Source organism: Pseudomonas sp. V88_4, from assembly GCF_029967985.1.
Lineage (GTDB): Bacteria > Pseudomonadota > Gammaproteobacteria > Pseudomonadales > Pseudomonadaceae > Aquipseudomonas > Aquipseudomonas glycinae.
Genome location: NZ_JASCAF010000048.1, coordinates 112,757 through 168,904, shown reverse-complemented (window position 1 = coordinate 168,904; position 56,148 = coordinate 112,757). Strand labels below are relative to the sequence as shown.

Sequence of the window (56,148 nt, the reverse complement as noted above, 5' to 3'; positions counted from 1 at the left end):
GCAACTCTGAAAGCCTCCGAAATCAGCCGTGACCGCGTTGAAGACGCGCGCAACGTTCTGAAAGAAGGCCAGCAAGTAGAAGCCAAGATCATCAGCGTTGATCGTAAGAGCCGCGTAATCCAGCTGTCGATCAAATCGAAAGACGATGCTGAAGAGAAAGAAGCCATCCAGAGCCTGAAAGCAGCTCCGGAAGGCGAAGCAGCTGACACCACTATGGCGGCACTGCTGCGTCAGGCAATGGCCAAACAGAACTGAGTTCTGTCTGATCATGAAAAAGGGCGACTTCGGTCGCCCTTTTTTGTGCCTGCGATTTGGTGGGGTATCGCTCTCTGTCTGTTCGGGTGAAACCATTCCCTTTGCCGGGCGGTCTGTTTCTTTAATCGGATCAATCGTCTATTCGCGTCTAGGCTTAGTCTGAAGATTGCAGTAGTCGGGCGGGCGCCTGGCATAAGGAAGTGAATGAGCAAATTTATAGTGTTTATAGGTGTCTTGATATTGGCGGGTTGCACAACGAGCGCCAAGACCCATGCGGTGCGTGGAGTCAGTGGTATCGAGGTTGACTGTTCCGGCTTGGGTTCGGGCTGGGAGAAGTGTCAGAAGCGTGCCGCCAAGGAATGCAAGGGGGCGGGGTATAAGGTGGTCACGCGATCCGATGACGCCCGGGATGAGGATGAGTTTCCCTTTGGCTTCAATCCGGCAGGATACGTCACCCGAACCATGTTGGTGATTTGTCGGTGAGTCAGCGTTGGCGGCCTTGTCATCCGATGCCCTGAAAATGGGCGTTTCGGCGAGCGGAAAGATATGTCAAGCCCTGGGCTGTTCAAAATCTTCCGGGCGTGCTAAAACCTTTCAAGCGCTGATCTAGCTGCTTGAAAAAGAAGGGAAAAATATGACGAAGTCGGAGTTGATCGAACGAATTGTCACCCATCAGGGGCTGCTCTCATCCAAGGATGTGGAGCTGGCCATCAAGACCATGCTTGAGCAAATGTCCCAGTGTCTGGCCACGGGGGATCGAATCGAGATCCGTGGTTTTGGCAGCTTTTCCTTGCACTATCGTGCGCCGCGTGTCGGTCGCAATCCAAAGACCGGTCAGTCCGTCAGCCTTGACGGTAAATTCGTTCCGCATTTCAAGCCAGGCAAAGAGCTGCGCGATCGCGTGAATGAAGAAGAGGAGGAGGGGGCTTGACGGTCACCGTTACGCAAGGAGTTGCTCATGAATAATATCAAGCGCATTCTGCTTTCCGTTCTGATTCTATTGCTTGTGTTGGCGATCCTTGCGTTCGTTCTCGAAAATCAGCAATCGGTCTCCCTGTTGTTTCTTGGTTGGGAGGGGCCGCAGCTCCCGGTTTCGGTTATCACGGTTGGTGCATTGCTGGCGGGCATGCTGATCGGGCCGTTTTTTGGCTGGTTTCTGGGACGTTCGTCCAGGGCTTCACGCAAGCGTCTGGTCTGATTGCGACATTGAAGGAAAGGCGAACTAAACTTTAGCCACAGCTTGTCTATATCCATTAGTAAAACGTTCATTAAGCTGTAAAATGCTGCGCTTGTTCGATAGTGGCATATTCCCACGTCGGTACAAACTGACTCTGGTCAGAAGCCCCGGCTGGATTGATGGCTTTTGCGTTCATGGATTAGACAGTGCTCGGTTGGCAGCCCTGTCAGCAACTCAAGGGTATGGTTTCGCGTGAAAATTCTAGTAACCGGCGGCGCCGGGTTTATCGGCTCGGCAGTCATCCGTCATATCATTTCCAATACTACCGACGCAGTGATCAACGTCGATAAGTTGACGTATGCGGGTAACCTTGAGTCGCTGGCTGAAGTCAGCGGTAATTCGCGCTATGCATTCGAACGCGTCGATATCTGCGATCGTGAGCAGATCGACCGTATTTTGCGTGAGCATCAACCAGATGCCATCATGCACCTGGCTGCGGAATCTCATGTCGATCGCTCGATCAGTGGTCCGTCCGAGTTCATTCAGACCAACATCATCGGTACTTACACTCTGCTGGAAGCCGCTCGCCACTATTGGGCGGCACTGGATGATGTGCGTAAAGCCAACTTCCGTTTCCATCATATTTCGACCGACGAAGTTTACGGTGATCTTGAAGGCCCGGAAGACCTTTTCACCGAAACGACGCCTTATCAGCCAAGCTCGCCTTATTCGGCCAGCAAGGCCAGCTCCGATCACCTCGTTCGCGCCTGGGCTCGCACTTATGGTCTGCCGACATTGGTGACCAACTGCTCGAACAACTACGGCCCTTGCCACTTCCCGGAGAAATTGATTCCGCTGATCATTCTCAATGCACTGGAAGGCAAACCTCTGCCGGTTTACGGAAAAGGCAATCAGGTTCGCGACTGGCTGTATGTCGAAGACCACGCTCGTGCGTTGTACAAAGTCGTGACCGAAGGCGTCGTCGGCGAGACATACAACATTGGCGGCCATAACGAAAAACAGAACATTGAAGTAGTGAACACGCTGTGCGCACTGCTTGATGAGCTGCGTCCAGACTCGGCGCATCGTCCTCATGCAAGCCTGATCACTTACGTGCAGGACCGTCCTGGTCACGACCAGCGCTATGCGATCGATGCAAGCAAGATTCAGCGCGAGCTGGGCTGGACTCCGGAAGAAACATTTGAAACCGGCATTCGCAAGACTGTTGAATGGTACTTGAACAATACTGACTGGGTTGCTCACGTGAAGAGCGGCAGTTACCAGCAGTGGATTGATCAAAATTATGCGGATCGCTCAAACAAGGCATGAAAATCCTCCTGCTGGGTAAGAACGGCCAGGTCGGCTGGGAGTTGCAACGCTCTCTGGCACCACTGGGCGAGCTGATTGCACTGGATCGCCATTCGGTCGATGGATTGAGTGGTGATTTATCGAATCTTGAGGGTTTGCGTTCGACGATCCGCCAGATAAAGCCTGATGTCATTGTCAACGCTGCGGCTTACACCGCCGTTGACAAGGCCGAGACTGAAGTCGAGCTGGCAGCGCGCGTCAATGCTCAGGCGAGCGGCGTCCTGGCTGAAGAGGCTGCGGTTCTTGGCGCCTGGCTGGTTCACTACTCGACCGACTATGTCTTCAGTGGGCAAGGTGTCACGCCTTGGCAGGAAACGGATAGCGTAGCGCCGGTCAACGCATACGGTGCGAGCAAACTGGCCGGCGAACAGCTCATCACCGCGTCGGGTTGCAAGCATCTGATTTTCCGCACAAGCTGGGTATATGGTGCGCGCGGCAGCAATTTTGCCAAGACCATGTTGCGTCTTGCCGCTGATCGCGAAAGCTTGAACGTGATCGCCGATCAGATCGGTGCGCCAACCGGTGCGGACCTGATTGCGGACGTCACCGCGTTGGCCATTCGAAAGGCCTTTCAGCGCCCTGAACTGTCGGGGTTGTATCACCTGGCAGCCAGCGGTGAAGTCTCCTGGCATGGCTATGCCAGCCACGTGATCGCATTTGCCAAGGCCAATGGCGAACAGCTTGCCGTACAGGCCGTGAATCCGATCGATACCACCGCTTATCCGACCCCCGCGCGCCGGCCGTTGAATTCACGTTTGAATACTCAGAAGCTGCGCGATAATTTTTCTCTACACTTGCCGGATTGGCAAAGTGGTGTAACCCGAATGCTTAGGGAAGTTTTGAACAAATGACCACGACAAATCGTAAAGGCATCATCCTCGCTGGTGGTTCGGGTACGCGCCTGCACCCGTTGACTCTGGGTGTCTCCAAGCAAATGTTGCCGATTTACGACAAGCCGATGATTTTCTATCCGCTTTCGGTGCTGATGCTGGCGGGTATGCGGGAAATCCTGATTATTTCCACTCCGGATGATCTGCCGTGTTTCCGCAAGCTGCTGGGCGATGGCAGTCTGTATGGCATCAAGCTCACTTATGCCGAACAACCGAGCCCGGATGGCCTGGCGCAAGCGTTCATCATTGGTGAAGAGTTCATCGGTCAGGACCCATGCTGCCTGATTCTGGGCGACAACATTTTCTACGGTCAGCACTTCTCGGACAATTTGCGTTCTGCCAGCTCTCAGCAGCAGGGGGCTACCGTTTTCGGCTACCACGTCTCCGACCCGGAGCGCTTTGGGGTCGTCGAGTTTGACCAGAACGGGCGCGCGCTGAGCATCGAAGAAAAACCACTGAAGCCCAAGTCCAACTATGCGGTAACAGGCCTGTATTTCTACGATAACGATGTTGTCGAGATTGCCAAAAACATCAAGCCTTCGGAGCGTGGAGAGCTGGAAATTACCGACGTGAATCGTGCGTACCTCGAACGCAAGACGCTCAACGTCGAAATGCTGGGCCGTGGTTTTGCCTGGCTGGATACCGGTACTCACGACTCGTTGCTGGAGGCCAGTCACTTCGTTCATACCATCGAGCAGCGTCAAGGCTTGAAAGTCGCCTGCCTGGAAGAAATTGCCTATCACAACGGCTGGATCACCGCCGCCGAACTGGAAGCTCAGGCAGACGCCCTGAAAAAAACCGGTTATGGACAGTATCTGAGAAAACTTTTGGACATGAGCGCTCGCTGATCAGAGTGTTGTCTGTTGCCATTAGCGTAACCATCATGCAAACAGGAAAGGCATGCCAGTCAGATCTCCCAGGGTTGCAGTTTTGCTGGCTGCCTACAATGGAATGCAGTGGATCGAAGAGCAGCTTGATTCGATTCTTAACCAGTCGGGCGTCGACGTAGCTGTTTATATCAGCGTCGATCGCTCTACTGATGGTACGCAGGCCTGGTGCGCGGCTTACGCGGTCGATCATCCCTGCGTCACGCTACTTCCTGAGGCAGGGAAGTTCGGCGGAGCATCACGCAATTTCTTTCGATTGATGCGTGATGTGGAGTTCGAGCCTTATGATTTCGTAGCGTTTGCCGACCAGGACGATGTCTGGCACGTTGAAAAACTGCAGCGAGCAATCGCTGCGATTCAATCTCTCCAGGTTGAAGCGTACTCAAGCAACGTTACGGCTTTTTGGCCGGACGGTAAAACTTCCCTTCTGGACAAGGCACAACCCCAGGTCGCATGGGACTACCTGTTCGAGGCTGCCGGGCCGGGTTGCACTTATGTATTCAATAAGCAATTTTCTCAAACCCTGAAAAAATCGATGCTCGATCATTGGCAGGAATTGCAGAAGGTCAGCCTGCACGATTGGTACTTCTATGCGTATGCCCGTAGCCATGGTTTTCGTTGGCATATCGATCCGCAACCCACCATGGAATACCGCCAACATGAAAACAATCAGGTTGGCGCCAACACAGGGTTGAGCTCGTTGGTTTCACGCTACAAAACCATTCATGACGGCTGGTGGTTCGCACAGGTGCGCATGATTACTTTGTTGGTCGGGCAGGGCGATGACCCGTTTGTGAAAAGCTGGCTACAACTGCGACGTCGGCAATTGATGAAGTTGTCATTCAGTGCGTGGAAGTGTCGACGCCGTGTCCGGGATAAAATCTTTTTCTTTTTCATTTGCTGGGCAACTGCCTTGTTGGGGAATAAGCATTCATGAGCGCTCTTCGAGTACTGGTGACGGGCGCCAATGGATTTGTCGGGGAAGCCGTGGTTTTCAGTTTATTGCTGAACAAGCGTTTTTCTCCGATTGCGGCAGCGCGGGGCTCAACCCGGCTGAGCGGATTATGTACGGTTGTGTCTTTCGATCTTGCCGACTCAGCAAACTTGCCTTCGCTTGTTGCTGTCGACGTTGTAATTCATGCCGCGGCCCGTGTGCACGTCATGAAAGAAACAGCAGCAGACGCATTGGCGGAGTTTCGCAAGATCAACGTTGAAGGCACTTTCAGGTTGGCGCAGCACGCTGCCGCCTCGGGTGTAAAGCGCTTCATCTTCATAAGCTCAATCAAGGTCAATGGCGAAAGTACTGCCGAGGGCAAACCGTTCAAGGCAGATGACACGCCGGCGCCGTCCGATGCTTATGGTGTATCCAAATACGAAGCTGAAGAACGATTGAAGCAGCTCAGTCGGGAAACCGGTATGGAAGTTGTCATCATTCGTCCACCGCTGGTCTACGGGCCGGGCGTCAAAGCCAACTTTCTCAGCATGATGCGTTGGCTGGACAGGGGCGTGCCGCTGCCATTGGGGGCGATCTCCAATCAACGAAGCCTTGTCGCCATTGGCAATCTGGTGGATTTGATCATTACTTGTATCAGCCACTCGAAAGCTGCGGGCGAAACTTTTCTGGTCAGCGATGGCGAGGACTTGTCCACAACGGGGCTCTTGCAGCGCCTGGCCCGTGCGCTAGGGAAAAAGCCGCGATTGTTAAAGTTTCCGCAGTGGTTGCTGGTGACCGTGGCCTCGGTATTGGGCAGGCATGCGCTCGCTCAACGAATTTGCGGGTCGCTGCAAGTTGATACTCAAAAGACTCGCGAACTATTGGACTGGAGGCCGCCCGTTAACGTCGATGAAGCCATGCTCAAGACTGCGTGCCACTATTTTAAAGAGCAATCGAAATGATTTTTTGCTGGCAGCTGCTCGCGGTATTCCTGGCTTCCTGGATGTTGACATTGATTTTGCGTCGATATGCATTGGCAAAAAGCCTGATGGATGTGCCGAATGAGCGCAGTTCTCATACTGTCCCTACGCCTCGCGGAGGAGGGGTGGCAATTGTTGTCACCTTCCTCGCAGCTTTGCCGTTCATGACTCTCTCGGGCCTGATGAGTTCGGCGTTGATGTATGCACTGTCAGGTGCCGGTATTTTGGTTGCGGTATTGGGTTTCGCCGATGATCACGGACATATCGCAGCGCGGTGGAGGCTGCTTGGGCATTTCGCTGCGGCCGCATGGGCGCTCTTCTGGCTTGGAGGCATGGCTCCCGTAGCGTTTTTTGGGGCAGTGATTGATCTCGGTATGGCGGGTACGGTACTGGCGTTGATTTATCTGGTCTGGATGCTCAATCTGTACAACTTCATGGATGGTATCGATGGAATTGCCAGTGTCGAAGCCATCTGCGCGTGTGTCGGTGTTTGCCTGGTATATGGTTTGACGGGGCACCTCGATTTCACGTGGGTCGCGCTCGCGCTGGCCGCCGCGGTCGGTGGGTTCTTATGTTGGAATTTTCCACCTGCCCGTATTTTCATGGGGGATGCGGGAAGCGGATTCCTGGGGTTCGTGCTGGGGGTGCTCAGTCTGCATGCCGCTTGGTCGGCGCCCGAGTTGCTTTGGAGTTGGGTGATTCTACTGGGCGTATTCATCGTCGATGCGACGTGGACGCTGTGCCGACGCCTGATCAACGGTGATAAGGTCTATCAGGCTCACCGTAGTCACGCCTATCAATACGCATCCCGGCAATACCAAAGCCATAAGGCTGTGGTGTTCGCCGTTATCGGCATCAACGTTGTGTGGCTGCTTCCTCTGTCGATAGCAGTGGGAATGGGCCTCGTCCCCGAATTGGTCGGCGTGGCGATCGCCTACTGTCCTCTGGTTTTGCTGGCCTGTCTGTACCATGCGGGCAAGCGGGAAGAGGTATCACAATAGTCGCCTCCTTCATGACTCCTTCTCGCGTTTGCTGGCTAAATGCCGATGATCCAGGCGGCCGATGATTGGCGCACTTGTCGCACGGTCCACGGTCCACGAGCCGGGAGAGAGTCGGAGGGCGGTCAGCGGGTTCGACAATGAAAGGTTGCAGATGATGATATGATTCGCAGCCGCCAGCGGGGGAGCGGAGCGCCAGCGCTTGAGCTTGAAAGGCGTCCGCCAGGTTTCATTCATAGTTTGTATACGCATGCTCTTCGATACATGCGAAGTTGATTGGCTCGGGAGCAGGAAATGCTGCATAAAGACAATAATTTAAATTTGTTACGGCTTATCGCCGCGCTGATGGTTCTTTATGCGCACTCTTTCATGTTCTACGGAAAGCCGGCCGTCGGCTTTTTGGGGCTTAGTTCCTATGGCGGCCTTGGGATCGATATATTTTTTGTAATCAGCGGTTACTTAATTACGAAAAGCTGGGCTTCCAATCCGGTGCCTCGCGATTTTCTGATGAAGCGGGCTTTAAGAATATTTCCAGCCCTGATCGTTGTCGTGTTGATCAGCATGCTTTTGCTCGGACCGATTTTCTCGACGCTCAGTTTGAAAGAGTACTTTTTACACCCGTACTTTACCGGTTATCTGAAAAACATCATTCTGAAACCGGTATTTTCATTACCAGGTGTATTTGAACAGTCAAAGGTTCCGGGCGCCGTGAATGGCTCATTGTGGAGCCTGCCTGTCGAGTTCTTCATGTATCTGGTGGTCATGGGGCTGGGCATGCTGTTCAAGGGGGGGCGCCTGGTCTATGCCGCGGTCACGGCGCTGTTCGCGGCGGTGGTGGTGTTCTGGTGCTGGCGGGATGCCCCCATGGTGGTGATCTACGGAACCGATATCCGGCAAGTATTCCTGACCGGTGTCTATTTTATGATCGGTGCCTGTTTTGCAAAATTTCGCCTGGAGCGCTGGCTTAGCCTTTCAGGCGTTTTTGTAATGCTGATGGCGACCATTTTGCTTGCGCCTTATCCCGAATTCACCAATGTCCTGCCATGGATTACCGTGCCCTATATCGTGTTGGCTTATGGATTGTCCAGTAGTTGGCTGGGCAGTTTTGTCAATAAAGTGGGTGACTGCTCCTACGGAGTCTACATCTATGCTTTCCCGGTGCAGCAGGCTGTCTTGCTTAAGTATCCGGATATCTCTTTCGGCACTTATCTTTCGGTCACGATTTTGATTTCGTTGGCCCTGGGATATTGCTCCTGGCATTTGATTGAAAAAAGAGCGTTGAAATTCAAACCGAAAGAGCTGGCACCTTCAACCGATCAAACGCTCGTGGCTCGACCGGGCGTACAGTCTGTCAATGCTGAAAGCCAAGGCGCTGGGGGCTCTGGAAATTGATACATCAGAAAGGTCATCACGTAGGGAAGATGTTATGAGTCGTTCAGGAATTTTTATTTGTAAGGTGTTTGCTTGATGCAAAATTTTTCAGCAAGTCCCAGGGAAATGATCGCAAGCCTCTGGCGGCATAGAAACCTGATCAAGTCGTTTGTACAGCGGGATGTTCTCGGTCGCTATCGTGGCTCGTTCATGGGGATTCTTTGGTCCTTTCTGAACCCGTTGTTTATGCTGGTTGTGTATACATTTGTGTTCAGCGTTATTTTCAAGGCCCGCTGGGGAACCGGCAGTGACTCCAAAACCGAGTTCGCCCTGATTCTCTTCGCCGGACTGATGGTTTTCAGCCTGTTTGCCGAATGCGTGAACCGTGCTCCCGGATTAATCCTCGGCAACCCGAACTATGTGAAAAAGGTCGTTTTTCCTCTGGAAATTCTTCCATGGGTCAATTTGGGCTCTGCACTTTTTCATGGCGCTATCAGCCTTGCTGTCTGGATGCTGGCTTATGTCATCTTTTTTGGCATCCCGCACGCGACGGCACTGTTTTTGCCACTGATCCTGCTCCCCTTGATTTTCTTCATCATGGGGTTGAGCTGGGCTTTGGCATCGTTGGGCGTTTACCTACGTGATGCTGCGCAGTTCGTCGGTATTGTCACCAGTACGCTGATGTTCCTTTCGCCAATCTTCTATCCGGTCACTGCATTGCCTGAACGCTATCGCGGATTACTTTATTTGAATCCGATGACACCCGTGATCGAGCAGACTCGGGACGCTCTCTATTGGGGAAAGGCTCCGGACTTCGCCATGCTTGGGCTTTATTTGATCGTCACTGTATTCGTTGCATGGTTAGGCTTTGCCTGGTTCCAGAAGACGCGTAAGGGGTTTGCTGATGTCCTCTGAAATATCTATAAAAGTCGAAAATTTGAGTAAGTGCTATCAAATTTATGAACAGCCTCGTGATCGTCTCAAGCAGTTTGTGATGCCCCCTTTGCAACGCGCCATGGGGCAAGCTACGAAGCAGTACTTCCGGGAATTCTGGGCACTTAAAGATGTTTCGTTCGAAGTGCGAAAAGGCGAGACCGTCGGGATTATCGGCCGTAATGGCAGCGGCAAATCGACCCTTCTGCAAATGATCTGTGGCACGCTCCAGCCGACCAGTGGCAGTGTGACGACGTCCGGGCGTATCGCGGCGTTGCTGGAACTCGGCTCCGGTTTCAATCCCGAATTCAGTGGCCGCGAAAACGTCTATATGAACGCCGGCATTCTTGGTCTGAGTAAAAGTGAGATTGACGCGCGATATGACGCGATTCTGGAGTTTGCAGAGATCGGCGAATTCATCGAGCAGCCCGTCAAGACCTACTCAAGCGGCATGTATGTGCGCCTTGCATTCGCAGTCATCGCCAACGTTGATGCCGATATCTTGGTCATCGATGAAGCACTGGCCGTCGGAGACATATTCTTCACGCAAAAATGCATGCGTTTTCTCGCGGAATTCAAAAAACGCGGAACAATCCTGTTCGTAACTCACGACACAAATAGCGTCATGAGTCTCTGTGAGCGTGCAGTCTGGCTGCAGGCCGGAGATCGCAAAGCCTACAGCGACTCAAAGACCGTTTGTCAGTCCTATCTCGCGGAGTATTACGCTTCGTCCGGTTCGACCCAGGCGGTTGCGGAAACCAAGGTCCATGCAGTCCGTGCAGTCGAGGATTACCGGGATGTGCGTCAGGATTTTATCAATGCATCGGTAATCAGAAACGACCTGGAAGTTTTCAGGTTCTCCGACACCGGGGAAAAATTCGGCCTGAGCAAGGCCCATGTTGTTGATGTCTATCTTGGCAGTGAATCCGGTGCACCGATCTCGTGGTTTGTTGGCGGAGAACTGGTTGCACTTGTGGTTAAAATTCACGCGGAAATTGAGTTGGATCAACCGATTGTGGGTTTCCTGGTCAAGGATAAAAATGGTCAGCATCTGTTCGGTGACAACACCTACCTTACCTATGTCGATGACGCTGTAAGCGTCAGCAGTGGCAGTGACTTTGCGGCCACGTTCAAATTCAGAATGCCGATGATGCCCGCTGGCGACTACACAATCGGTGTGGCGATCGCAAATGGTACTCAGGACAATCACGTTATTCATAGTTGGGTTCACGACGCAATCGCTTTCAAGTCCCACAGCACTAGTGTGTCTACAGGATTGGTCGGGATTCCCATGATTGATATCGAGTTGCAGAAAAATGGATAAAAAGTACAATTTTTCGTATGAGCCTGTCAGCGTTTATGCCTGTGCAGTCGACCTTGTACGGAAATGCTCCAGTGCGGGTGCCATACATATCGACTTGGGGTGTGGCTACGCGGCGATTGCTCGTCAGATCGAAAACGGAGGTGTCAGATACATAGGTTTTGATGCCAACCAGGAAAGCGTAAGTTCCCTGCAAAGCCATGGTGTCGAAGCCTATGAGTTAGACCTGAGAGATCACGATGCGGTCGTCACTCAGCTGGCATCGCTCTGCGAAAAGTATTCCACTGTCACAATTTCCATTCTGGATGTTATTGAACATCTCGATTATGACTGTGCACTGTTGAGTCGTATCAAAGAAGCATTTTCTCCCGAACAGAAAGTGTCGCTGGTAATCTCCGTTCCGAACTCTTCCCATATCGATGTCGCTATCAAGCTGTTGGCAGGCGACTACGATTATCTGGATACGGGGTTGTTGGATAAGACGCATACAGTTGTGTACACAGAGAAAAACTTGTCTGAAGTCACTCGAAAGAATGGCTGGAGAGAAGTGGCTGCTCGTGACTATCATCTCGAATTCAGTGAGCAATTCGCAAAACAGCCTTCAGTTCTCTTGAACAGGGATATCGGGATCGGTGGCGACCTGAGAAAGTTAAAGGCCATTTTTGATCCGGCCAGTGACGTATATCAATTTGTGCGCGCTTATGTGCCAGATGACAGCCTTACTGTCGAGACTCAGGATGACGTTAGCTCAATGAGCGTTTCCGTTTCGCTGGTTTTTCCGGAAAACGTAGTTGAGTCGGAAGTCTCGGCGCTGCATGTCGCTCTTTCAGGGCTGGCAAGAAGTGCGGCAATCGAATGGGTGTTGCCTGAAAAGTTTGTCGGGAAATTTGCTGGCGCGTTGGCCGTTTCCTTTTACAAAGAAAACGGGCTGGAAAGTTTCGTTGCGACCTCGTTGAAAACCCGTTACTGGTCCTTTGTCAAAAATCCGCAAGAAGTATGTGTCAGCGCACTGAGCGCGTTGATTGAACACTTCGATGACGCCCGTGGAACCCCACTCCTTGAATTGGTAGAGGTGCGGGAAGTGACAGATGCCAGTCAGTTCCAGATGTTTGCCTCTTTGAGCACCGATGCCTCATGGCACCTCATGATTCCGGCTGATTATGTGGGGCGGTTTCAGGATTTTGAATTTTCGCACGGCGATGAGGGTTGGCAGGGTTTTGCAAGGCGGGCGGCCCTTGCCTGCGGAATCAGCCGCGTAGCCGTTGAATTCTCTACGATTCAGCCAGTCCCGCCGCTACAGATGGATCGATCCGTTGCGTTCTCCCTTGTCCTCGCTGACCCGGTGGCAAGCGCCTATATCTTCCGTTCCGACGTGTGGGCAGGTGAGTTCCATGCGGAGTTGCAGCAACTCTCGGCGCGAAACAGTGTGGTTCAGTTTGATAATCAAACGCTCGAGCGTGCCAATGCCGACCTGCAATTGCAACTGAGTGATCTCGATCAACAGTTTCAAGAGATTGTCACCAGCAAGTCCTGGACGTTGACCCGACCGCTGCGCGGTTTTCGACGTAAGGTTTCAAGAGCGAAAGATCTCGCCCGTGCATTTGTGCGCAGACCCAGACTGACGCTGAGAGGTGTGGCGCGTGCCATTTATCTGAGAATTCCAGGTCTGAAGTTTGTCTGGTCTTTTTATCTCTACAGAAAAATGAGACTCGCGCAGATTATTCAGGACAAGACATTCTCGGCTGATAATCTTCTGGCCTTGAATGCGCTGTCCAATAATCGCTTTGTTGAAAATGGCCGGGTTGACGTATTCAAAAAGATCGAAGATTTTCCAGAGATTGATATCTCGGTCGTTGCTTATAATAGTGCCCGGTGGGTTGCTAACTTTGTAGCGTCGCTTGAAGCGCAAAACTATCCGCTTTCAAAGATCCACCTGAGAGTGGTTGATAACGGTTCTTCCGACAACACGGTTGCATTGTTCGAAGAGTATTTGAGCAAAGAGGCAAGCAGATTTGCCAGCGCGGAAGTGATTCGGCAGCAAAACCTTGGTTTTGGTGCTGGCCATGATCGCGCCATTCGAAAAGGCACTGCGGATTATTGCCTGATCGTCAATCTCGATCTTGAGTTTCTCCCTGATTCCATTGTCAAGGCTGTTACTGCAGCGGTTAATGATCAGACTACATCGGCGGCAAGTTGGGAATTTCGTCAAATCCCGTATGAGCATCCAAAGTATTACGACCCGGTTACGCTTGAGACGAACTGGTCGTCCCATGCTTGCGTTTTGCTCAAGCGTGAAGCCTATTTGCGCAGCGGTGGTTATGATCATGCGATTTTCATGTATGGCGAAGATGTAGAGCTTTCTTATCGGTTACGTTCCTTTGGTTACTCGTTAAAGTATCTTCCTGGTGCGACCGTGCTTCACCATACCTATGAAGAGGCGGGAGAGGTCAAGCCGCTGCAGTTTGCCGGCAGTGTGCTGGGTAACACATACATTCGACTACGCTACGGTTCCTTTTCCGATCGCGTCATTGCCTTCGTTCTGTATGCCGCCCTGTTTATATACCCGTCGCAATTTCCTGGCTCGAAGAAAATGCTGTGGCAGAATGTTCCCAAGCTTCTAAGGAATATTCCCCATTTCTTGACGGGTAAAGGGCCTGCTTCCGTGAAATTCCCGTTCCGGGGATATGATTATGAGCTGATAAGAGAGGGTGCATTCTGGTCAGCCGAAGCGGTTGCTGAGACAGGGGCCATCCCCAAGGTAACGGTCATCACGCGAACCTATAGAGGTCGTGGCATGTTCTTGAAGCAAGCCATGCAGAGTGTATTCAATCAAACGTATCCGAACATCGAGCTTTTGGTCGCGGAAGACGGCGGAGATACTCAACGCAGCCTCGTGGAATCGCTGGCAGAAGTTGCTCCAGCACACGTTTCCGTGCGATTCCTGGAAAATGAAAAGATAGGCCGCTCGGGTGTCGGGAACGCTGCAATGGCAAATGCCAGCGGTGCTTATTTCATGTTCCTGGATGACGATGACCTATTGTTCTCCGACCATGTTGAAACGTTGATGCAATGTCTCAATGCCGATAGTTCAATCGATGCCGCCTACAGTCTGGCGTTCGAGGTAACGACACACGTCAATGAAGACAAAACGTCTTACGTGGAAGAGTTGTTCCATACCCCGGCTGTCTTTCATCAGGAGTGGGATTATGAAGTGATGCGGCGCCATAACTTCATCCCGATTCAATCCATTCTGTTCAAGAAAGAGCTGTACTCGCGCTGGGGCGGTTTTGATCTTGAACTGGATCAGTTGGAAGACTGGAGTCTGTGGTTGTGCTACGGCTTTGAAGGAAACTTCCGTTACGTAGCAAAAACGACTTCTTTGTTCCGTACACCTGCTGATCAAAACGTACGTGCCGAGCGTCATGCATTGCTGCATGGCGCCTACGATATCGCTGTTGCCAGCGCTAAAGGGCGAATTGAAGCTGTTGCGGGTAAGCCGCTGCAGCCCGTCTGATATCCAGGGCGAATCGCGCTTGACTCACCGTTGAGCGCGTTGTCGGGGGAGCGTTTACATCGGCAGCATTGATTGTGATAGAGCTGCTGGAGCCCTCACCGTCGATCTGAAGACGTAAAAAAGGAGCAGGTCCTTATGGGACTGCTCCTTTTTTTGTTGGTGAGGATGAGCGATCAGTTTTCCGCGTGATCGGGCCTCAGGATTCAGATCGTTTTGGTTTTGTAAAAACGAGCTTGCTTAATCTGTACGTAAGGGGCAGTGACAGGACGATCGCAGCCAGTGGTGCCAGAAATTCCGGTAGCAATAGAATCCGAACCCAAAACCAGACTACCAATAAGCCGAACAGATACTGCGCGACGTAGATCAGCGGGAAAAAAACCACCGACTTTATGCCTTGGTGTTCTTTGAAGACGACGTATCGACTTAGAAGAAACGCCAACAAGATCCCGCATAGGTAGCTGATCGAGTAACTGGTTGTGTAGGCAAAAAAGTTTAACAGGATCAGATAAAGCCCGTAGGTGACGGCGGTGTTGAAGCCGCCGGTCAGCAGAAAACGGAAAAACCTGATCTCGCTCAGTTTTTTCAGGTTCACTTCAAACTTGCCCGGTACGATTTTTTTCAAGCAGGAACTGGTCGTAATCGCGGATATAGTCGTCAGCGTCATAATGCTCGGAGGCGAATACCAGCAATACTGCGTCAGCCGAGTATTTGTACTGGATACCCCAGGTCATTGCAGGCAGAAACAAACCGAGAGTATGTGAGTCAAGAACGAATTCTTGTCTGTTCGTGCCGTTGTCAGCGACAACGTGAACGGTCCCTTTGACGGCGATCAGAAACTGATGGCATTCGCGATGGGCGTGTTCGCCGCGAGTTTCAGCTGTCGGGACGTTGGAAACGAGGAAGTAACGCTTCACCGAGAAGGGAATGTCCCGTTCGAACTCGCCGACACTGAGGCTGCCGCGAATATCAACGGCTTCAAGCATGCGATGCAGCGTTACGCCGCAAGGATAAACCTCGGATTTGCCAACGTTGCTCGGGCTTTCGACGGTCGTCGTGCTGGTTGCTTTTGCATCAACATAGCCAATGATCTTCGCGGGGTTTCCTACAACGATCGCGTTGGGTGGAACTGATTTGGTAACGACCGAGCCCGCGCCAACCATTGCTGCCGAGCCGATTGTTATGCCTGGCAGAATAGTGGAGTTTGCACCGAGCGAGGCGCCTTTCCTGATGATAGTCCTGGCAAATTCGGTCGGATAAACCTTGCTGCGAGGGAAAATGTCATTGGTGAACGTAACGTTCGGCCCGACAAACACATCATCCTCGATGGTAATTCCGTCCCACACCTGCACGCCGCATTTAAGCGTCACGCGCGACCCGATGACGACATCGTTCTCAACAAAAACGTGATCGCAAATGTTGCAGTCGTCACCGATGTTTGCATTGGGAAGTACATGTGCAAATGCCCAGATTCGCGAACCTGCGCCGATGTTCCGGGACTCGCAGATAGCCTGCTCGTGAACAAAAAAATTACGTGAATCGGTCATTTGTTGACTCCAAACTCAAGGACTTTCATCGGAATCGCCAATGGGCGTCCTTTTGTATTTTCATAGGTTCGCCAGGCATACGAACCTACAACGCCGAGGCCTAATAAATTGAGGCTGCCAAGAAGCGTGATCATGAATAGCGTCATCGCGTAGCCCGGTACTTCAATAAGGCCCGCCAGTTTCGAAAAAATGACACTAATGCCATATAGCGACGAAAAAATCGAACCCGCGGCGCCGACCCTGATCAACAAGCGGATTGGCAGATCGGTGAAGGAAAACACGCTGTCCATCAGGTAATTGATTTTCTTCCTGAGTGTCCATGCCGATTTTCCATGCTCCCTGGCCACGCGAGAGTAGAGAACGACTTCTCGACGGAATCCCAGCCAGAAAATTTGTGCAATCAGCGAGCTGTGCCGTTCTTCGAGTTTCAGGAGGTTGTCACGAAATGCCAGGTTGCAGCCAAACATATCTACACCGCCAGCTGGCATTTCCGGAATGACATAGCGCTTATACAAGCCCCAGAACGTCTTCGACGCAAGCTTGGAAAGAAATGGGTCCTCCCGGCTTTCACGTACACCTACAACGACATCGACAGGTTCATTGTTCAGAACCTTATTCATTGTCAGTACGAGGCTCGGTGGCTCCTGCAGATCTGCAGCCATTACCGCAAATGTGCGACCTTTTGCATGCTGAAGTCCTGTGCGAATCGCCATGAACGACCCGAAGTTCTTCGACAAAAGGACCAGCTGCGAAGAGAACTGCCGCATTGGCAGACTCTCTCGCAGCAGTTCAAATGACTTGTCAGGGCTGCCGTCTACAACAAATACTACTTCCAGTTCGCCCTGTAGCTGAACATTAAGATCATCTATGGCCTGTAACAACGAAGGGATAGATTCTTCGTTGCGGTAAACTGGAATTACAAGCGATAACACACTAAACCCCCTGTTTGAAGAAGTTGCAGACAACTTCGATAACACGGTTTACCTGTTCAGTTGTCAAACCCGGGAAGCACGGGAGTGAAACGAGTTTTGAACTTGCGGTTTCAGTAACCGGAAGATCAAAAGTGTCATTCAACTTGTAGGCTGTTTGCCAGTGATCAGGAACAGGGTAATGAATGTCGGTGCTGACGCCTTGCTCTTTCAAGTACTGGGTAAAGGCATCTCTGTTTTCAACACGCAACACGAACAGGTGTGCGACAAAGTCACGACCCAGGCTGGCAGGCAGTTTTACCGGCAGCGCTGCAAAAGCTTCGCAATATTTCTTTGCGATGTCCCGACGTTCCGCGTTCCATTGGTCGAGCAGCGGTAGCTTCACGCGCAATATTGCGGCCTGCATTTCGTCCAGGCGGCTGTTGCGTCCCAACGGTACGGTGACATGATATTTGGTCGCCCAGCCATATTGCCGCAGCTTCAGCAAGCGTTCGGCAATCTCTGGCGATGAGGTAACAATCGCGCCGCCGTCACCCAGCGCTCCGAGGTTTTTGGTCGGGTAGAAGCTGAAGCAGGCCAGGTCTCCGAAGGAGCCACATTGGCCTTGTTCCGAGCGAGCACCATGCGACTGGGCGCAATCTTCCAGTACCGCAGCGCCAGATTCCCGGGCGATCGATGCGAGTGTCTGGATTTCCGCCAGTTGCCCATAAAGATGGGTGACGATGACAACCTTCGCCGGTTGTGCCAATGCTCGCTTCAGCGACTCGGGGCACATGGTAAGGGAACGGTCGTCAACGTCGACGTAAACAGGTTCGGCGCCAACCGCTCTGATTGCGGTGCTGCTATAGAAGCCTGCGTTAGCGACTGTAACGACGCGATCGCCAGGTCCAACCCCCATGCCGAGCAACGCGATTTCCAGTGCCTCGGAACCATTGGCAACCGAAATGCAGTGCTCTACGCCAACGTAATCGGCGAATTCGCGCTCGAACGCTTTAACCTCCTCACCCATGATGTACCAGTGACGGTTGACAACACGCATGAGTGGTTCGGAAAAGTCGATGCCTGCGTTGGCGGCGACGGCTGAGAAGAGAGGAATTTGTTGTTTGGCGTCCATGGTTTATCCAGAATTTTTGGCTGCGCGCATGATAAAGGGCAAAGGTTTATTACACAATTGGCTATGGGGCCGGCGGATTCCCCGCCCGATAAGCAGGGATCGAAAAAAAGTGAATTTCCAGCTTTTTTGCGCCTCTGGGTGCCTGCTTTTTTCTCGGCTTGGCGAGGGATAAGTATGTGCAGGGCTGTAGATGGGCAAGGGGCCAGGGGAACAGTGCATCTCGCTTTTTTTACACTGCTACTGTATTTTGCAAGCGCTTTTTTCCAGATTCCTAAAAATCAAGAGTTTGTCTTTGTTTATGAATGCTTTTTTCCGTTCTGACCTATTCCAGAAAAAAACATTTGCAGAATATTTTCGCAGTCTCCTGATTCTGACGGTCTTTTTTAGTTTTATTGTTTTTTTGACTCCGGTCAGTAAGCCTGTTGTAAATATAGAGATGATCTCCAGTGTTTCTGGAATGTCTCAGATGTTTTTTAATGATGGAAATGGCTACAGCGAAGATAACTCCGTGAAAGGAGTTGTGAATGCCGGCAAGAACAGGCTGGCGTATCCGCTTTCGATTCAGGCATCTCCAGTTCGTTGGGATCCGCTGAATTCTCCGGGCACTATCGAGGTGCTCGATACCGATATCTCGGTGTTGGGGGTGAGTTTTCTGTCTGGGGCGATGACCTTCAAGGCCCTTAATCAGATTGAAAGCATAAACAATCTTTCTGGAAAAACTGTAATTCGTTTACAGGAAAATGCTGATGATCCCGAGCTTGAAATGACGTTTGCTGCCGAGCAGATGAATCGGATCAGAATAATGCTCAGTGTGCTGTGTGGGTTTGTCGTTTCGGCTGTTGTCTTGGTTCTGTTCCATTTTGCCAGAGATGTAAAAGCACTGCTTGACAAGCTTCCGGCCTGGTTTTATGTGGTTGGTTTGTTAGCGCTTCTGAATATGTATGTTTTTTATGATCATCTGTTCGGACAGAGCGTTTTTCCTTGGGACTTCTCCCTGACTTATCATGCGATACCGAATTACTGGTTGACTTCCTTGCAGGCGGGACAATTCCCTTTGTGGATTCCATTTCAGGGGATGGGTTACCCGCTATTGATGAACATGCAGTCCGGCCTGTTTTATCCGCCGAACTACGTTTTCTATATATTTAATATTCCCTACACATTGCATGCGGCAGTTGTTTTTCAAGTTGCGCATGTTTTTTTCGCCGGGCTTGGCGCTTACGTTTTGTTGCGCAAGTCGGGCCAGGATGTCCTTGCCTCGGTAATCGGAAGTGTAGCCTACAACCTGTTCGGCGGTTTCTTTTGCAATTCTGAACATCTGGACATCGTGCGCAGTTTCGCATTCCTGCCGTGGATTTTTGCAGGCTTGGTAGACCTTATGCGGAACGGGGTGAAGCCCTTCCCGTTGATTGTCCTGCCGGTTTCGTTGCTGTTTCAGTGGACGGGTGGCTACCCGGGATCTTCGATCAGCATCGTCTTCATTTCTTTTGTGTTCATTTTTGCATCGGCTATCGCCAAAGAATGCTCATGGAAACATTTCATCATTGGCGCAGGGCTCATGATGAGTGGGGTGCTGATGGCATCCCCGGCCTTCTTTCCGGTTCTGATGTTGAAGGGGGAGATAGCCCGATCGGCCGAAGCGGGTAATCTGGCCAAGACGTTTATCGCCCCGGTGAATCTGCTCAGCCTGATTCAGCGAATTGATTTTCCCGGGTTGCCGGGTGACGTATCGATGCGCTCTTTGCACGTCTTGATCATTCCTTTTGTGTTCATTTTTTTCATGAGCGTGAAAGTGCTCAAGCGCAATGTGGGAATGACGGCCGTTGCCGTGTGCGCTTTGTTTATGGGCATGGGAGGGTGGTTTTTCGACGCGGTTACCAAGTTGTTCCCACCGCTGGGATATAGCCGTTTTCCAAGCGCGGACTATCGTGGGTTCATCGCCCTGGCGCTCATATATTTCGCCATGCTCGGTTATCGGGAGTACAAGGCAAGCCCTGTCGGTGTCGTCAAAGACCGACTGGTCAGGTTTGCACTTTTTGGCGTGTTGGGCTACTTCGTCGTTGACCCGTTGCTGGTGAATCAGGACGCGTTTGTCTTTTCCCTCGTTACAATGCTTCTGGTGATCGTGGCGCTGTGCGTTCATCGATTCAGGTTGAATCCGGCCGTTGTTTTCATTTTGTTTTTCTCAATCCAGGTGATTGATTTCATACGTGTCGAAGATGGGCAAGCCTATTGGGATAACCCTTCCATTTCCGGTGTGCATGCGGAAAAATTCGGCTCATTGCAAACCCCCGCGCCATTGCTCGCGCAGAGAATTCAGGGTGTCGATTCGCGCGCAGAGCGCAGCGATGAGTTCAAAGGTCAGGACTTTGGATATCAGGGCTATTTGAACGGCATTTATATGGTTGGTGACTATTCAGGTCCAATGCAGTTTCTCCGGCAGAGATACATAGTCGGCAATCCTGATTTGTTGAGTTTTGCCAAAAAGGCCTGGGCGCCGGTTTACTTCAAGGGGCAGCCCGATGCACAGGAAGCGATTGCCGCTATCAATAGCGGTGCAGATGTAACAAGCGATCGGGTGCAGCTCACGTTGTACAAGCCCAATCAGATTGAATATGACGTCAAATCCGCTTCCGGGTTTGGTTTCCTGGAAAATGAGACTTACTTTCCCGGTTGGACCATGACGGTTAATGATGGGATACAGGTAGCCGCGAAAGATGTTCATGGCTTCCGATACTGGGAGATGCCGGCCGGGACATACAAGGCGGTGGCAAAGTTCAATATGCCTTATTTCCGTTCGGCTGTTTTTCTGGCTGTTTTCGGATTGCTGGTGTACTTGATGGGTGTCGGCGGCTTACTCATTCTTCGGAAAAAATAGCCCGGCTCTTCCATTCCATGTGTAAGATTTCTACGCCTGCGGGGTGGCAAACTCCCCGCAGGCGTTTTTCTCCGATCAACGGCATCAAAAAATGCCGTCCCTCAGAATACTTGCTGTCAAGCCGAATTGCCCCCACGCAGAGCTGTAAGCCGCGCACAGTCGAACGGCAACGGGCCACGTGTCGATTTGTCGGTCGGGTTTTGCTAGTGTTTTTTCTGTAACCCGGATCTTTTACTCCGTACAATGCGTCAGCCGGTTCAACCAACGGAGTAGGTCAGATTGGTACGAGGGAATATGGGAAAACTACGCGTATTTTTGCTGGCGCTGCCCCGCAGGCAAAAACGGTTGATTCAAGTGCTGACGGATATTGTCCTTGTTTGGGCCGCACTGTGGATGGCGTTTATCGTGCGTCTTGGCGTTGATGAGATGGTCAACCCGATAAAGTTGCACCTGTGGCTCTTCGTTTGCGCCCCGGTCGTGGCTATTCCCTTGTTCATTCGCTTCGGCATGTACCGTGCCGTCATGCGATATTTCGGCAATGATGCGCTTGTTGCGATCATCAAGGCGGTCAGCTTATCTTCGTTGATTCTTGCGTTGGTGGTCTATTGGTACAGCAACCATGAAACCGTTGTGCCTCGATCGATCATTTTCAATTACTGGTGGTTGAGTCTGGTCATTATCGGTGGACTGCGCTTGTTGATGCGCCAGTACTTCATGGGTGACTGGTTCAATGCTGCCCAGCACGTACCGTTCACCAATCGCGATGATGGTCTGACGAAAGTGGCCATCTACGGTGCCGGTGTGGCAGGTAACCAGTTGGTGGCTGCATTGCGCATGGGGCGGGTCATGCGGCCTGTTGCATTCATCGATGATGATCCAAGCATCGCCGATCGGGCAATTTCCGGGTTGCAGGTTTACAAACCCAAACATATCCAACAGATGATTGATGTCACCGGGGCGCAGGAAATCCTCCTGGCCCTTCCATCATCTACGCGTGCCCGGCGCCGGGAAATTCTGCACCTGCTTGAAGGTTTTCCCCTGCATGTGCGCAGCGTGCCGAATTTCACCGATCTTGCCAGCGGTCGTGTGAAGGTCGAAGACATTCAGGAAGTCGATATTGCCGACTTGCTGGGACGCGACGCGGTTCCGGCTCAGCCTGACCTGCTGGAACGCTGTATCAAGGGCAAGATTGTCATGGTGACCGGGGCAGGGGGATCCATCGGATCTGAACTGTGTCGACAGATATTTTCCTTGCAGCCGACCACGCTGTTATTGTTTGAACATAGCGAGTTCAACCTTTACAGCATTCTTTCCGAACTGGAGCAGCGTGGCTGTCGTGAATCTGTATCGGTTAAGCTATTGCCGATCCTCGGTTCCATCCGTCATCAGGACAAGCTTCTGGATGTGATGAAAACCTGGAAGGTCGACACGGTTTACCATGCGGCTGCTTATAAGCACGTGCCGATGGTCGAGCACAATATCGCTGAAGGTGTTCTCAATAACGTTATCGGCACGCTCAATACTGCCCAGGCTGCTCTGCAGTCTGGCGTTTCAAACTTCGTATTGATCTCCACCGACAAGGCTGTGCGCCCGACTAATGTCATGGGCAGCACCAAGCGTTTGGCTGAATTGACCCTTCAGGCTTTGAGCCGTGAAATTGCCCCGGTATTGTTTGGCGACAACTCCAACGTCTCCAGAGTCAACAAGACACGCTTCACCATGGTGCGGTTCGGCAATGTGCTGGGATCGTCCGGTTCGGTAATCCCGCTATTCCATAGCCAGATCAAATCAGGCGGTCCGCTGACGGTCACGCATCCCAAAATCACTCGCTATTTCATGACCATCCCCGAAGCGGCGCAATTAGTCATCCAGGCCGGATCGATGGGGCAGGGCGGGGATGTCTTCGTTCTGGATATGGGCGAGCCGGTCAAAATCGTCGAACTGGCGGAAAAAATGATTCATCTGTCTGGTTTGAGCATTCGTTCTGATCGCAATCCACAGGGTGATCTGGCCATTGAATTCACCGGTCTGCGTCCCGGTGAAAAACTCTACGAAGAATTGTTGATCGGCGACAACGTTGCAGCAACACCGCACCCGATGATCATGACGGCCAACGAAGATCACCTGCCGTGGGATGTGCTGAAGGCCAAGCTGAGCGAACTGCTTGTTGCGGTCGAGAAAGATGATTACTCGCGCGTCCGCCAACTTCTGCGTGAAACCGTCAGCGGTTACACCCCCGATGGCGAGATTGTCGACTGGATATACCAGCAGCGCCGTCTCGAACCCTGATTGTTTCACATCCTGTAACGGACACGTTTTTGACAGGCTCCCATCATCGCCTAAGTTTGGAGAGCAGCTTCGGAAAAGCTGCTTTCTCAATTGATGATGGAGCGTCACTTATGCGTACCGGATATTTCTACTCCCTGATTTTTGCCTTGCTGACCAGCGCCTCGATTGCCGCCATTGCTGCGCCTCTGGCTTCTTCCGAAGCGAACAAGGCGCCCGTGGTGATGGACGCGTCAGCCACTTCTGAAAATCAGAAGGTCGATCTGAACGGTGCCGACGCGGCCACGTTGCAAAAGGAATTGGCAGGCGTGGGCGAGGCCAAAGCAAAAGCGATTGTTACTTATCGTGAAACAAATGGGCCATTTGCGTCCGTGGATGAACTGCTGGAAGTGAAAGGCATCGGCAAGGCGATCCTGGATCGCAATCGCGACAAGCTGGAAGTGAACTAAGCTGATTGTTCAACGCCAAGGGGCCGGTCATTGACCGGCCCTTTTTGCTTCCCGCCTCCTTCAAGCGTCGCAAGAGGGCGACAGCCTTTCCGTCGGAAAATAGAAAATTACGGCTATCATATTGCTTTGAGATTATGCCTATAATAATTTCAGTCGCCATCGAAGCCCTCTGCATTTCAGCGGTCGCTCATTCCTCACGCATTCCAGGAGTATCGTCATGAATTCCCCGAAATCCCAAGGCACTGCGCTGGTCACTGGCGCTTCTTCCGGCATCGGTGCGGTGTATGCCGAGCGGTTGGCGGCACGTGGTTTTGATCTGTTGCTGGTGGCGCGAGATCAGGAACGGCTGGAGTCCGCTGCCCGCAAACTGCGGGATGCCCATGGTGTTCAGGTCGAAGTCCTGAAGGCCGATCTGACGCAAAAGGATGAAGTGCTCAAGCTTGAACAGCGCCTGCGCAGCGATTCCAGTATCAGTCTGCTGGTCAACAATGCGGGAGTAGCGGTCAACGGACTGCTGGCCAACGCCGACCCGGACGAGCTGGAAAAGCTGATTCAGTTGAACGTCACGACGCTCACCCGACTGGCTTCGGCCGCCGCAGCCGCTTTCACCACCGCCGGGCGCGGCACGATCATCAATATCGCATCGGTGGTTGCCCTGTTTCCTGAGCGTTTCAATGCCACCTACAGTGCCAGCAAGGCTTATGTATTGAGCCTCTCCCAAACGCTGAATGCGGAACTCGAAGGCACAGGTGTCAAGGTGCAAGCGGTATTGCCCGGTGTGACCCGCACCGAAATCTGGGAGCGCTCCGGGTTCGATGCCAGCGGCATTCCGGCGGAAATGGTCATGGAAGCGGACGAGATGGTCGATGCCGCGCTATCCGGACTGGATCAGGGCGAATTGGTCACGATTCCTTCGCTGCCCGATGCCGGGGAATGGCAAGCCTTCGTCGCCGCGCGTCATGTGATGGCGCCCAATCTGTCCCATAGCTCGGCCGCCAGCCGGTACAAGTAAATCAAGTCGAGAGAGGTCAACCCGATATGAATCAGCGTCGAGTAGTTGTCACGGGTATGGGCCTGGTATCGCCCTTGGGCAGTGGTGTGGAAGTCGTCTGGCAGCGTTTGCTGGCCGGGCGTTCGGGGTTGCGAAACCTGCCGGAAGCTGTGATTGCCGATCTGCCGGCCTGGGTCGGCGGCGTGGTGCCGACAATAGAGGAGGATACTGAGGTCGGTTTCGACCCGGATCGCGCTACACCACCCAAAGAACAGAAGAAAATGGACCGTTTCATTCTGTTCGCGATGGAGGCTGCACGGCAGGCGCTTGAACAGGCCGGCTGGCACCCGACCGAATCCGGCGCTCAGGAACGCACCGCCACGATCATCGGCTCGGGTGTCGGCGGTTTCGGTGCGATCGCCGATGCGGTGCGCACCACCGACAGCCGTGGTCCGCGACGGTTGTCGCCGTTCACCATTCCCTCGTTTCTGGTCAATCTCGCCGCAGGGCATGTCTCGATCCAGCATGGTCTCAAGGGCCCGCTCGGTGCGCCGGTCACCGCGTGTGCCGCCGGTGTGCAGGCGATCGGTGATGCTGCCCGGCTGATTCGTGCCGGTGAGGCCGACATCGCGGTGTGCGGCGGTGCGGAAGCCTGCATCGATCGCGTCAGTCTTGCCGGTTTTGCGGCAGCGCGGGCTTTGTCCAGTGGCTACAACGACACGCCCGAACGCGCCTCGCGCCCGTTCGACAGCGGACGTGACGGGTTCGTGATGGGCGAGGGCGCCGGGCTGCTGGTGATCGAGTCGCTGGAGCACGCACTGGCGCGCGGCGCACAGCCGCTGGTCGAACTGGTCGGATATGGCACCAGCGCCGACGCCTATCACCTGACCGCCGGGCCGGAAGATGGAAGCGGCGCCCGACGCGCGATGACACTGGCGCTGGTCCAGGCCGGTATCACGCCGGATCAGGTGCAGCATCTGAACGCCCATGCGACATCGACGCCGGTGGGCGACCTCGGTGAACTGGCGGCGATTAAATCGGTATTCGGGACCCAGAACGAGATTGCCGTGACCTCGACCAAATCCGCGACGGGGCATTTGCTGGGTGCGGCGGGAGGTCTGGAAGCAATCTTCACGTTGTTGGCGATTCGCGATCAAATCGTTCCGCCGACGCTCAACCTGGAAAATCCCGATCCGGCCAGCGAAGGCGTGGACATCGTCCACGGTCAGGCGCGGTCGATGCGGATCGAGTATGCGTTGTCCAACGGGTTCGGCTTCGGTGGGGTCAATGCCAGCGTGCTGTTCAAGCGCTGGCAGGCTTAGTCTACGGAGCGTTTTAGGTGTTCGCGGGTGACGTCGAGGATTTGCTGCGCAAATTCAGGATCCGCGACACTGCGTGACAGCAGGAGCGCCCCGGCCAGTGTCGCCATGATGACGATGCTGAGTTCGGCGGCGTTCTCGCCTTCAAGGGTGCCTTCGATCTGGTCGAGGCGAGCCTTGAGCACTGCATCGCTGGTCGGGCTAGGCTGGCCGCGCAACCCCAGTTCCGACGAAATGGTCAGCAACGGGCAGCCTTCGTCGGGCGTGGTCTGATGCCATTCGGACAGGTAAGTGTCGATAAAAGCTTCCAGCGGTTTTTCCTGGGCGAAGAGTTCGGCACATAACCCCGCAACCTGATCGCCGGCGGCTTGCAATGCCTTTTCAACGAGTTCGTCCTTGGACTTGAAGTGCGAGTAGAAACCGCCGTGCGTCAGGCCCAGCGCTTTCATCAATGGCTGCAGACCGGTCGCACCAATGCCGTCCTTGCGAAACCGCTCGGAGGCTTCCTTGATAATGCGCTGATGGGTCTGGGCTTTATGATCCTGCGAGTAACGCATTTAAACTCTCCGCAACAAGACCGCCATCTTAACCAATGCAAATTGAATGGTGACTGTACTTCTACTTCTAAAAAACTGTCGGTGACTCCGACATGTTCGTAACAGCCATCCACGGTTGGCACGGATAGTGGTTGCAGCTTGCAAAGTTGCCATCACTTGAGGAGCAGGAGAATCATGTACAAAGACTACCCGGCCGCCTATCAGGTCAGCAAAGGCTCGGCGTTACAGGTCAATACACCTTTCTACGAACGGATTCGCGACCGCAAGGACGGGCGCACGCTGATCGAACAATTCGAAGTGCCAATCCGCACCGGCCGTGCCTGGCACGTGCCGGCGGGGCATGTGTTTCGTGTCACCACACCGGTCGGGCCCCAGGTGGGCGATTTCAATGTGTGGAACGCACACGATCCACGCGAACGGATGTGGGCGGCGCGCACCCGGCCACTGCAGGGTGCGCACCTCAGCACCCATGACCGGTTATGGTCGAACCTGCCTTTTCTGCGACCTCTGGTGACGATCACCGATGACAGCCTGGCCGACTATGGCATCGACGAGCACGGCGGGCGCCTGCACGATTTGCTCGGCACGCGCTGCGATCCTTATGTGAACAAAATGCTCACCGGAGAGGATTTCCATCATCACTGCCATTCCAACCTGACCCGCGCCGTGTTGCCCCATGGCCTGACCGAGTTCGATGTGCATGACGTGCTGAACATCTTCCAGTGCACCGGTCTGAATCACGATGACCTGTATTTCATGAAGGCCTGCCCGGCGCAGAAGGGCGATTACCTGGAGTTCTTCGCCGAAATCGACTTGCTGTGCGCGTTGTCGACCTGTCCCGGTGGTGATCTGTCACTGGCGATGTGGGGGCCGGACGCGCAGGATCCGCTGACGGTATGCCGCCCGCTCGGGGTGGAAATCTATCGTCTGGACGATGCGCTGCTGGAAGGCTGGAGCCAGCCGGAACGTGCGGCGTACAAAGGCCTGCATGGCTTGCACATCGCCAAGGCCGACTGGGAAAAATAATCGCGACAAAAAACAAACCCCGCCGATTCAGGCGGGGTTTTTTCGTTCAGCGGTCCTGCGCGTCCTTGATGTCCGCTTCGGCATTGCGTTCAGCGACGCGCTTGCGTTGTTCATCGGTCAGTTCGACCTTGTTGGCGGTGTCACGCAACATCATCAGACCGCCGACGATCGAGCCGATTGCAACGACCAGAATCAACCAGGCATACCAGGGCATAACGGCTCTCCTTAAGGGCAGGTCGACGGGCGAGGGTTTCGTCGTGCAACGCTGCATACCACTTTGAGCGAAGTGCATTCGCAGTGGTTCCATTCTAGGCCGGTTATGCCCCTGGCGGTTTACAGTCCGGTGAGCATCGCGTCTGCCGGGGCGTTGGCGCGCAATTGGCCGGTCAACAGGAAGTAGCCGAAACCGACTGCCATGAAGCCGAGGAAGATCAACCCGATCAACGCGTTGAACCAGGCCATCGCCACCAGACAAACCACGGCCAGCACCAGTGCGATCATAGGAATCAGCGGATAGCACGGCGCGCGGAAGGTGCGCTCCAGGTTCGGTTCGGATTTGCGCAGTTTGAACAGGCTGAGCATGCTCATGATGTACATCACGATCGCTCCGAACACCGCCATGGTGATCATCGCGGCAGTGAGGGTCATGCCACCGAGGTTGATCAGGCCGTCGCTGTAGATCGCCGCGATGCCGATCACGCCGCCGGCGATGATGGCGCGGTGCGGGGTCTGAAAGCGCGACAGCTTCGCCAGCGAGGCGGGCAGGTAACCGGCGCGGGCGAGGGCGAAGAACTGCCGCGAGTAGCCAAGAATGATCCCGTGGAAACTCGCCACCAGCCCGAACAGGCCGATCCAGACCAGCATGTGCAGCCAGCCGGAGTTGTCGCCGACCACGGTTTTCATCGCCTGAGGTAGCGGGTCGTTGATGTTTGACAGAGTGCGCCAGTCACCGACGCCACCGGCGAAGAACATCACGCCCATGGCCAGCAACACCAACGTCAGAATGCCGCTGATGTAGGCCTTGGGAATCGTGCGTTTCGGGTCCTTGGCTTCTTCGGCGGCCATGGCGGCGCCTTCGATGGCGAGGAAGAACCAGATCGCGAACGGAATCGCCGCGAACATCCCGGCAATCGCCGGAGCACCGAAGATGTCCGAGCCGGCCCAGCCATTCAGCGCGAAGTTGCTGAAGCTGAACGCCGGGGCGACCACCCCCATGAACACCAGCAGCTCGGCCACCGCCAGTACGCAGACGATCAACTCGAAGGTCGCGGCCAGTTTCACCCCGAGAATGTTCAGACCCATGAAGACGATGTACGCGCCGACTGCCGCGTGTTTCGGATCAAGTGCCGGAAACTGCACGTTCAAATAGGCGCCAATCGCCAAGGCAATCGCCGGCGGGGCGAAGACGAATTCGATCAGTGTCGCCAGTCCGGCGATCAATCCACCTTTTTCACCGAAAGCCCGGCGACTGTAGGCAAACGGCCCGCCCGCGTGGGGGATTGCCGTGGTCAGTTCGGTAAAACTGAAGATGAAACAGGTGTACATGGTCGCCACCATGAACGAAGTCACCAGAAAACCCAGGGTTCCCGCGACGCCCCAGCCGTAACTCCAGCCGAAGTACTCCCCGGAAATCACCAGCCCCACCGCGATGCCCCACAGGTGCAAGGTGCCCAGCGTGGGTTTGAGTTGTGTGTTCATGTGTTTGCTCCCTGAACGGTTTGGAAAGCTCGGGGAAGGGCGTGTGCAGTGGGCGTGCCATTTTGTATTGGCGGGTCGTAATGGGATGAAAGCTGTCGTATCGGGGATGTTCGCGGCGCAATGCCGACAAAATTGTGCGCCAGTTGGGTGCGATGTTGTCTGTGCTGCCGTCTTCGCGGGCAAGCCCGCTCCCACAGGTGTCAGCGGTGCCTGGACGCGCGCATTTCAAATTGTGGGAGCGAGCCTGCTCGCGAAGAGGCCCGTCCACACGACGCAAAACTCTGCTGTAACGCCCGCGTAAACCCACTCTTTACGCTTTCTTTATGCCCCGCACGCACCCTCGCTCTCGTTCCTTTACAGGCTCCTTTCCGACAATGCCTCCACACGCGGCAATACGCCGTAACACGGAGATCTTCCATGAGCGTTCTGGACGGGGTGTCACTGCTGCTGGCAGTGGGGCTGTTCATTTATCTGTTGGTTGCGCTGTTGCGCGCGGATCGGACTTAGGAGCGGCTATGCACAGTTATGACTATTGGCTGATCCTCGCATTCTTCGCGGTGGTCTTGCTGCCGGCGCCGTTCCTCGGGCGCTTCTACTACAAGGTGATGGAGGGCCAGCGCACCTGGCTGACGCCGATCCTCGGCCCGGTCGAGCGCGGCTGTTACCGCATCGCCGGGGTCAATCCGCAGGACGAACAGAGCTGGCAGAAGTACACGCTGGCGCTGCTGGCGTTCAACCTCGCCGGTTTTCTGCTGCTGTTCGCGATCCTGCTTTTTCAGGATCACCTGCCGCTGAACCCGCAAAACCTGCCGGGCCAGGAGTGGACGCTCGCGTTCAACACCGCCGTCAGCTTCATGACCAACACCAACTGGCAGGCCTACAGCGGCGAAGCGTCGCTCAGCTACCTGAGTCAGATGGTCGGCCTCACCGTGCAGAACTTCGTCAGCGCCGCCACCGGCCTCGCCGTGCTGGTTGCGCTGTGCCGTGGCATCGGGCGCAAATCCACCAAGACTCTCGGCAACTTCTGGGTCGACATGACCCGCGCCACCCTCTACGGCCTGCTGCCGCTGTGTCTGCTGCTGGCGCTGTATCTGGTGTGGCAGGGCGTGCCGCAAACCTTCGCTCAATATGTGAATGCAGTGACGATGCAGGGCGTTGATCAGGTGATCCCGCTGGGCCCGGCCGCCAGTCAGATTGCGATCAAGCAACTGGGGACCAACGGTGGTGGCTTCTTCGGCGTCAACTCGGCGCATCCGTTCGAGAACCCGACCGCCTGGAGCAACCTGTTCGAAGTCGCGTCGATCATCCTGATCCCGGTGGCACTGGTGTTCACCTTCGGCCACTACGTGAAGGATCTGCGTCAGAGCCGCGCCATCATCGGTTGCATGCTCGCGCTGTTCATCATCGGCGGCGCCACTTCGCTGTGGGCCGAATATCAGCCGAACCCTGCCTTGAACAACGTCGCCGTCGAACAGACCGCGCCGCTGGAAGGCAAGGAAGCGCGTTTCGGCACCACCGCCACCGTGCTCTGGTCGGTGACCACCACGGCGGCGTCGAACGGTTCGGTCAACGGCATGCATGACAGCCTCAACCCGCTCAGCGGCATGGTCGCGCTGGTCAACATGATGGTCGGCGAAGTGATCTTCGGCGGCGTCGGCGCGGGGCTCTACGGCATGTTGCTGAACGTGCTGATCGCGGTCTTCCTCGCCGGTCTGATGATTGGTCGCACCCCGGAATACCTCGGCAAGAAACTCCAGGCCCGTGAAGTGCAGTTGCTGGTCGTCACCCTGCTGGTGATGCCGGTCGGCGTACTGGTGCTCGGCGCGATTGCCGCCAGCCTGCCGGGTCCGGTGGCGGCGGTGAGCAACCCCGGTCCGCACGGTTTCAGTCAGTTGCTCTACGCCTACACCTCGGCCAGCGCGAACAACGGCTCGGCGTTCGGCGGTTTCGGTGCCAACACTGCGTTCCACAACCTGATGCTCGGTCTGGGCATGTTGATCGGTCGCTTCGGTTACATCCTCCCGGTACTGGCCCTGGCCGGCAGCCTGGCGATGAAGAAAACCGCACCGATCGGCCAGAACAGCTTCCCGACCCACGGCCCGCTGTTCGTGACCCTGTTGACCGTGACCATTTTGCTGGTGGGCGGCCTGACCTTCTTGCCGACCCTGGCGCTCGGCCCGATTGCCGAACACCTGAGCATGGGCTTCTAAGGAATCCATCATGAATATGCATGTTCCAGCTTCAAAACCAGCGGCAGCTGCCAAGTCGGCTGAAGCTCCGAAAACCGCGATCAGCGCCCTGTGGCGCCCGGCGCTGGTGCAAGCGTTCGTCAAGCTCGACCCGCGCCAGTTGCAGCGCTCGCCAGTGATGCTGGTGGTCGAACTAACAGCGATCCTGACCACCGTGCTCTGCTTCATTCCCGACAGCAGCGTGCCGACCTTCGTTGCTGCGCAAATCGCCCTGTGGCTGTGGTTCACCGTGCTGTTCGCCAACTTCGCCGAAGCGCTGGCCGAAGGTCGCGGCAAGGCCCGCGCCGACAGCCTCAAGGCCGGCAGTGAAGGCCTCAGTGCCAGACGCAAGCTGGCCAACGGCAGCTTCCAGGTCGTGCCGGCCACTAGCCTGCGCAAGGGTGATGTGGTGCGCGTCGAAGCGGGGGAGATGATCCCCGGTGACGGCGAGGTTATCGAAGGCATCGCAGCGGTCAACGAAGCGGCGATCACCGGTGAATCGGCTCCGGTGATCCGCGAGTCCGGCGGCGACCGCTCCGCTGTCACCGGCAATACTCGGCTGGTGTCCGACTGGCTGTTGGTGAAGATCACCGCCAACCCTGGCGAATCGACACTGGATCGGATGATCGCGCTGGTCGAAGGCGCAAAGCGCCAGAAGACCCCGAACGAAGTGGCGCTGGACATCCTGCTGATCGGCCTGACCCTGATCTTCCTGCTGGTGGTCGTGACCTTGCAACCGTTCGCCCACTTCGCCAACGGCAGCCTGCCGCTGGTGTTCCTGGTGGCGTTATTGGTCACGCTGATTCCGACCACCATTGGCGGTCTGCTGTCGGCGATCGGGATTGCCGGGATGGATCGTCTGGTGCGCCTGAACGTGATCGCCAAGTCCGGTCGCGCGGTGGAAGCGGCGGGTGACGTGCACGTGTTGCTGCTGGACAAGACCGGCACCATCACGTTCGGTAACCGTCGTTGCAGTGCGGTATATGCCGCGCCGGGTGTGAACGCCCGTGAACTGGCCGAAGGCGCGCTGTTCGCCTCGCTGGCTGACGAAACCGCTGAAGGCAAGTCCATCGTCGAGTACCTGCGTGGCACCAATCCGCAGCCGGAACCGGCGCCGGAAACCCTGACTGCCGTGCCGTTCAGTGCGGAAACCCGCTTGTCCGGTGTCGACTACCAGGGCCGTGTGTTCCGCAAGGGGGCGGTGGATTCGCTGCTGGCCTTCCTCGGTCAACAACGCAAGGATCTGGCCCCGGCGCTGTCCCGGGAAATCGACAAGATCGCCCAGAGCGGCGGCACCCCGTTGCTGGTTTGTGCCGACGGCAAATTGCTCGGTGCGATTCATCTGAAAGACGTGGTCAAGCCAGGCATCCGCGAGCGTTTTGCCGAGCTGCGCAAACTGGGGATTCGCACGGTGATGGTGACTGGCGACAATCCGCTGACCGCTGCCGCGATTGCTGCTGAAGCGGGCGTCGACGACGTACTGGCCGAAGCCACACCGGAGAAAAAACTGGCGCGTATCCGTCACGAGCAGAACGACGGTCGTCTGGTCGCGATGTGCGGCGACGGCGCCAACGATGCCCCGGCGCTGGCCCAGGCTGACGTCGGTATGGCGATGAACGACGGCACGCAAGCCGCGCGCGAAGCGGCCAACATGGTCGACCTCGACAGCGACCCGACCAAGTTGCTGGACGTGGTGCAGATCGGCAAGGAATTGCTGGTGACTCGCGGCGCGCTGACGACCTTTTCCATCGCCAACGACGTGGCCAAGTATTTCGCGATCCTGCCGGCCCTGTTTGCCGCGATCTACCCGCAGCTCGGCGTGCTGAACATCATGCAGTTGAGCAGTCCGCAGAGCGCGATCCTGTCGGCCATCGTCTTTAACGCTTTGATCATCGTGGTGCTGATTCCGTTGGCCCTGCGTGGTGTGCGGGTGCAGGCGGCGAGCGCGGCGGCGCTGCTGCGTCGCAATCTGCTGATCTATGGCCTGGGCGGGATTCTGGTGCCGTTCGTGGGGATCAAGGCGATCGACATGCTGTTGACGGCGTTGCATCTGGTTTGAACCTGAACAGCGGTGTGCCGGGCGCACCGCTTCAAGCACGAATTCGAGGATTTTGAAATGTCCACACTGTTACGTCCGGCCCTGAGCCTGCTGGTGCTGATGACCCTGGTCACCGGCGTTGCCTATCCGCTGGTAGTCACGGGCGTCGCGCAAGTTGCCTTCCCCGAGCAGGCCAACGGCAGCCTGGTGCGCGATGCCGAAGGCAAGGTGCGCGGCTCGTCGCTGATCGCTCAGGATTTTGTCGGCGATGCCTGGTTCCATCCGCGTCCATCGGCCGGTGCTTTTGCCACCGTGTCGAGCAGTGCGAGCAACCTGTCGCCAAGCAATCCGGCGCTGGCCACTCGGGTGATCGATGACGCCAACAAACTGCAGGTGCCCGGCCAGGGCCCGGTGCCGCTGGCGCTGTTGACCACCTCCGGCAGTGGCCTCGATCCGCACTTGCCACCGGCGGCGATTGCCTATCAACTGGCGCGTGTCGCGGCCGCGCGCAATGTGCCGGTGGCGACCTTGCAGCAACTGCTCGACGCGCACATCGAACAGCCGCTGGTGGGCCCGCCGGTGGTGAATGTGCTGGCGCTGAACATGGCGCTGGAAAAGCTCTGAATCGGTGGCGCGGCCAATCGCTGGCAAGCCAGCTCCCACAGGAGCACGCATTCCCCATGGGGGAGCTGGCTTGCCAGCGATGACGGCAGTCCAGGCAATACACAAACATCAGGAAGAGACTTTCAAGCATGAGTGACTCCGGCCGCGCCGACGCGCTGTTAGCAGACTTGCCCCGCGACGGACGCGGCCGGCTCAAGGTTTTTCTCGGCGCAGCGCCAGGCGTGGGCAAGACCTACGCGATGCTGCAGGCCGCCCACAGCCAGCTGCGCCAAGGCGTGAAAGTCATTGCCGGCGTGGTCGAAACCCACGGCCGCGCCGAAACCGAAGCGCTGCTCGGCGGCCTGCCGCAACTGCCGCTGGTGCGCTCGGAATATCGCGGCGTGACGCTCGAAGAAATGGACCTCGACGGCCTGCTCGCCGCCAGGCCGAAACTGGTGCTGGTCGACGAACTCGCCCACAGCAACGCCCCCGGCAGCCGTCACGCCAAACGCTGGCAGGACATTCAGGAACTGCTCGCCGCCGGCATCGACGTGTACACCACGGTCAACGTCCAGCACCTGGAAAGTCTCAACGATCAGGTGCGCGGCATCACCGGCGTGCAGGTGCGCGAAACCCTGCCGGACTGGGTGCTGCAGGAAGCCTACGAACTGCTGCTGATCGACCTGCCACCCCGGGAACTGCTTGAGCGTCTGCGCGAAGGCAAGGTCTATGTGCCGGAGCAGGCGCGGGCGGCGATCGATGCATTTTTCACCCAGACCAACCTCACGGCGCTGCGCGAACTGGCGATGCAGACCGCTGCCGCGCAGGTCGATAACGATCTCGCTCAAGGCTATCGCCAGCTCGGCCAGGCCGCGCCGGCGGTGCGCGGGCGCTTGCTGGTCGGCGTCGATGGCGATGCCCAGGCTGAACGGCTGGTGCGTCACGCCAGTCGCGTCGCCCAGCGACGGCATTTGCCGTGGAGTCTGGTGCACGTCGACAACGGCAGCGTGCGCGACGAGCAATCGCGCCTGCGCCTGCAAAGCGCCCAGCAACTGGCCGAACGCCTCGGTGGCGAGGTGGTGTTGCTGCGGGCCGGTGAAGTGGCGAAAACCTTGATCCAGCATGCCGCTGAACGGCGGGCGAGTCTGGTGCTGGTCGGCCAGTCGCGGCCGCGTCTGCGCAGGCGTCTGTTCGGCGGTGGGCTGGCGGCGCGTCTGCTGCGTCAGGCTCACGGTCTGGAAATCAACGTGCTGGACAGCGATCAGCAACAGCATCAACCGCGCCCGCGTTCAGCACCGACGCTGGTGTGGTTCGACTATGCGCTGGCGCTGGTCGCCACGGTATTGGCCAGTGCGCTGGCGTGGGCGGTGTCCAGCGTGCTGCCGTTGCCGAACATCTCGCTGGTGTTTCTGGCGGCCGTGTTGCTGGTGGCGGTGCGCAGCAGTCTCGGCCCCGCGCTGGCCTGTGCGGCGCTGTCGTTTCTGACCTATGACTTTCTGTTCATCCCGCCGAACTTCTCCTTCAGCATCCAGCGCGAAGAAGACGTGCTGACCTTGCTGTTCTTCCTGCTGATGGCGGCGCTCACCGGCAACCTCGCGGCCCGCCAGCGCCGGCAATTGCAGGCGCTGCGCGACACCCAGGAAGAGACCACCGAACTGCTCGACCTGTCGCGCAAACTCACTGCCGCTACTGACCGTCAGGCCGTGGTCAGCGCCGCCGCGCAGCACCTCAATGGCTGGAGCGATCTGCAACTGTGCCTGCTCAATCGCGACGGGCAGGGCGGCTGGAAAGTCGAAACCGGCGGGCCGCTGCAGTTCACGGAGTCCGAACGCGCCGCCGCCGACTGGGCCTGGCAACACGATCAACCGGCAGGCATGGGCACGGGCACGCTGCCGTTCGGCCGCTGGTGGTGGTGGCCGCTGTCGGTGGAGGACGGGCCGCTGGCGTTGCTCGGTGTGTGCGCCAAAGAGGGTCAGACCCTGAGCGGCCAGCGTCGTCGTTTGCTGACCGCGTTGAGCCAGCCATTGGCTCAAGCACTGGCCCGAGCACAACTGGCCGATGACCTGGAAGCCGCGCGCCTGCACGGCGAAACCGAGCAACTGCGCAGCGCCTTGCTGGCCTCGGTGTCCCACGATCTGCGCACGCCGCTGACCTCGATGCGCGGCAGCATCGACAGCCTGCTGGCCCTCGGCGAAGCGATCCCGCTGGAGGATCGCCGCGAATTGCTCGAAGGCACTCGCGATGAGGCCGAGCGTCTCGATCGCTATATCCAGAACCTGCTGGACATGACCCGTCTCGGCCACGGCGCCCTGAAGCTGGCGCGGGACTGGGTGTCGCCCGCAGACATCGTCGGCAGTGCGCTCAATCGTCTGCGGGCGGTGTTGTCGTCGTTGCAAGTGAGCACCGATGTACCGGCCGAGTTGCCGCTGCTGTACGTGCATGCCGCGCTGATCGAACAGGCGCTGGTCAACGTACTGGAAAACGCCGCACGATTCTCGCCGCCCCACGGCCGTCTGCAACTGCGCGCCGGGGCGGATGACAGCGAGGTGTTTTTCTCGGTCAGCGATGAAGGGCCGGGGATTCCGGTGGATGAGCGGGCGAAGATTTTCGACATGTTCTACACCGCTGCCCGAGGTGATCGGGGCGGGCAGGGGACGGGGTTGGGGCTGGCGATCTGTCAGGGCATGGTCGGTGCCCACGGCGGGCGGATCAGTGTCGGCGACGGCATCGACGGGCGTGGCACCTGCATCACCCTGCACCTGCCGTTGCAGACGCAACCGGGGATGGACGGTGAAGCCTGATCCGCGCTGCGCTACTCTCTTGCCACTCTTTTGTGTTGATGTGAACTCATGAGCCAGACCGCGACCATTTTGGTCATCGATGACGAACCGCAGATCCGCAAGTTTCTGCGCATCAGCCTCGCTTCCCAGGGCTACAAAGTGCTGGAGGCCGGCACCGGCGCCGAGGGCCTGGCCCAGGCGGCGCTGAACAAACCGGACCTGCTGGTACTCGACCTCGGCCTGCCGGACATGGACGGCCAGCAAGTGCTGCGCGAGTTTCGCGAATGGGCCACGGCGCCGGTGCTGGTGCTGTCGGTACGCGCCAGTGAAGGGCAGAAAGTCCAGGCGCTGGATGGCGGCGCCAATGACTACGTGACCAAGCCGTTCGGCATTCAGGAATTTCTCGCTCGGGTGCGTGCGTTGCTGCGTCAGGCCCCGGCCGGAGAAGCGCAGCAGGCCGCGTTGAATTTCGGCCCGTTGACCGTGGACCTGGCGTATCGCCGGGTACTGCTCGACGGCGTCGAGGTCGCTCTGACCCGCAAGGAGTACGCGGTGCTGGCGCAACTTGCGCGGCATCCGGGGCGGGTGATCACCCAGCAGCAATTGCTCAAGGACATCTGGGGCCCGACTCACACCGAGGACAGCCACTACTTGCGGATCGTGGTCGGGCATCTGCGGCAGAAACTGGCGGACGATCCGACCCGGCCCCGGTTTATCGTGACCGAGGCCGGCGTCGGTTATCGCTTGTTGAGCGAGAGCAGCCTTTAGTTCTGTTCGCTCTCATAGCGGTCGAGGGTATCCCGGGCAATCTCGCGACCCAGCGCGATCAATTCCGGCGCCTTGTAGAACTCGAAGAACCGGCACACCCGTTTCGGCACGTTGATCAGGATGTCCGGCGGATACCCGGCGATCTTGTACTGTGCCAGCGAGGTCTGCATCACCTCGAAACTCTGGTTGATCAGATCAAGCAATGAAGCCGGCCCGACGTTATCGACGATGAATGATCCGGTGGCGGATTTCGGTGCGCCGTCGCGCTCTGGCGCGGCGGCCGGTTGCTGGGCTTCCGGTTCAGCGCCTTCGACCCATGGATTGATCTCCGCCGCTTCGGCACGCAGCGCTTCCTGTTCCAGCATCAGCAGTTGCTCGGCCTGTTTGCGGCGGAACGGCATCTTTGAACCCAGCGAAGTGATCAGGCTGTCGAAGCGCGTACGGAACGCGGCAGGGCGCTGGATCACCGGCAGTTTGTAATGGCGCTGGTTGGTCGAGTTGAGATTGACCGCAATGATCAGATCGCAGTGGCTCGACACCACCGGCACGATCGGTAACGGGTTGAGAATGCCGCCGTCCACCAGCATCCGGTTGCCCTGCATCACCGGGGTGAACAGGCTGGGAATCGCCGCCGAGGCCCGCATGGCCTGATGCAGGCAGCCTTCCTGGAACCAGATTTCCTGTTGGTTGGTGAGGTCGGCGGCTACGGCGGTGTAGGGAATGCGCAGGTCTTCGATGTTGATCTCGCCGACGATCTTGCGGATCTGGCCGAAGACTTTTTCGCCACGGATCGCACCGAGGCGGAAGCTGACGTCCACCAGGCGCAGCACGTCGAGATAATCCAGGCTTTCGATCCAGTTGCGGTATTCGTCGAGCTTGCCGGCGGCGTAGATTCCGCCGACCACGGCCCCCATTGAACAGCCGGCAATACAACTGATGTCATAGCCCCGTCGTTCGATCTCTTCAATGACCCCGATATGGGCATAGCCCCGGGCGCCACCGGAGCCCAGCACCAGTGCGACACGCTTTTTCATCCAACTTCCTCCCGACAAGGTTGCACAATGCACCCATCGAGGGCCGGGCTTCAATCGGCGGGGTCGCTCGAGGCGGCGATGGCGTCGTTTTTTCGATACTTCATGACCCGTCGGCGTTATCTTTTGCAGTGCGGCGCAATGGCGGGGCACAAGGCACTTTTTCGCTGGCGCACCGTCTTACCTGCACGACTGTTGACCTATCTTTGAGGTGTGAGTGATGAAAGCCTGGATCTGTGTGCCGTTGATGGCGATTGCATTGGCCGGTTGCGCCGGCAAGACCGCTTACCGCGACAGCTGCGGCAGTCAGCTCGACGCGGCGTGGCATGAACTGGATCTGGCCAAGGCCGAGGGTTTCGCCGGTACGGTCAGTTACTCCAAGGCGTTGTCGTTGCTGACAGCCGCCAAGACCCAGCAGCAATTCGAGGGATTCGAAGGCTGCACCAGGAAAGCCGAAAAAGCGCGTTTCTACATTCGCGAATCCCGCGCCGGACGCTAAGCTGCTGACGTGGCGCAAGGCACCTCGTTTGCGCAAGTGCACACTCGTGCAAAGCCATTGAATTCAGGAGCAAGCGATGTCTGCGTGGGTTGATCGGCTGGTGGCTCATGTCCTGAGCCTGGAAGTGCGGCTGCTGGCCTGTCAGGCGCGTCTGACTGCGCGGACCGACCCAGAAGCGCTGCACGACTTGCGCACTACCGTGCGGCGCTTGCGCAGTCTGTTGCGACCGTTGCGCGGTTTGCCCGGTGTCGAACAGTTGGAAAGCGCGGCGGCCAGCGTCGGACAACTGACCACGCCGTGGCGCGACCGCGAGGTGCTGGCGGCGTGGTTGATCAAGCATGATCAGCCCGAAGCTGCGCAACGGCGCATGGCGCAGATGGCCGAGGCTTATCCGACACTGGCGGCCAGCGCCGAAGTGGCGTCGCTGTTGATGATCCTCGACGCCTTTCCGCGTTTTCTGCGCGCGTCCCAGCGCCAGGGATTGCTCAAGCGCCTGGACAAGCGCATCGAGAAACGTCTGGGCAAACAATGGAAAAACCTCGACGTGGCGCTGCACGACCCGGCCCACGACCGCCATCGCCTGCGCCTGCTGATCAAGCGCGTGCGTTACGGCATCGAGGCCTACCCGGAACTCGATCGTCTGCCGGAAGCCGCATTGCCCCGTTTGAAATCCGCGCAAGGCGCACTCGGTGACTGGCACGATTGCTGGCAATGGCTGGCCCGCGCCGAACAGGAACCGGATCTGCAACCCTGCGTCGCCACGTGGCAGGCGACCATGATCCAGGCCGAAAGCAAGGCGGACCAGGTGCTGGAAAAACTCAGCGCAGCCTGCTTCAAGTCCTGAAACCCGCTGGCGCGCAGCACCGCTGTCTTATCTGTCCGTCTCTTTGACCGGAATGGACGCTGCGCCGCTCTGCCGCGCTGGTTAAGATCCGGTCATTCCCTTTTTCGTGTCCGAGGTTTCCATGCGCTTTTGCGATTTGATCGATGCTGTCCGTCGTCAACCGGAGGTCACGATTCCGGCGGAGTGGGGGCAGGGCCGGGCCAGTTTTGGCGGATTGGTGGCTGCGCTGCAATTTGAAGTGATGCGCGCCCAAGTGCCGGCCGATCGACCAGTGCGTTCGCTGGCGATCACCTTCGTCGGCCCGGTCGAGCCCGAAGTGCCGGTGAGCTTTGAAGTCGAGGTGCTGCGCGAAGGCAAAGCGGTCAGCCAAGTGCTGGGGCGCGCGGTGCAGAACGGTCAGGTGGTGACGATGGTGCAAGGCAGCTTCGGGGCTTCGCGGCCGTCGGAAGTGGCGGTTGAAGCCTATCCCGCGCCGGAGATGAAGCACTGGGACAACTGCCAGGAACTGCCGTACATCAAAGGCGTAACCCCCGAGTTCATGCGTCATCTGGCGATGCGCTGGAGTGTCGGTGGCATGCCGTTCACCGGCACTCAATCGCGGCTGATGGGTGGCTGGGTGCGTTTGCGGGGTGATGTGAAGGAAGAGCCGGTCAACGAGGCGCACCTGCTGGCGCTGGTCGATGCCTGGCCGCCCGCGCTGTTGCCGTATCTGAAGAAACCGGCACCGGGCAGCACGCTGACCTGGACCATCGAATTCGTTCAGCCGTTACGGGATTTGAGTACGCTGGATTTCTGCCAATACCTGGCGGACATCGAGTATGCCGTCGACGGTTACGGACATGTCGCCGCCAAGCTGTGGAGCGCGAAGGGGGAACTGATTGCCATGAGTCGGCAGACGGTGACGATCTTCGCCTGACTCAATGGCGGCGATGGCGTTCACGCCAGGCGCGGAACCAGCCGCCACTGAGGAAGAACCGCGGAAACGTCAGGAACTGCTCGACCAGCAGACGCGAGACGGCGTCCCTGCGATCACTGAACGGCTCGGAGGCTTGCGCCTCCAGACTGTGGCCGTGACGCTGCAGACCCAGCGCCGCGATGATGCCGATCACGCCGATCGCCACGCTGGCCAGACTCAGGCTGAACACGCCCGAGACGATCAACAGAAACGCGACAATGAACAGCGGCACGGCAATCAGGTGCAGCACCAGATTGGTCGGGTGCTGATGGTTGTTCGGGTACGCGCGCCATTGCCACGCGGGAAGGTTGGGGTGACGTTTGCCCATGTTGCTGCTCCTCGATCCATGTTTGTTCGGTACATGGTTGAAGAATAGGCCGGGGCAGTGAGGGCGGCGAATCAAGGTTGGCTATTGAAGTGATAGGGACAATGGTCTTATTTGATGCTGTTTCTGCTGACGCCACCGCGGGCAAGCCCGCTCCCACACGGGATTGTGAACGCCGCTGAGTCTACTGTGGGAGCGGGCTTGCCCGCGATGAGGCCCTTAAAGTTTCAACTGCCCAATCGCCTTGTTGAGTTCCCCGGCCAGTGTCGCCAATTCGTTACTGGTGGTCGCCGAATCCACGGTCTGTTGCACAGTGTTTTCGGTCACATCACGAATGCTCACCACCGCGCGGTTCATTTCTTCGGCAACCTGACTTTGCTGCTCCGCCGCCACCGCAATCTGCGTGTTGCTCTCGCGCATTTGCGCTACCGCTCCGGTGATTTCCGCCAGCGCTTCACCGGCCTCCTGCGCCTGCTGCACGCAGTCGTCGGCCTTGTACGAACTCTCCTGCATGAAGTCCACCGCATCACGGGTGCCAGCCTGCAACGCTGACACCATGGTGGTGATTTCATCGGTGGAGGTCTGCACACGTTTGGCGAGGTTGCGTACCTCGTCGGCGACTACCGCAAACCCGCGACCCATTTCCCCGGCGCGCGCCGCTTCGATGGCAGCGTTGAGCGCGAGCAGATTGGTCTGTTCGGCGATGCTGTGGATCACGCTGACCACACCGTTGATCTTCTGACTGTCCTCGGCCAGACGCTGGATCATCTCGGCAGTCTGCTGTACGCCGCTGGACAGGCCGGCAATCGAATGCTGGACGCGGGTCACCACTTGCTGGCCGCTGCCGGCCAGGCCATCGGCGGTCTGCGACAGATCGCGTGTGGCGCCGGCGTGCTGGGCGATGTGGTAGACGGTGGCGGTCATTTCGTTGATCGCCGTGGCGGCCTGATCGGTTTCACTCTGCTGGCCAAGCATGCCGTGACGTACTTCGTTCATGCTCGACGCCAGTCGCGCAGCACCGACGTCGAGTTGCCGCGCGGTGTTGGCCACAGTGGTCACCACGCGCTGATAACCGGCCTGCATCGCGTTGAACGCGTTGGCCATCTGCCCGACTTCATCCTTGCACGCCAGCGGCACCCGGGCGGCGAGGTCGCCGGTTTTCTCCACGTGCAGCATCACGTCCTTGAGCGTGTTGAGCTGGCTGAGCAGGAAACGGATCAACAACTGTGAAGCGCCAAGCATCGCCAGCATCAGGATGAACACCGCCACCGCGTAGTTGGCGAAGCGCTCGCTGAAGACCTTGCTGAGGCTGGGGGCGTAGGCGATCACGGCGACCTGCTGGCCATCGGCACGGCTGAAGACTTCGGCGCCGAGCAACGGATTTTCGCCGAACAACGGCAAGTGACTGATCTCGATCCAGCCGCTGCTGTCGGTGATCTCCAGCAGAGGTTGATCGTTGAGGCGCGGCGCTTCACCGCGTTTAAACGTCAGTACCTGATCGGATTTGGGCAGCGCCTGCCCGACCGGCCAGGCCTTGAGCAATTGCGCCTGGGCCTGGGCCGAGGTTTGCGCGGCGTGGCTGCGGGCCTGTTGTTCGAGTTGCACGGCGTACAGCACCAGCAACAGGGTGGTGACAAAGGCGACCGCATTGACCGCCCAGAATTTGTATTTCAGCGAGATATTGCTAAGCCAGGCACCCATGGAGGTCTTCTCTGATAGCGGAAACAGTTTTGGCAAGGTGCCATTATTGTGCCGCTACCCAGGTGCCCGGTTCTTGATGTGCATCAACAACCGATGCATCCGCCTCTTTCAGGGCAGGGTAGGTAAACCGTAGAACGCCCGAGCGCACGCGGTTGTGTGGGCGGCCAGGTCTACTTCGGTCTCGCCTCGATGCAACGCCACTTCACGCAACACTTCGGTCAGGTAGGCTGGCTCGTTGCGTCCGTGTTTCGGCTTTGGCCGCAGTGTGCGCGGCAGCAGATACGGCGCATCGCTTTCGAGCATCAGGCGACCGCGTTTGATCTCCTTCACCAGCGGATGCAAATGGGTGCCGCGACGCTCGTCACAGATCCAGCCGGTGATGCCGATGTGCAGGTCGAGATCAAGGTAACTGAACAACGCTTTCTGCTCGCCAGTGAAGCAATGCACCACGGCGGCTGGCAAGCGGTCGCGGAAGTCACGGAGGATTTCCAGCAGACGCTGGCTCGCATCACGTTCGTGCAGAAACACCGGCAATTGCAGTTCGGCAGCCAGCGTCAAATGTTCCTCGAGGACTTTTTCCTGCTGCGGGCGCGGCGAGAAATCGCGGTTGAAATCCAGCCCGCATTCACCCACCGCCACCACGTTCGACTCCTGCAGCAGGCTGCGCAGACGCCTTGCGCTGTCGGCATTCCAGTCACTGGCCGAATGCGGGTGAATGCCCGCGGTGGCAAACAGTCGCTGACCGTCCGGATCCAGTTGCTGGCACAGTTCCAGCGCCTGTTCGCTGCCCTCGACGCTGGTGCCGGTCAGCACCAGTTGGCAGACCCCGGCAGCGTAGGCGCGGTCGAGCACGGCCTGGTGTTTGTCGGCGAAACTGGGGTTGGTCAGGTTGACGCCGATATCGATGAGTTGCATGGTGCTACCTCGGGCCGAAGGCCGGAAAGCATATCAGAGCTGTAGATTTATAAGAAAAGCCAAGAACTACAACGGCTTATGGCTGTCTGTTGAGGCCGCGAGGCAGGCTGGGCTGGCAGAGTTGCCATCACTGTGCCAGTCTCTCGCACTTTATCAGCGCTCCAGGCGCTCTGTTTTCGTCGGTGTTTTGCGACCGCTCGGCGGTGAAAACGCCCCGTATTCTTTCCGGAGAGTGGATGGTTCGTCCCTCGGTTTTGCTCCTGCTGTGTGGTTCGCTGCTGCTGCCGATGACGGCGGTCGCGCGGCTGCCCGGCCCGCTGCAAGCCGTGCCGGCCGCCAAGGTTCGCGACCTGACCGAGATCCGCAGCAGCCGCGTGCTGCGGGTGCTGGTCAACCAGAGCCGCAACAGCTCCGGCGAAGTCCAGGGCCAGGCCATTGGCATCGAATACCACCGGCTGCGCGCCTTCGAGCAATACCTCAATGGCCACGCCCGCGACGGCCAGGAAATCTCCCTCAAGATCATCCCCAAAGCCAAGGATCAACTGCTCGGCGCGTTGCAGCGCGGCGAAGGCGATCTTGTGGCGCCGGGCGAACTGCTCGAGCTACAACCGGGCCACGCGGTTGCCAGCAGCGAGCCGATCGCCAGCAACGTGCCGCTGGTGCTGGTCGGCATCAAGGGTGAAAAGCGCTACACCAAGGTCGAGCAACTGGCCGGCAAAACCCTGGCATTGCCCACCGGCAGTGCGGCGGGGGAGGCGGTCAGCCAGCTCAACCAGAAGCTGGCGCTGCACAAACTGGCGCCGATCAAGATCGAATGGGTCGATCCGACGCTGGCGGTCGAGGATGTGCTGGAAATGGTTCAGGGCGGGATCTTCCACCTGACTATCGTCGAGCAACCGATTGCCGAGCGTTGGGGCAAGATCCTGCCCAAGCTGCGTTTCGACCGGCAGGTGATGATCAGCGAGCCGGGCGAGGAATACTGGTTCGTGCGCCGTGATGCGTCGATGTTGCGGGCCAGCATCGACCGCTTCCTGAGCGGCTACAAAAAGCCGTCGAACGAAGATGCGGCGTTTCTGCGGATCTACCGCCGTCTCTATCAAGTGCACTATCCGTTGGCCAAGGCTGACCGTCAGCGTCTGGAAAAGCTGCGCCCGACCCTGCAGAAACACGCCGAAGCGCAAAACATGGACTGGCTCAACCTGGCGGCGCTGGCGTTCAAGGAGTCGGCGCTGCAGCCCAGTGCGCGCAGTGGCAGCGGCCCGACCGGGCTGATGCAGATCACCCCGTCGGCGGCACAGCGAGTCGGCGTCAACAATATCCAGAATCTCGATGCGAATGTGCAGGCCGGGGCCAAGTACCTGGCGATGATCCGCCGCAAGTTTTTCAACAGCCCCAAGCTCAACGAGCGTGAACGCATGGCGTTCACCCTGGCCGCTTACAACATCGGCCCGGAGCGGGTGCAGGGCATGCGTGCCGAGGCGCGGCGTCGCGGCCTGAATCCCAACCAGTGGTTCTTTCAGGTCGAGCGCATCGCCATGGAGCAGGTGGGAATGGGCGCCGTCAGCTATGTTAATAGCGTGAACAAGTATTACTTGGCGTTCGACCGGGAGCGGGAGTCGTTGGAGCCCGGGGGGCAGAAAGTTGTCTCACGCAAATGATCAAATAAGTTGATTGTTATGGCGGAATTTTTGCGCTTTTAACATGAAAATAATTGATTAATATAGCGGCCAACCAACAAGCACTTCTGACAACAAGGAAACGCAACATGAGCTCTCTGATCAACAAGGTTCTGTTCACCCGCGCCGGCTACGGTCTGACCATTCTGCGCATTGCCGTCGGCGTGATCTTCGCCGCCCACGGCTCGCAGAAACTCTTCGGCCTGTTCGGTGGCTACGGTCTGGCAGGCACCGCGCAATACATGGAAAGCATCGGCCTGACCCCGGGTTACCTGATGGCCACCCTGGCCGGCGGTACCGAGTTCTTCGCAGGTCTGGCACTGATCATCGGCCTGCTGGTTCGCCCGGCGGCACTGGGTCTGACCTTCCTGTCGCTGGTGGCGATCTTCACCGTACACATCAGCAACGGTCTGTTCATGGCCAACAATGGTTACGAGTTCGCTCTGGCCCTGCTCGGTGGCAGTCTCGCGGTGCTGATCGAAGGCGCCGGCAAGCTCTCGGTGGATCGCGCCATCGCCGGTTGAAGGCTCTGGCTCAAGCAAAAGGCCCGCATTGTGCGGGCCTTTTTTGTTGCGGTCGATTCTTGACACTGGCCGGTCACGTTCTCTAGGATGCCGCTCATGCGCCGATTTAAACAGCTACTTGCGGGGCGCCAGGTGACTCTTCTTCAGTTGCCGTCAGAAGCCGGAACAGGGCTTCGAAATACCGCTAAAGCGCTGGTTCGGTGTTGCCTCTCACCTGCCATGCAGACTTTTGAGGCAGAGACACGACACGATGAATGCACTACGCCCTCCAGCACGTCCCGCGCCGATCACGGCACACGTCACCCAGCGCAATCCAAAAATCCTGCTTGGCGGCAAACATCAGCCGACGCTGCTGCGTTATCTCGATGGCTGGCCACGCCGCAGCGGCGGTCCTGCCGCTTTCCTGATCCAGTTTGTCGAAGACGGTGAATCGTTGGCGCGTTTTGCCGATGACAGTTTCGATCTGGCGGTGATTCAGGCTCCAAGCCCTGAGGAAGCGCCGGAAATGATTCGCCAACTGACACGCGTCGCACGTCAGGGCCTGATCACCCGGCGCTAAGCGTCAGGGATACTCGATCGCCACGATGTAGACGAACTGTTCGCCGGTCGGCGTCTGTACCCGCACTTCAGCATCCAGCGCCTTGCCGATCAGGGCGCGGGCCAGTGGCGAGTCGATGCTGATCAGACCGAGTTTCAGGTCCAGTTCGTCCGGGCCGACGATGCGGTAGCGCGACTGTTTGCCGTCCTCGTCTTCGATGGTCACCCACGCGCCGAAGTAGACCTTGTTCGGATCGCTCGGTTTTTCGCTGACCACTTTCAACGCCTCAAGGCGTTTGGTGAGAAAGCGCACGCGGCTGTCGATCTCGCGCAGCATCTTTTTGCCGTAGGTGTACTCGGCATTTTCCGAACGATCACCCTGAGCCGCCGCTTCGCTGACCGACTGCGTCACCTGCGGGCGGCGCACGTGCCACAGCTCATGAAATTCGGCACGCATCCGCGCTTCACCTTCGGGGGTGATCAGCGCGGTACCGGCGGTGCGGGGAGGACGATAACGGCTCATGGCAACTTCTTTTGATCAAGACGGCTGGAGTCTATCAACCCTCGCGCAACACTGTCAGCGGGCTGGCGTTAAGCGCACGCCGCGTGCCGAACACACCGGCACCACCAATCAGCGCCGCGCCGATCAACGGCAACAGCAGCAACCACGGATGGGGGTGCCATGGCAGGTCGAAGGCGAAGCGATACAGCACCAGGCTCACCACTTCCGAACCGATCGCCGCGAGCAATCCGCTGACCGCGCCGAGCAAACCGAACTCGATCCGTCGTGCCTTGATCAGCAACTGCCGCTCAGCCCCCAGCGCACGCAACAGCGCGCCCTGGCGAATGCGTTCATCCAGCGTGGCCTGCAACCCGGAAAACAGCACCGCCATCCCCGCCGCCAACACAAACAACAACACATACTCCACCGCCAGGGTGACCTGGGCGAGGATGCTGCGCAGCTGTTCGAGCAAGGCTTCGACCTGCAGGATGGTCACCGCCGGGAACGCTCGCGACAGCTCGACAATCTGCTGATCGTGACCGGGCGCCAGATAGAAACTGGTCAGGTAGGTCGCCGGCAGATCCTTCAGGGTGCCGGGCTGGAAGATCATGAAGAAGTTCGGCTGGAAGTTGTCCCAGTTGATCTCCCGCAGGCTGGTGACCTTGGCTTCGCGATTGACCCCGCCCACGCTGAATATCATGTGATCGCCCAGCTTGAGCTTGAGACTCTCGGCCACCTTGCCTTCCACCGAAACGCCCGGAATGTCATCCGAAGGTTGGCCGGTCCACCACGAACCGGCAGTGATCTTATTGCCTGCCGGCAGGTCGGCCGCCCATGTCAGGCTCAGGTCACGCTGGATCGCCCGGTCGCCGGCCGAGTCCTTGCTGACGATCTGCTGCACCGCTTCGCCATTGATGCTGATCAGCCGTCCCGGCACCACCGGATACAACGGCGCGGCCTGGGCCGAGACATTGATCAGGTGATCGGTGAAGGCCTGTTTGTCGGCCGGCAGGATGTTCAGGGCGAAGTAGTTCGGCGCGTTTTTCGGCAGCTGGTTTTGCCAGGTGTCGAGCAGTTCGCCACGCAGCAAGGCGATCAACGCCATCGACAGCAGAATCAGGCCGAAGGCCAATGACTGGCCGGCGGCCGCCAAAGGATGACGCAACAACTGACCCAGCCCCAGACGCCAGGGCAAGGACGCGCGCGCAAGCAGACGACGCAGGCTTTGCAGCAGCAACAGCAGCAAGCCGCCGAGCACCAGCGCGGCAACCACACCGCCGCCGAGCAGGGCGAACGTCAGCAGCAGATCCAGACTCAGGCGCCACATGATCAGCCCGAGCGCACCGAGTGCTGCGCCATAGACCATCCAGGTACTCGATGGAATCGGCAGCATGTCCCGGCGCAAGACCCGCAACGGCGGCACGCGGCCCAGTGCGGCGAGCGGTGGCAGGGCGAAACCGGCCAGCGCCACCAGCCCGGTACCGATTCCGGCCAGCGCCGGCAGCAAGCCACCCGGCGGTACGTCGGTCGGCAGCAGATCATGTAGCAGCGCGAACAATCCCAATTGCGCGAGCCAGCCGAGCAGGGCACCGCTGAAGCTGGCGAGCAGGCCGAGCACCGTCAGTTGCAGACTGAACAGCACCAGGGTCTCCCGGCGCGACAAACCCAGGCAACGCAACAGGGCGCTGGCATCGAAACGCCGGCTGGCGAAGCGGTTGGCCGACAACGCCACCGCCACCCCGGCCAGAAGCACCGCCACCAGACTGGCCATGTTCAGATAGCGTTCGGCCTTGCCCAATGCGCCGCCGATCTGCCGGTTGCCGTCGCGGGCATCCTGAATCCGCTGGTTGGCGGCAAGGCCCGGTTTGATCAGTTGGCGATAGGTTTCCAGCGCCTTCGGCTCACCGCGCCACAGTTCGCGGTAGCTCACCCGGCTGCCGGGTTGCACCACGCCGGTCGCGGCGAGGTCGTCGAGGTTGATCAGCACCCGTGGCGTGAGGCTGTAGAAGTTGCCGGCGCGATCCGGTTCGTAAGTCAGCACTCGCGTCAGTTTCAACGTCTTCATGCCGACGTCGATGTTGTCGCCGATCTTCAGGTCCAGCGCCGTCAGCAGGCGCGCTTCGACCCAGGCTTCACCGGGCTGCGGCTCACCACCGGCTTGCTCTGTCGCGTAGGGGGCGGGGGCGCTTTTCAGTTCGCCGCGCAGCGGGTAGGCGCGGTCGACCGCTTTGATACTGGAGAGCTGAATGCCGTTGTCTGTGGCGATGACGCTGGAAAACTCCACCACCTGCGCATGATCCAGGCGCAGCTCGGTGCCGCTCCGGATCTGTTCCGGGCGGGCCGGCGAGCTGCCTTCGAGCGACAGGTCGGCGCCTAAAAACTCGGTGGCACGCAGCATCATTGCGCCGTTGAGGCGGGCACCGAAATAACCGATCGCGGTACTCGCCGCGACCGCCACGACCAAGGCGAAAAACAGCACCCGCAGTTCACCGGCGCGGGCATCGCGCATCAGTTGGCGCAGGGCGAGACTGAACAGACGCAACAGCGGCAGACGTGCCATCAAGGCTCCAGAGGGGCGACCAACAGGCCGGCTTCAAGACGGATCAGACGCCGGCAACGATGGGCCAGGCGTTCGTCGTGGGTCACCAGCACCAGGGTGGTGCCGCGTTCCTTGTTCAATTCAAACAGCAAGTCACTGATGCGCTCGCCGGTGTGGCTGTCGAGGTTGCCGGTGGGTTCGTCGGCGAACAGCACGTCCGGCTCGGCAGCAAAGGCCCGGGCAATGGCGACACGCTGTTGTTCGCCGCCGGAGAGCTGGCGCGGCGAGTGAGTCAGGCGCTGGCCGAGGCCGACCCGTTGCAGTAACTCAGTGGCGCGGCTTCGGGCATCTTTACGGCCGTCGAGCTCCAGCGGCAGCATGACGTTTTCCAGCGCGTTGAGACTGTCGAGCAGCTGGAAAGATTGAAAGACGAAACCCACGTGTTCGGCGCGAATGCGCGCGCGCTGGTCCTCGTCGAGATTGCTCAGGGCTTGCCCGGCGAGCGTCACTTCGCCGCTGCTTGGCAGATCGAGGCCGGCGAGCAGGCCGAGCAGGGTGGATTTGCCGGAACCGGACGCGCCGACGATGGCCAGGCTGTCGCCCTTGTTCAGTTCCAGGCTCAGTTCGTGCAGGATGGTCAGTTCACCTTCCGCGCTGGGAACCACTTTGCTAAGGTTCTTCGCGGTGAGAATGCTTGCGCCCATGGAGAATCCGATGCGTGTGTGGTTTTTAAGTGCTGGCCTGGCCTTGATGTGCATGGCCCAGAACGCAGCGGCGGGTACAGTTCTGATCGTTGGCGATAGTATCAGCGCCGGTTTCGGACTGGATACCCGGCTGGGGTGGGTGTCGTTGCTTGAGCAGCGGCTCAAGAGCGAAGGTTTTGACGACAAAGTGGTCAATGCGTCCATCAGCGGTGACACCAGTGCCGGAGGCCAGGCGCGGCTGCCGGCGCTGCTTGCAGAGCACAAGCCGGAACTGGTGATCCTCGAATTGGGCGGCAACGATGGCCTGCGCGGAATGCCGCCGACGCAATTGCAACAAAATCTTGCTTCGATGATCGACAGCTCCCGTCAAAGCGGCGCCAAGGTGCTGCTGCTCGGCATGCAATTGCCGCCCAACTACGGCAAGCGCTACACCGATGCCTTCGCCGAGGTCTACGGCAAGCTCGCCGAGGAGAAAAAAATCCCGCTGGTGCCGTTTTTCCTCGAAGGTGTGGGTGGGCATCCGGACCTGATGCAGGCCGACGGCCTGCACCCGGCGGCCGGGGCTCAGGGCAAGTTGCTGGAAAATGTCTGGCCGACGCTAAAACCGCTGCTATGAGGCTTTTCTAGCGGCAGGCTTTCGGCTAATGTGGCGCCCCCTTATTTGGAGCCCCCGATGCCGCGCCCTGCCTGGTCCCTGTTCGCCTACCAACTGATCGAGCCTGACGAACAGCTGGATCTGTTCGCCTGCCAGGAAGTGCGGGTGCATCTGGTGACCCGTCAGCTGGAACTCGGTGGTTCGGCGGATCGAACCTTGTGCGGCAGTCTGCTGCCGGCGCAACCGCGCTGGTCGAGCGTCGATCGCCGGGTGTTTCAGGACCAGCGCCTGTGCTCGCTGTGCCGGGCGATCCTCGAATCGCAGAAACGTGGCACTTCGCCGATCTGGCCCGAGTTGCGTTTCGAACTCTGAGTCCTTTTTCGCCGATATCTCGGTCCATCGGCGCATCTCCCCGAATTCCCTGGGCGCGGTGTACAATCGCGTTCTTATGACCTTGTCGATCTTGCGAAGGATTCTCCGGATGTTGCCGCGTTTTCCTGCCGTCACCCGCTGCCTGTCTCTTGCCGCCCTCTGTGTGGCCGGTCCCGTTGCCGCACTGGAGTTTCCCCTGCCACCGCCGGGTGAGGACATCATCGGCCAGGTGCAGGTGATCAAGGCCAAGTACGAAGACACCTTTGCCGATCTGGGCACCACTTACGATCTGGGTTATTCGGAAATGGTCGCGGCCAACCCGGGCGTCGATGCCTGGTTGCCGGGCGCCGGCACCGAAATCGTTCTGCCGACCCGTTTCATCCTGCCGCCTGGTCCGCGTGAAGGCATCGTGATCAACCTGGCTGAATATCGCCTCTACTACTACCCGAAAGGCCGGAACGTGGTGTACACCTTCCCGCTGGGTATCGGTCGCGAAGGCTGGGGCTCGCCGATCGCTCACACCACGATCACCGCGAAGACGCCGAATCCTACCTGGACGCCGCCAGCTTCGATCAAGGCTGAACACGCTGCCGATGGCGATCCGCTGCCGAACGTGGTGCCGGCCGGTCCCGACAATCCGCTGGGTCCGTTCAAGTTCACCCTGGGTACGCCGGGTTACCTGATCCACGGTTCGAACAAGAAGTTCGGTATCGGCATGCGCACCAGTCACGGTTGCTTCCGCATGTTCAACAACAACGTGCTGGAAATGGCCAGCATGGTTCCGGTCGGAACTTCGGTACGAATCCTCAATGACGCCTACAAGTTCGGTCGCAGTGGCGGCAAGATCTACCTGGAGGCGCACACGCCGATCGACGACAAGGGCAACCCGTCGGTGGTCGACAAACACACCGCCGTGATCAACGCGATGCTCAAGCGCGAAGACATCACCAACAACCTGCGTATGAACTGGGATGTGGTGCGTGACGTGGTGGCGGCCGAAGATGGCCTGCCAACCGAAATCGGCACGCCGAATACTTCGGCGCCGATGGTCTCCAGCGCACCGATCGACCTGCAGCAATAAGCTGAGAGACAAAACCCGCCGAGGCTTGCGCCGCGGCGGGTTTTTTATTGCCCGCAGAAAACTGCAGGCACAAAAAAGCCGACCCGAAAAACGGGTCGGCTTGATAACAATCCCGAAGGACTATTACTTGCGGCTAGCTTTTTCCAGCATGCGCAGAGCACGCTCGTTAGCTTCGTCAGCAGTCTGTTGTGCTTTTTGAGCAGCAGCCAGAGCTTCATCAGCTTTACGGTAAGCTTCGTCTGCACGAGCCTGGGCGCGAGCAGCTGCGTCTTCAGTAGCGGTCAGACGTGCTTCGGTTTCTTTCGATGCGCTGCTGCAACCGGTAGCCAGAACTGCGGCCAGAGCCAGAGCAGAGAATTTCAGAACGTTGTTCATCGTGTTCCCCTTCAAGGACTTTCAATTAAGTGGCTGTCTCCTCCGATTGAGGAAATAGCCGGCGTACATACTACCCATTACTTGTAGTAAGTAAACTGACGTGAGGCAAGAAGCAAAAAAAATTGTAGGCGTTGATTCTTTTTCGAGCAACTTTTAACTGCGTTGTATAAAAAATATCCAGCTGGAAGCCGCGAGATGAGCGAGTTAATGAGAAAAAGTTCCCGTTGCTGCGGGTTGTTTTGCAGGTAGTGGCTAAAGTCTGTCTATATGGATTCGTCCACACTTTTGTTGCGAATTTGCGCAGCGCCTCGCATATCTTTGTCCATGTTGAGGTGACTTTAAAACAGGGGGCTCGTCTTAAGTCTCAACATCCGGCGATGTTCAGCCTTCCGGCTCGGGAAGATCGTCTCCCGAACCGGCCCTGAGTCCACTGGAATTGCCCCTCAATCCGCATGAAGACGAGCGTACCTTGAGCATTTTCGCCAATGGTGCCTACTATTTGATACGTGCTCGGGTTGCGCGAGATCGGTGCAGTTCTTCTCGGTGTCCATCAGGCACGGGGTGGCGTAGATGTTCCTTCGCCGGGAAAACATCGGTAAGGTAGGGGTCAGAATTCGAGACCCGCGAGGAGTAGTGATGAGCGAGGCGTTGTCCATCCACCATGACCAGGCTGGTCATCAGTTCGAGACCAATGTGGACGGTCATCGTGCCTACCTGACCTATATGGATCTGGGGAAACAGACCCTGGATATCTATCGCACCTTCGTGCCCAACGCCTTGCGTGGCCGAGGCATCGCGGCAGCCCTGACCGAACGGGCGTTACAGTACGCCGATGAAATGGGCTACACGGTCATTCCATCGTGCTCCTACGTGGAGCGCTACATGGAGCGTCATCAGCGGCGCACCGCCAAGATCTGACTGACCTCACCGCACACACAAAAACGCCGGGCAATGCACGGCGTTTTTTATGCCTGCGAAACGGCTGTCAACTGCGCTGACGTTTCGGCAGAACATCCTTGAGCTTGGCGTGCATGCTGCGCAAGGTGTTTTCGGTAGCGGACCAGTCGATGCAGGCATCGGTGATCGACACGCCGTATTGCAGGTCGGCGAGGTCTTTCGGAATGGCCTGGCAGCCCCAGTTCAGGTGACTTTCGACCATCAGGCCGATAATCGACTGGTTGCCTTCGAGGATCTGGTTGGCAACGTTCTCCATCACCAGCGGTTGCAGGGCCGGATCCTTGTTGGAGTTGGCATGGCTGCAGTCGACCATGATGTTCGGCTTGATCTTCGCCTTGTTCAGCGCCTGCTCGCACAGGGCGACGCTGACCGAATCATAGTTCGGCTTGCCGTTGCCGCCGCGCAACACCACGTGACCGTAGGCGTTGCCCTTGGTGGTGACGATCGACACGCCACCTTCCTGATTGATACCCAGGAAACGGTGCGGGCTGGAAACCGACTGCAAGGCGTTGATCGCCACGGTCAGGCCGCCGTCGGTGCCGTTCTTGAAACCGACCGCCGAGGACAGGCCGGAAGCCATCTCGCGGTGGGTCTGGGATTCAGTGGTCCGTGCGCCGATGGCCGACCAGCTGATCAGGTCCTGCAGGTACTGCGGGGAGATCGGGTCGAGGGCTTCGGTGGCGGTCGGCAGGCCTTTCTCGGCCAGGTCCAGCAGCAACTGGCGGCCGATGTGCAGACCGTCCTGGATCTTGAACGAGTCATCCAGGTACGGGTCGTTGATCAGGCCTTTCCAGCCGACGGTGGTCCGTGGCTTTTCGAAATACACGCGCATGACCAGATACAGGGTGTCCGAGACTTCTGCCGCCAGCACCTTCAGGCGATCGGCATATTCATGGGCAGCCTTGATGTCGTGGATCGAGCAGGGGCCGATCACCACGAACAGACGATGGTCGGTGCCATCGAGAATGTTGCGGATGACCTCGCGACCCTTGGTGACGGTGCGCAGGGCAGCGTCGCTCAGAGGGATATCACGCTTGAGCTGATCGGGAGTGATCAGGGTCTCGTTGGAAGCGACGTTCAGGTCGTTGATCGGTAAATCAGCCATCGTTTACTCGTCAGGTCACGGGTGCCGGCCGCCAGCGATCCCCGCGCGGCGGAGCACAGCGGATTTAAGCGCGTCGGGGAGCCGAACCTTATCGCGTTAGACGCCTGCTAGACAATGGGCAAGTCGCTGTTCAGTCCAGCACAGGTTGCGCAAAAGCCTTGCGAACGGTGTCGTGGGAGAACTCGTCGGCGTGTTGTTCGACCCATTGCAGGGCCAGGGCCTGAATATCCTGGAGGTCATCGTGGGCGTCGTTGAGTCGGCAATAGCGTTCGATCTGACACACCTGCTCACCCATTCGCGCGCTGAACAGGGTTTGTTCGTCGGTGAAGGCGATGCCCACCAGATAGCCTTTTTTACGTCGCAGGCACCAGGCCACGTAGCCCGGATAACAGATGTCGGCATTGAGGGTGGGCATGCGAACCTGCAAGGCGGTCCCATGGCGCCAGGCGCGGTGGTAATTGCAAGCGATGCCGCCGAGGCTGATAGTGTGCAGCCGTTGACGCGAAATACACTCCGGCGTGAGCAAGGTCAATTCAACGGGTACATCATCCGGATGAGGAATAAACCGTCCCATGAGCACAGACTCCCTGTGTCGGCCATTTGACATTGTTTCCCCCAGTATAGTGGTCGAATTGCAGCTGACCGATTTCGACGCCGACCAACGGCTGCTGGCGATGAGCGGTGTTTCGCTGGTGATTTTTACCAGCGTCGGCTGCGCCAGTTGCCGCTATGCCCGTGAGGTGATTCCGGGTTTCGATCTGGCTGTCGATCGCGTGTGCTGGATCGATGCCGGTGACAACGGCGGACTGGTCGAGCGTTATCAGGTGTTTCATTTGCCGGCGCTGTTTGTGGTGCGTGACGGCGAGTTCTTTGGGGCTGTGCACACGCGCCTGAATGCCGATGAGTTGAACGCAGCCGTGGCGCAGGCGTTGGGTCGAATTGCAGAGGAGTTGCCATGATGGGAGCAGTGAACAAACCGTTGGTGGGGATCATTGGCACCGGCGCCATCGGCGGGTTTTATGGGGTGATGCTGGCCCGGGCCGGGTTCGATGTGCATTTTCTGTTGCGCAGTGAA

Annotated in this window: 55 protein-coding genes (2 of these 55 only partly in view); 38 read left to right on the top strand and 17 right to left on the bottom strand. The window is 57.7% G+C overall.

Annotation, left to right across the window (positions count from 1 at the left end; genetic code table 11):
* From rpsA to QLG12_RS28025, 14 genes are all read left to right on the top strand, one after another.
* Positions 1–255 carry the final stretch of a 30S ribosomal protein S1 gene (gene rpsA, locus QLG12_RS28090; protein WP_039770554.1) on the top strand. Its footprint begins 1,431 nt before the window's first position, so 255 of the gene's 1,686 nt are visible here — the last part of the coding sequence; the start codon falls outside the window, past its left edge; the stop codon is at positions 253–255.
* Positions 256–459: 204 nt separating this feature from the next.
* Positions 460–738 carry a hypothetical protein gene (locus QLG12_RS28085; protein ID WP_282475594.1) on the top strand — a complete coding sequence of 93 codons (279 nt, stop codon included), beginning with the start codon at positions 460–462 and terminating at the stop codon, positions 736–738.
* A 151-nt stretch (positions 739–889) separates the two neighbouring features.
* A complete protein-coding gene (gene ihfB, locus QLG12_RS28080) occupies positions 890–1,186 on the top strand; it encodes an integration host factor subunit beta (RefSeq protein ID WP_007950920.1) in 297 nt (98 codons plus the stop codon).
* 27 nt (positions 1,187–1,213) lie between these two features.
* Positions 1,214–1,453, top strand: coding sequence for a LapA family protein (locus QLG12_RS28075; RefSeq protein WP_282475593.1), 240 nt, complete (start codon positions 1,214–1,216; stop codon positions 1,451–1,453).
* A gap of 231 nt (positions 1,454–1,684) precedes the next feature.
* Complete coding sequence (gene rfbB / locus QLG12_RS28070) at positions 1,685–2,761, top strand: dTDP-glucose 4,6-dehydratase (protein WP_197869230.1); 1,077 nt, start codon at positions 1,685–1,687, stop codon at positions 2,759–2,761.
* The gene (rfbD, locus tag QLG12_RS28065) at positions 2,758–3,651 is read left to right on the top strand and encodes a dTDP-4-dehydrorhamnose reductase (RefSeq protein WP_197869135.1); all 894 of its coding nucleotides are present in this window, start codon (positions 2,758–2,760) and stop codon (positions 3,649–3,651) included. Before rfbB ends, rfbD begins: the two co-directional genes overlap by 4 nt.
* On the top strand, positions 3,648–4,538 hold the full coding sequence (gene rfbA, locus QLG12_RS28060; protein WP_134827701.1) for a glucose-1-phosphate thymidylyltransferase RfbA: 891 nt from the start codon (positions 3,648–3,650) through the stop codon (positions 4,536–4,538). The genes rfbD and rfbA overlap by 4 nt, the downstream gene beginning before the upstream one ends.
* 52 nt (positions 4,539–4,590) lie before the next feature.
* Positions 4,591–5,514, top strand: a complete 924-nt coding sequence (locus QLG12_RS28055) for a glycosyltransferase family 2 protein (RefSeq protein WP_197869134.1) — start codon at positions 4,591–4,593, stop codon at positions 5,512–5,514.
* Positions 5,511–6,473, top strand: a complete 963-nt coding sequence (locus QLG12_RS28050; RefSeq protein WP_197869133.1) for an SDR family oxidoreductase — start codon at positions 5,511–5,513, stop codon at positions 6,471–6,473. The genes QLG12_RS28055 and QLG12_RS28050 overlap by 4 nt, the downstream gene beginning before the upstream one ends.
* Positions 6,470–7,492: a glycosyltransferase family 4 protein gene (locus tag QLG12_RS28045; RefSeq protein ID WP_282475592.1), complete on the top strand. Its 1,023-nt coding sequence runs from the start codon at positions 6,470–6,472 to the stop codon at positions 7,490–7,492. The genes QLG12_RS28050 and QLG12_RS28045 overlap by 4 nt, the downstream gene beginning before the upstream one ends.
* A 291-nt stretch (positions 7,493–7,783) precedes the next feature.
* A complete protein-coding gene (locus tag QLG12_RS28040; protein WP_197869131.1) occupies positions 7,784–8,881 on the top strand; it encodes an acyltransferase in 1,098 nt (365 codons plus the stop codon).
* A gap of 75 nt (positions 8,882–8,956) precedes the next feature.
* A complete protein-coding gene (locus tag QLG12_RS28035) occupies positions 8,957–9,775 on the top strand; it encodes an ABC transporter permease (protein WP_134827696.1) in 819 nt (272 codons plus the stop codon).
* The gene (locus tag QLG12_RS28030) at positions 9,765–11,117 is read left to right on the top strand and encodes an ABC transporter ATP-binding protein (protein WP_197869130.1); all 1,353 of its coding nucleotides are present in this window, start codon (positions 9,765–9,767) and stop codon (positions 11,115–11,117) included. The genes QLG12_RS28035 and QLG12_RS28030 overlap by 11 nt, the downstream gene beginning before the upstream one ends.
* Positions 11,110–14,628: a glycosyltransferase gene (locus QLG12_RS28025; RefSeq protein ID WP_282475591.1), complete on the top strand. Its 3,519-nt coding sequence runs from the start codon at positions 11,110–11,112 to the stop codon at positions 14,626–14,628. The genes QLG12_RS28030 and QLG12_RS28025 overlap by 8 nt, the downstream gene beginning before the upstream one ends.
* Before the next feature lie 196 nt (positions 14,629–14,824).
* Here QLG12_RS28025 and QLG12_RS28020 read toward each other — a convergent pair whose 3' ends face one another.
* Genes QLG12_RS28020 through QLG12_RS28005 form a run of 4 tightly spaced genes read right to left on the bottom strand, consistent with a single transcriptional unit; the run spans position 14,825 to position 18,215 of the window.
* Positions 14,825–15,220, bottom strand: coding sequence for a GtrA family protein (locus QLG12_RS28020; protein ID WP_282475590.1), 396 nt, complete (start codon positions 15,218–15,220; stop codon positions 14,825–14,827).
* Between the two features lies 1 nt (position 15,221).
* Entirely contained in the window at positions 15,222–16,172 is a 951-nt protein-coding gene (locus QLG12_RS28015) for a WxcM-like domain-containing protein (RefSeq protein WP_197869127.1), read from the bottom strand.
* The gene (locus tag QLG12_RS28010; protein ID WP_134827691.1) at positions 16,169–17,104 is read right to left on the bottom strand and encodes a glycosyltransferase family 2 protein; all 936 of its coding nucleotides are present in this window, start codon (positions 17,102–17,104) and stop codon (positions 16,169–16,171) included. The genes QLG12_RS28015 and QLG12_RS28010 overlap by 4 nt, the downstream gene beginning before the upstream one ends.
* Before the next feature lies 1 nt (position 17,105).
* Entirely contained in the window at positions 17,106–18,215 is a 1,110-nt protein-coding gene (locus tag QLG12_RS28005) for a DegT/DnrJ/EryC1/StrS family aminotransferase (RefSeq protein ID WP_134827690.1), read from the bottom strand.
* 298 nt (positions 18,216–18,513) lie between these two features.
* Between QLG12_RS28005 and QLG12_RS28000 the strand changes: the two genes are divergently transcribed.
* From QLG12_RS28000 to fabF, 5 genes are all read left to right on the top strand, one after another.
* Positions 18,514–21,093: a hypothetical protein gene (locus QLG12_RS28000; RefSeq protein ID WP_282475589.1), complete on the top strand. Its 2,580-nt coding sequence runs from the start codon at positions 18,514–18,516 to the stop codon at positions 21,091–21,093.
* Positions 21,094–21,387: 294 nt separating this feature from the next.
* Positions 21,388–23,382 (top strand): nucleoside-diphosphate sugar epimerase/dehydratase, encoded by a 1,995-nt coding sequence (locus QLG12_RS27995; RefSeq protein WP_197869125.1) that lies wholly within the window; start codon positions 21,388–21,390, stop codon positions 23,380–23,382.
* Between the two features lie 110 nt (positions 23,383–23,492).
* Complete coding sequence (locus tag QLG12_RS27990) at positions 23,493–23,828, top strand: ComEA family DNA-binding protein (RefSeq protein WP_197869124.1); 336 nt, start codon at positions 23,493–23,495, stop codon at positions 23,826–23,828.
* 217 nt (positions 23,829–24,045) lie between these two features.
* Positions 24,046–24,840 carry an SDR family oxidoreductase gene (locus QLG12_RS27985; protein ID WP_197869123.1) on the top strand — a complete coding sequence of 265 codons (795 nt, stop codon included), beginning with the start codon at positions 24,046–24,048 and terminating at the stop codon, positions 24,838–24,840.
* A 26-nt stretch (positions 24,841–24,866) separates the two neighbouring features.
* Positions 24,867–26,141 carry a beta-ketoacyl-ACP synthase II gene (gene fabF, locus QLG12_RS27980; protein ID WP_282475588.1) on the top strand — a complete coding sequence of 425 codons (1,275 nt, stop codon included), beginning with the start codon at positions 24,867–24,869 and terminating at the stop codon, positions 26,139–26,141.
* Here fabF and QLG12_RS27975 read toward each other — a convergent pair.
* On the bottom strand, positions 26,138–26,695 hold the full coding sequence (locus tag QLG12_RS27975; protein ID WP_236194022.1) for a TetR/AcrR family transcriptional regulator: 558 nt from the start codon (positions 26,693–26,695) through the stop codon (positions 26,138–26,140). The two genes, fabF and QLG12_RS27975, sit on opposite strands and share 4 nt — an antisense overlap.
* Before the next feature lie 174 nt (positions 26,696–26,869).
* Between QLG12_RS27975 and QLG12_RS27970 the strand changes: the two genes are divergently transcribed.
* Entirely contained in the window at positions 26,870–27,721 is an 852-nt protein-coding gene (locus QLG12_RS27970) for a DUF1989 domain-containing protein (RefSeq protein WP_282475587.1), read from the top strand.
* A gap of 46 nt (positions 27,722–27,767) precedes the next feature.
* On the opposite strand, the gene QLG12_RS27965 is transcribed toward QLG12_RS27970, so the two are convergent.
* The gene (locus QLG12_RS27965; RefSeq protein ID WP_007950938.1) at positions 27,768–27,935 is read right to left on the bottom strand and encodes a DUF2897 family protein; all 168 of its coding nucleotides are present in this window, start codon (positions 27,933–27,935) and stop codon (positions 27,768–27,770) included.
* 119 nt (positions 27,936–28,054) lie between these two features.
* Positions 28,055–29,419, bottom strand: a complete 1,365-nt coding sequence (eat, locus tag QLG12_RS27960) for an ethanolamine permease (RefSeq protein WP_282475586.1) — start codon at positions 29,417–29,419, stop codon at positions 28,055–28,057.
* Between the two features lie 417 nt (positions 29,420–29,836).
* On the opposite strand from eat, the gene kdpF reads away from it, so the two are divergent.
* From kdpF to QLG12_RS27930, 6 genes are all read left to right on the top strand, one after another.
* On the top strand, positions 29,837–29,926 hold the full coding sequence (kdpF, locus tag QLG12_RS27955) for a K(+)-transporting ATPase subunit F (RefSeq protein ID WP_007950940.1): 90 nt from the start codon (positions 29,837–29,839) through the stop codon (positions 29,924–29,926).
* Between the two features lie 8 nt (positions 29,927–29,934).
* On the top strand, positions 29,935–31,629 hold the full coding sequence (gene kdpA / locus QLG12_RS27950; protein ID WP_039770510.1) for a potassium-transporting ATPase subunit KdpA: 1,695 nt from the start codon (positions 29,935–29,937) through the stop codon (positions 31,627–31,629).
* 16 nt (positions 31,630–31,645) lie between these two features.
* Complete coding sequence (kdpB, locus tag QLG12_RS27945) at positions 31,646–33,706, top strand: potassium-transporting ATPase subunit KdpB (RefSeq protein ID WP_197869229.1); 2,061 nt, start codon at positions 31,646–31,648, stop codon at positions 33,704–33,706.
* Between the two features lie 57 nt (positions 33,707–33,763).
* A complete protein-coding gene (kdpC, locus tag QLG12_RS27940; protein WP_064383340.1) occupies positions 33,764–34,309 on the top strand; it encodes a potassium-transporting ATPase subunit KdpC in 546 nt (181 codons plus the stop codon).
* Between the two features lie 128 nt (positions 34,310–34,437).
* Complete coding sequence (locus QLG12_RS27935; protein ID WP_282475585.1) at positions 34,438–37,089, top strand: sensor histidine kinase KdpD; 2,652 nt, start codon at positions 34,438–34,440, stop codon at positions 37,087–37,089.
* Positions 37,090–37,137: 48 nt separating this feature from the next.
* Complete coding sequence (locus tag QLG12_RS27930; RefSeq protein ID WP_039770498.1) at positions 37,138–37,836, top strand: response regulator; 699 nt, start codon at positions 37,138–37,140, stop codon at positions 37,834–37,836.
* Here the strand turns inward: QLG12_RS27930 and QLG12_RS27925 are convergent.
* On the bottom strand, positions 37,833–38,870 hold the full coding sequence (locus tag QLG12_RS27925; protein ID WP_064383337.1) for a patatin-like phospholipase family protein: 1,038 nt from the start codon (positions 38,868–38,870) through the stop codon (positions 37,833–37,835). The genes QLG12_RS27930 and QLG12_RS27925 overlap by 4 nt on opposite strands.
* A gap of 217 nt (positions 38,871–39,087) precedes the next feature.
* Between QLG12_RS27925 and QLG12_RS27920 the strand changes: the two genes are divergently transcribed.
* The 3 genes from QLG12_RS27920 (at position 39,088) to QLG12_RS27910 (ending at position 41,126) form a co-directional block, all read left to right on the top strand.
* Positions 39,088–39,366, top strand: coding sequence for a hypothetical protein (locus QLG12_RS27920; protein WP_197869119.1), 279 nt, complete (start codon positions 39,088–39,090; stop codon positions 39,364–39,366).
* A gap of 76 nt (positions 39,367–39,442) precedes the next feature.
* The gene (locus QLG12_RS27915) at positions 39,443–40,210 is read left to right on the top strand and encodes a CHAD domain-containing protein (protein WP_282475584.1); all 768 of its coding nucleotides are present in this window, start codon (positions 39,443–39,445) and stop codon (positions 40,208–40,210) included.
* A gap of 121 nt (positions 40,211–40,331) precedes the next feature.
* A complete protein-coding gene (locus QLG12_RS27910; RefSeq protein WP_282475583.1) occupies positions 40,332–41,126 on the top strand; it encodes a thioesterase family protein in 795 nt (264 codons plus the stop codon).
* Position 41,127: 1 nt separating this feature from the next.
* On the opposite strand, the gene QLG12_RS27905 is transcribed toward QLG12_RS27910, so the two are convergent.
* From QLG12_RS27905 to QLG12_RS27895, 3 genes are all read right to left on the bottom strand, one after another.
* A complete protein-coding gene (locus QLG12_RS27905; RefSeq protein WP_197869116.1) occupies positions 41,128–41,493 on the bottom strand; it encodes an Mpo1-like protein in 366 nt (121 codons plus the stop codon).
* Positions 41,494–41,709: 216 nt separating this feature from the next.
* Positions 41,710–43,191, bottom strand: coding sequence for a methyl-accepting chemotaxis protein (locus QLG12_RS27900; RefSeq protein ID WP_282475582.1), 1,482 nt, complete (start codon positions 43,189–43,191; stop codon positions 41,710–41,712).
* A 108-nt stretch (positions 43,192–43,299) separates the two neighbouring features.
* On the bottom strand, positions 43,300–44,106 hold the full coding sequence (locus QLG12_RS27895) for a TatD family hydrolase (RefSeq protein ID WP_282475581.1): 807 nt from the start codon (positions 44,104–44,106) through the stop codon (positions 43,300–43,302).
* Positions 44,107–44,342: 236 nt separating this feature from the next.
* Between QLG12_RS27895 and QLG12_RS27890 the strand changes: the two genes are divergently transcribed.
* From QLG12_RS27890 to QLG12_RS27880, 3 genes are all read left to right on the top strand, one after another.
* Positions 44,343–45,764 carry a transglycosylase SLT domain-containing protein gene (locus QLG12_RS27890; protein ID WP_197869113.1) on the top strand — a complete coding sequence of 474 codons (1,422 nt, stop codon included), beginning with the start codon at positions 44,343–44,345 and terminating at the stop codon, positions 45,762–45,764.
* Between the two features lie 107 nt (positions 45,765–45,871).
* The gene (locus QLG12_RS27885) at positions 45,872–46,306 is read left to right on the top strand and encodes a DoxX family protein (RefSeq protein ID WP_007950955.1); all 435 of its coding nucleotides are present in this window, start codon (positions 45,872–45,874) and stop codon (positions 46,304–46,306) included.
* A 250-nt stretch (positions 46,307–46,556) separates the two neighbouring features.
* A complete protein-coding gene (locus tag QLG12_RS27880; RefSeq protein WP_064383326.1) occupies positions 46,557–46,865 on the top strand; it encodes a hypothetical protein in 309 nt (102 codons plus the stop codon).
* 3 nt (positions 46,866–46,868) lie between these two features.
* On the opposite strand, the gene greB is transcribed toward QLG12_RS27880, so the two are convergent.
* Genes greB through QLG12_RS27865 form a run of 3 tightly spaced genes read right to left on the bottom strand, consistent with a single transcriptional unit; the run spans position 46,869 to position 50,588 of the window.
* Positions 46,869–47,366, bottom strand: a complete 498-nt coding sequence (gene greB, locus QLG12_RS27875) for a transcription elongation factor GreB (protein WP_039770483.1) — start codon at positions 47,364–47,366, stop codon at positions 46,869–46,871.
* Positions 47,367–47,400: 34 nt separating this feature from the next.
* Positions 47,401–49,905: an ABC transporter permease gene (locus QLG12_RS27870; protein WP_282475580.1), complete on the bottom strand. Its 2,505-nt coding sequence runs from the start codon at positions 49,903–49,905 to the stop codon at positions 47,401–47,403.
* Positions 49,905–50,588 (bottom strand): ABC transporter ATP-binding protein, encoded by a 684-nt coding sequence (locus QLG12_RS27865; protein ID WP_197869111.1) that lies wholly within the window; start codon positions 50,586–50,588, stop codon positions 49,905–49,907. The genes QLG12_RS27870 and QLG12_RS27865 overlap by 1 nt, the downstream gene beginning before the upstream one ends.
* Positions 50,589–50,598: 10 nt before the next feature.
* On the opposite strand from QLG12_RS27865, the gene QLG12_RS27860 reads away from it, so the two are divergent.
* The 3 genes from QLG12_RS27860 (at position 50,599) to QLG12_RS27850 (ending at position 52,636) form a co-directional block, all read left to right on the top strand.
* Positions 50,599–51,204 (top strand): arylesterase, encoded by a 606-nt coding sequence (locus QLG12_RS27860; RefSeq protein WP_197869110.1) that lies wholly within the window; start codon positions 50,599–50,601, stop codon positions 51,202–51,204.
* 57 nt (positions 51,205–51,261) lie between these two features.
* The gene (locus QLG12_RS27855) at positions 51,262–51,555 is read left to right on the top strand and encodes a hypothetical protein (RefSeq protein ID WP_003226812.1); all 294 of its coding nucleotides are present in this window, start codon (positions 51,262–51,264) and stop codon (positions 51,553–51,555) included.
* A 109-nt stretch (positions 51,556–51,664) separates the two neighbouring features.
* Positions 51,665–52,636, top strand: coding sequence for a L,D-transpeptidase family protein (locus QLG12_RS27850; protein ID WP_064383316.1), 972 nt, complete (start codon positions 51,665–51,667; stop codon positions 52,634–52,636).
* 123 nt (positions 52,637–52,759) lie between these two features.
* On the opposite strand, the gene oprI is transcribed toward QLG12_RS27850, so the two are convergent.
* Positions 52,760–53,011: an outer membrane lipoprotei OprI gene (gene oprI, locus QLG12_RS27845; protein ID WP_011335311.1), complete on the bottom strand. Its 252-nt coding sequence runs from the start codon at positions 53,009–53,011 to the stop codon at positions 52,760–52,762.
* Positions 53,012–53,647: 636 nt separating this feature from the next.
* On the opposite strand from oprI, the gene QLG12_RS27840 reads away from it, so the two are divergent.
* Complete coding sequence (locus QLG12_RS27840) at positions 53,648–53,929, top strand: GNAT family N-acetyltransferase (RefSeq protein ID WP_007955658.1); 282 nt, start codon at positions 53,648–53,650, stop codon at positions 53,927–53,929.
* Positions 53,930–53,996: 67 nt separating this feature from the next.
* On the opposite strand, the gene QLG12_RS27835 is transcribed toward QLG12_RS27840, so the two are convergent.
* Together QLG12_RS27835 and QLG12_RS27830 are read right to left on the bottom strand one after the other, a co-directional pair.
* On the bottom strand, positions 53,997–55,073 hold the full coding sequence (locus QLG12_RS27835; protein WP_007908583.1) for a 3-deoxy-7-phosphoheptulonate synthase: 1,077 nt from the start codon (positions 55,071–55,073) through the stop codon (positions 53,997–53,999).
* Between the two features lie 130 nt (positions 55,074–55,203).
* Positions 55,204–55,647 (bottom strand): PilZ domain-containing protein, encoded by a 444-nt coding sequence (locus QLG12_RS27830; RefSeq protein ID WP_011335308.1) that lies wholly within the window; start codon positions 55,645–55,647, stop codon positions 55,204–55,206.
* Between QLG12_RS27830 and QLG12_RS27825 the strand changes: the two genes are divergently transcribed.
* Positions 55,646–56,032 (top strand): thioredoxin family protein, encoded by a 387-nt coding sequence (locus tag QLG12_RS27825; protein ID WP_282475579.1) that lies wholly within the window; start codon positions 55,646–55,648, stop codon positions 56,030–56,032. The genes QLG12_RS27830 and QLG12_RS27825 overlap by 2 nt on opposite strands.
* Positions 56,029–56,148, top strand: partial view of a putative 2-dehydropantoate 2-reductase gene (locus tag QLG12_RS27820; RefSeq protein ID WP_236194032.1) — the start only. The gene runs 837 nt beyond the window's last position; the window shows 120 of its 957 coding nt (coding positions 1–120); its start codon is at positions 56,029–56,031; its stop codon lies off the right edge, out of view. The genes QLG12_RS27825 and QLG12_RS27820 overlap by 4 nt, the downstream gene beginning before the upstream one ends.

Bases quoted from the DNA above. Each gene is read 5' to 3' on its own strand.
- QLG12_RS28085 (WP_282475594.1), top strand. From the start codon at position 460: ATGAGCAAATTTATAGTGTTTATAGGTGTCTTGATATTGGCGGGTTGC.
- ihfB (WP_007950920.1), top strand. From the start codon at position 890: ATGACGAAGTCGGAGTTGATCGAACGAATTGTCACCCATCAGGGGCTG.
- QLG12_RS28075 (WP_282475593.1), top strand. From the start codon at position 1,214: ATGAATAATATCAAGCGCATTCTGCTTTCCGTTCTGATTCTATTGCTT.
- rfbD (WP_197869135.1), top strand. From the start codon at position 2,758: ATGAAAATCCTCCTGCTGGGTAAGAACGGCCAGGTCGGCTGGGAGTTG.
- rfbA (WP_134827701.1), top strand. From the start codon at position 3,648: ATGACCACGACAAATCGTAAAGGCATCATCCTCGCTGGTGGTTCGGGT.
- QLG12_RS28055 (WP_197869134.1), top strand. From the start codon at position 4,591: ATGCCAGTCAGATCTCCCAGGGTTGCAGTTTTGCTGGCTGCCTACAAT.
- QLG12_RS28050 (WP_197869133.1), top strand. From the start codon at position 5,511: ATGAGCGCTCTTCGAGTACTGGTGACGGGCGCCAATGGATTTGTCGGG.
- QLG12_RS28045 (WP_282475592.1), top strand. From the start codon at position 6,470: ATGATTTTTTGCTGGCAGCTGCTCGCGGTATTCCTGGCTTCCTGGATG.
- QLG12_RS28040 (WP_197869131.1), top strand. From the start codon at position 7,784: ATGCTGCATAAAGACAATAATTTAAATTTGTTACGGCTTATCGCCGCG.
- QLG12_RS28035 (WP_134827696.1), top strand. From the start codon at position 8,957: ATGCAAAATTTTTCAGCAAGTCCCAGGGAAATGATCGCAAGCCTCTGG.
- QLG12_RS28030 (WP_197869130.1), top strand. From the start codon at position 9,765: ATGTCCTCTGAAATATCTATAAAAGTCGAAAATTTGAGTAAGTGCTAT.
- QLG12_RS28025 (WP_282475591.1), top strand. From the start codon at position 11,110: ATGGATAAAAAGTACAATTTTTCGTATGAGCCTGTCAGCGTTTATGCC.
- QLG12_RS28015 (WP_197869127.1), bottom strand. From the start codon at position 16,172: ATGACCGATTCACGTAATTTTTTTGTTCACGAGCAGGCTATCTGCGAG.
- QLG12_RS28005 (WP_134827690.1), bottom strand. From the start codon at position 18,215: ATGGACGCCAAACAACAAATTCCTCTCTTCTCAGCCGTCGCCGCCAAC.
- QLG12_RS28000 (WP_282475589.1), top strand. From the start codon at position 18,514: ATGAATGCTTTTTTCCGTTCTGACCTATTCCAGAAAAAAACATTTGCA.
- QLG12_RS27995 (WP_197869125.1), top strand. From the start codon at position 21,388: ATGGGAAAACTACGCGTATTTTTGCTGGCGCTGCCCCGCAGGCAAAAA.
- QLG12_RS27990 (WP_197869124.1), top strand. From the start codon at position 23,493: ATGCGTACCGGATATTTCTACTCCCTGATTTTTGCCTTGCTGACCAGC.
- QLG12_RS27985 (WP_197869123.1), top strand. From the start codon at position 24,046: ATGAATTCCCCGAAATCCCAAGGCACTGCGCTGGTCACTGGCGCTTCT.
- fabF (WP_282475588.1), top strand. From the start codon at position 24,867: ATGAATCAGCGTCGAGTAGTTGTCACGGGTATGGGCCTGGTATCGCCC.
- QLG12_RS27975 (WP_236194022.1), bottom strand. From the start codon at position 26,695: ATGCGTTACTCGCAGGATCATAAAGCCCAGACCCATCAGCGCATTATC.
- QLG12_RS27970 (WP_282475587.1), top strand. From the start codon at position 26,870: ATGTACAAAGACTACCCGGCCGCCTATCAGGTCAGCAAAGGCTCGGCG.
- QLG12_RS27965 (WP_007950938.1), bottom strand. From the start codon at position 27,935: ATGCCCTGGTATGCCTGGTTGATTCTGGTCGTTGCAATCGGCTCGATC.
- eat (WP_282475586.1), bottom strand. From the start codon at position 29,419: ATGAACACACAACTCAAACCCACGCTGGGCACCTTGCACCTGTGGGGC.
- kdpF (WP_007950940.1), top strand. From the start codon at position 29,837: ATGAGCGTTCTGGACGGGGTGTCACTGCTGCTGGCAGTGGGGCTGTTC.
- kdpA (WP_039770510.1), top strand. From the start codon at position 29,935: ATGCACAGTTATGACTATTGGCTGATCCTCGCATTCTTCGCGGTGGTC.
- kdpB (WP_197869229.1), top strand. From the start codon at position 31,646: ATGCATGTTCCAGCTTCAAAACCAGCGGCAGCTGCCAAGTCGGCTGAA.
- kdpC (WP_064383340.1), top strand. From the start codon at position 33,764: ATGTCCACACTGTTACGTCCGGCCCTGAGCCTGCTGGTGCTGATGACC.
- QLG12_RS27935 (WP_282475585.1), top strand. From the start codon at position 34,438: ATGAGTGACTCCGGCCGCGCCGACGCGCTGTTAGCAGACTTGCCCCGC.
- QLG12_RS27930 (WP_039770498.1), top strand. From the start codon at position 37,138: ATGAGCCAGACCGCGACCATTTTGGTCATCGATGACGAACCGCAGATC.
- QLG12_RS27925 (WP_064383337.1), bottom strand. From the start codon at position 38,870: ATGAAAAAGCGTGTCGCACTGGTGCTGGGCTCCGGTGGCGCCCGGGGC.
- QLG12_RS27920 (WP_197869119.1), top strand. From the start codon at position 39,088: ATGAAAGCCTGGATCTGTGTGCCGTTGATGGCGATTGCATTGGCCGGT.
- QLG12_RS27915 (WP_282475584.1), top strand. From the start codon at position 39,443: ATGTCTGCGTGGGTTGATCGGCTGGTGGCTCATGTCCTGAGCCTGGAA.
- QLG12_RS27910 (WP_282475583.1), top strand. From the start codon at position 40,332: ATGCGCTTTTGCGATTTGATCGATGCTGTCCGTCGTCAACCGGAGGTC.
- QLG12_RS27905 (WP_197869116.1), bottom strand. From the start codon at position 41,493: ATGGGCAAACGTCACCCCAACCTTCCCGCGTGGCAATGGCGCGCGTAC.
- QLG12_RS27900 (WP_282475582.1), bottom strand. From the start codon at position 43,191: ATGGGTGCCTGGCTTAGCAATATCTCGCTGAAATACAAATTCTGGGCG.
- QLG12_RS27895 (WP_282475581.1), bottom strand. From the start codon at position 44,106: ATGCAACTCATCGATATCGGCGTCAACCTGACCAACCCCAGTTTCGCC.
- QLG12_RS27890 (WP_197869113.1), top strand. From the start codon at position 44,343: ATGGTTCGTCCCTCGGTTTTGCTCCTGCTGTGTGGTTCGCTGCTGCTG.
- QLG12_RS27885 (WP_007950955.1), top strand. From the start codon at position 45,872: ATGAGCTCTCTGATCAACAAGGTTCTGTTCACCCGCGCCGGCTACGGT.
- QLG12_RS27880 (WP_064383326.1), top strand. From the start codon at position 46,557: ATGAATGCACTACGCCCTCCAGCACGTCCCGCGCCGATCACGGCACAC.
- greB (WP_039770483.1), bottom strand. From the start codon at position 47,366: ATGAGCCGTTATCGTCCTCCCCGCACCGCCGGTACCGCGCTGATCACC.
- QLG12_RS27870 (WP_282475580.1), bottom strand. From the start codon at position 49,905: ATGGCACGTCTGCCGCTGTTGCGTCTGTTCAGTCTCGCCCTGCGCCAA.
- QLG12_RS27865 (WP_197869111.1), bottom strand. From the start codon at position 50,588: ATGGGCGCAAGCATTCTCACCGCGAAGAACCTTAGCAAAGTGGTTCCC.
- QLG12_RS27860 (WP_197869110.1), top strand. From the start codon at position 50,599: ATGCGTGTGTGGTTTTTAAGTGCTGGCCTGGCCTTGATGTGCATGGCC.
- QLG12_RS27855 (WP_003226812.1), top strand. From the start codon at position 51,262: ATGCCGCGCCCTGCCTGGTCCCTGTTCGCCTACCAACTGATCGAGCCT.
- QLG12_RS27850 (WP_064383316.1), top strand. From the start codon at position 51,665: ATGTTGCCGCGTTTTCCTGCCGTCACCCGCTGCCTGTCTCTTGCCGCC.
- oprI (WP_011335311.1), bottom strand. From the start codon at position 53,011: ATGAACAACGTTCTGAAATTCTCTGCTCTGGCTCTGGCCGCAGTTCTG.
- QLG12_RS27840 (WP_007955658.1), top strand. From the start codon at position 53,648: ATGAGCGAGGCGTTGTCCATCCACCATGACCAGGCTGGTCATCAGTTC.
- QLG12_RS27835 (WP_007908583.1), bottom strand. From the start codon at position 55,073: ATGGCTGATTTACCGATCAACGACCTGAACGTCGCTTCCAACGAGACC.
- QLG12_RS27825 (WP_282475579.1), top strand. From the start codon at position 55,646: ATGAGCACAGACTCCCTGTGTCGGCCATTTGACATTGTTTCCCCCAGT.
- QLG12_RS27830 (WP_011335308.1), bottom strand. From the start codon at position 55,647: ATGGGACGGTTTATTCCTCATCCGGATGATGTACCCGTTGAATTGACC.